General features: G+C 68.5%; 57 protein-coding genes and 1 riboswitch (2 of these 58 running past the window's edge). Of the genes, 26 read left to right on the top strand and 31 right to left on the bottom strand.

The window, feature by feature from the left end; translation table 11 throughout:
* On the top strand, positions 1-933 hold the 3' portion of the coding sequence (locus tag VEC03_RS16265; RefSeq protein ID WP_324917395.1) for a tryptophan--tRNA ligase. Its footprint begins 360 nt before the window's first position; the window shows 933 of its 1,293 coding nt (coding positions 361-1,293); the start codon falls outside the window, past its left edge; its stop codon occupies positions 931-933.
* A 34-nt stretch (positions 934-967) separates the two neighbouring features.
* Positions 968-1,576 (top strand): response regulator transcription factor, encoded by a 609-nt coding sequence (locus VEC03_RS16260; RefSeq protein ID WP_324917392.1) that lies wholly within the window; start codon positions 968-970, stop codon positions 1,574-1,576.
* 10 nt (positions 1,577-1,586) lie between these two features.
* Here the strand turns inward: VEC03_RS16260 and VEC03_RS16255 are convergent, their stop codons facing one another.
* Together VEC03_RS16255 and rpoN are read right to left on the bottom strand one after the other, a co-directional pair.
* Positions 1,587-3,038 carry a HAMP domain-containing sensor histidine kinase gene (locus tag VEC03_RS16255; protein WP_324917389.1) on the bottom strand — a complete coding sequence of 484 codons (1,452 nt, stop codon included), beginning with the start codon at positions 3,036-3,038 and terminating at the stop codon, positions 1,587-1,589.
* 68 nt (positions 3,039-3,106) lie between these two features.
* Positions 3,107-4,486 carry an RNA polymerase factor sigma-54 gene (gene rpoN / locus VEC03_RS16250; protein ID WP_324917386.1) on the bottom strand — a complete coding sequence of 460 codons (1,380 nt, stop codon included), beginning with the start codon at positions 4,484-4,486 and terminating at the stop codon, positions 3,107-3,109.
* A gap of 232 nt (positions 4,487-4,718) precedes the next feature.
* Here rpoN and VEC03_RS16245 point away from each other — a divergent pair, with 232 nt between their 5' ends.
* From VEC03_RS16245 to VEC03_RS16225, 5 genes are all read left to right on the top strand, one after another.
* Entirely contained in the window at positions 4,719-6,065 is a 1,347-nt protein-coding gene (locus tag VEC03_RS16245; protein WP_324917383.1) for a sigma-54 dependent transcriptional regulator, read from the top strand.
* A 79-nt stretch (positions 6,066-6,144) separates the two neighbouring features.
* Positions 6,145-6,378, top strand: coding sequence for a KGG domain-containing protein (locus tag VEC03_RS16240; protein ID WP_324917380.1), 234 nt, complete (start codon positions 6,145-6,147; stop codon positions 6,376-6,378).
* 120 nt (positions 6,379-6,498) lie between these two features.
* Positions 6,499-6,801 carry a hypothetical protein gene (locus VEC03_RS16235; protein ID WP_324917377.1) on the top strand — a complete coding sequence of 101 codons (303 nt, stop codon included), beginning with the start codon at positions 6,499-6,501 and terminating at the stop codon, positions 6,799-6,801.
* Positions 6,802-6,888: 87 nt separating this feature from the next.
* Complete coding sequence (locus VEC03_RS16230) at positions 6,889-7,926, top strand: Ku protein (RefSeq protein WP_324917374.1); 1,038 nt, start codon at positions 6,889-6,891, stop codon at positions 7,924-7,926.
* Entirely contained in the window at positions 7,923-8,429 is a 507-nt protein-coding gene (locus VEC03_RS16225; RefSeq protein ID WP_324917371.1) for a hypothetical protein, read from the top strand. Before VEC03_RS16230 ends, VEC03_RS16225 begins: the two co-directional genes overlap by 4 nt.
* Before the next feature lie 57 nt (positions 8,430-8,486).
* Here VEC03_RS16225 and VEC03_RS16220 read toward each other — a convergent pair whose 3' ends face one another.
* The 5 genes from VEC03_RS16220 to VEC03_RS16200 all read right to left on the bottom strand — a co-directional run bounded on the left by VEC03_RS16220 (position 8,487) and on the right by VEC03_RS16200 (position 10,492).
* On the bottom strand, positions 8,487-8,720 hold the full coding sequence (locus VEC03_RS16220) for a hypothetical protein (protein WP_324917369.1): 234 nt from the start codon (positions 8,718-8,720) through the stop codon (positions 8,487-8,489).
* Positions 8,721-8,852: 132 nt separating this feature from the next.
* Positions 8,853-9,248 carry a TraR/DksA family transcriptional regulator gene (locus VEC03_RS16215; protein ID WP_324917366.1) on the bottom strand — a complete coding sequence of 132 codons (396 nt, stop codon included), beginning with the start codon at positions 9,246-9,248 and terminating at the stop codon, positions 8,853-8,855.
* A 52-nt stretch (positions 9,249-9,300) separates the two neighbouring features.
* Positions 9,301-9,675 (bottom strand): arsenate reductase (glutaredoxin), encoded by a 375-nt coding sequence (gene arsC / locus VEC03_RS16210; protein WP_324917363.1) that lies wholly within the window; start codon positions 9,673-9,675, stop codon positions 9,301-9,303.
* A gap of 110 nt (positions 9,676-9,785) precedes the next feature.
* Complete coding sequence (locus VEC03_RS16205) at positions 9,786-10,058, bottom strand: hypothetical protein (protein WP_324917361.1); 273 nt, start codon at positions 10,056-10,058, stop codon at positions 9,786-9,788.
* A 101-nt stretch (positions 10,059-10,159) separates the two neighbouring features.
* Positions 10,160-10,492, bottom strand: a complete 333-nt coding sequence (locus VEC03_RS16200) for a hypothetical protein (protein ID WP_324917358.1) — start codon at positions 10,490-10,492, stop codon at positions 10,160-10,162.
* A gap of 187 nt (positions 10,493-10,679) precedes the next feature.
* Here VEC03_RS16200 and VEC03_RS16195 point away from each other — a divergent pair, with 187 nt between their 5' ends.
* Positions 10,680-10,838, top strand: a complete 159-nt coding sequence (locus VEC03_RS16195; protein ID WP_324917355.1) for a hypothetical protein — start codon at positions 10,680-10,682, stop codon at positions 10,836-10,838.
* A 255-nt stretch (positions 10,839-11,093) separates the two neighbouring features.
* Here VEC03_RS16195 and VEC03_RS16190 read toward each other — a convergent pair whose 3' ends face one another.
* Both VEC03_RS16190 and VEC03_RS16185 read right to left on the bottom strand, forming a co-directional pair.
* Entirely contained in the window at positions 11,094-11,765 is a 672-nt protein-coding gene (locus VEC03_RS16190; protein WP_324917353.1) for a transglutaminase family protein, read from the bottom strand.
* 71 nt (positions 11,766-11,836) lie between these two features.
* Positions 11,837-12,274 carry a helix-turn-helix domain-containing protein gene (locus VEC03_RS16185; RefSeq protein WP_324917350.1) on the bottom strand — a complete coding sequence of 146 codons (438 nt, stop codon included), beginning with the start codon at positions 12,272-12,274 and terminating at the stop codon, positions 11,837-11,839.
* A 79-nt stretch (positions 12,275-12,353) separates the two neighbouring features.
* Here VEC03_RS16185 and VEC03_RS16180 point away from each other — a divergent pair, with 79 nt between their 5' ends.
* From VEC03_RS16180 to VEC03_RS16155, 6 genes are all read left to right on the top strand, one after another.
* Entirely contained in the window at positions 12,354-12,851 is a 498-nt protein-coding gene (locus VEC03_RS16180) for a DUF2938 family protein (RefSeq protein ID WP_324917347.1), read from the top strand.
* A gap of 44 nt (positions 12,852-12,895) precedes the next feature.
* Positions 12,896-13,495 (top strand): flavodoxin family protein, encoded by a 600-nt coding sequence (locus VEC03_RS16175; RefSeq protein ID WP_324917344.1) that lies wholly within the window; start codon positions 12,896-12,898, stop codon positions 13,493-13,495.
* Positions 13,492-13,734, top strand: coding sequence for a DUF2798 domain-containing protein (locus VEC03_RS16170; RefSeq protein ID WP_324917342.1), 243 nt, complete (start codon positions 13,492-13,494; stop codon positions 13,732-13,734). Before VEC03_RS16175 ends, VEC03_RS16170 begins: the two co-directional genes overlap by 4 nt.
* A gap of 178 nt (positions 13,735-13,912) precedes the next feature.
* The gene (gene dctP, locus VEC03_RS16165; protein ID WP_324917339.1) at positions 13,913-14,917 is read left to right on the top strand and encodes a TRAP transporter substrate-binding protein DctP; all 1,005 of its coding nucleotides are present in this window, start codon (positions 13,913-13,915) and stop codon (positions 14,915-14,917) included.
* Positions 14,907-15,479 carry a TRAP transporter small permease gene (locus VEC03_RS16160; RefSeq protein WP_324917336.1) on the top strand — a complete coding sequence of 191 codons (573 nt, stop codon included), beginning with the start codon at positions 14,907-14,909 and terminating at the stop codon, positions 15,477-15,479. The genes dctP (VEC03_RS16165) and VEC03_RS16160 overlap by 11 nt, the downstream gene beginning before the upstream one ends.
* Positions 15,480-15,507: 28 nt before the next feature.
* Positions 15,508-16,815: a TRAP transporter large permease gene (locus VEC03_RS16155; RefSeq protein ID WP_324917333.1), complete on the top strand. Its 1,308-nt coding sequence runs from the start codon at positions 15,508-15,510 to the stop codon at positions 16,813-16,815.
* Between the two features lie 28 nt (positions 16,816-16,843).
* Here the strand turns inward: VEC03_RS16155 and VEC03_RS16150 are convergent, their stop codons facing one another.
* From VEC03_RS16150 to VEC03_RS16135, 4 genes are all read right to left on the bottom strand, one after another.
* The gene (locus tag VEC03_RS16150; RefSeq protein WP_324917330.1) at positions 16,844-18,043 is read right to left on the bottom strand and encodes an MFS transporter; all 1,200 of its coding nucleotides are present in this window, start codon (positions 18,041-18,043) and stop codon (positions 16,844-16,846) included.
* Positions 18,044-18,087: 44 nt separating this feature from the next.
* Complete coding sequence (locus VEC03_RS16145) at positions 18,088-19,254, bottom strand: mandelate racemase/muconate lactonizing enzyme family protein (RefSeq protein ID WP_324917328.1); 1,167 nt, start codon at positions 19,252-19,254, stop codon at positions 18,088-18,090.
* A gap of 100 nt (positions 19,255-19,354) precedes the next feature.
* Positions 19,355-19,549 (bottom strand): hypothetical protein, encoded by a 195-nt coding sequence (locus tag VEC03_RS16140; RefSeq protein ID WP_324917325.1) that lies wholly within the window; start codon positions 19,547-19,549, stop codon positions 19,355-19,357.
* A gap of 129 nt (positions 19,550-19,678) precedes the next feature.
* On the bottom strand, positions 19,679-20,395 hold the full coding sequence (locus tag VEC03_RS16135; RefSeq protein WP_324917322.1) for a haloacid dehalogenase type II: 717 nt from the start codon (positions 20,393-20,395) through the stop codon (positions 19,679-19,681).
* Positions 20,396-20,454: 59 nt separating this feature from the next.
* Between VEC03_RS16135 and VEC03_RS16130 the strand changes: the two genes are divergently transcribed.
* Both VEC03_RS16130 and VEC03_RS16125 read left to right on the top strand, forming a co-directional pair.
* On the top strand, positions 20,455-21,576 hold the full coding sequence (locus VEC03_RS16130) for a 3-deoxy-7-phosphoheptulonate synthase (protein WP_324917319.1): 1,122 nt from the start codon (positions 20,455-20,457) through the stop codon (positions 21,574-21,576).
* 425 nt (positions 21,577-22,001) lie between these two features.
* Positions 22,002-23,312: a galactose oxidase-like domain-containing protein gene (locus VEC03_RS16125; protein ID WP_324917316.1), complete on the top strand. Its 1,311-nt coding sequence runs from the start codon at positions 22,002-22,004 to the stop codon at positions 23,310-23,312.
* Here VEC03_RS16125 and VEC03_RS16120 read toward each other — a convergent pair.
* From VEC03_RS16120 to VEC03_RS16105, 4 genes are read right to left on the bottom strand one after another with little or no spacing between them, the layout of a single operon-like run.
* Positions 23,234-24,565 (bottom strand): TIGR03862 family flavoprotein, encoded by a 1,332-nt coding sequence (locus VEC03_RS16120; RefSeq protein ID WP_324917313.1) that lies wholly within the window; start codon positions 24,563-24,565, stop codon positions 23,234-23,236. The two genes, VEC03_RS16125 and VEC03_RS16120, sit on opposite strands and share 79 nt — an antisense overlap.
* A 34-nt stretch (positions 24,566-24,599) precedes the next feature.
* Positions 24,600-25,019, bottom strand: a complete 420-nt coding sequence (locus tag VEC03_RS16115) for a VOC family protein (RefSeq protein ID WP_324917309.1) — start codon at positions 25,017-25,019, stop codon at positions 24,600-24,602.
* A 35-nt stretch (positions 25,020-25,054) separates the two neighbouring features.
* Positions 25,055-25,900, bottom strand: a complete 846-nt coding sequence (gene fghA, locus VEC03_RS16110; protein WP_324917306.1) for an S-formylglutathione hydrolase — start codon at positions 25,898-25,900, stop codon at positions 25,055-25,057.
* A 1-nt stretch (position 25,901) separates the two neighbouring features.
* On the bottom strand, positions 25,902-27,008 hold the full coding sequence (locus VEC03_RS16105) for an S-(hydroxymethyl)glutathione dehydrogenase/class III alcohol dehydrogenase (protein ID WP_324917303.1): 1,107 nt from the start codon (positions 27,006-27,008) through the stop codon (positions 25,902-25,904).
* Positions 27,009-27,159: 151 nt separating this feature from the next.
* Between VEC03_RS16105 and VEC03_RS16100 the strand changes: the two genes are divergently transcribed.
* Entirely contained in the window at positions 27,160-28,758 is a 1,599-nt protein-coding gene (locus VEC03_RS16100; protein WP_324917300.1) for an MFS transporter, read from the top strand.
* A gap of 73 nt (positions 28,759-28,831) precedes the next feature.
* Here VEC03_RS16100 and VEC03_RS16095 read toward each other — a convergent pair whose 3' ends face one another.
* Together VEC03_RS16095 and VEC03_RS16090 are read right to left on the bottom strand one after the other, a co-directional pair.
* Positions 28,832-29,131 (bottom strand): hypothetical protein, encoded by a 300-nt coding sequence (locus tag VEC03_RS16095; RefSeq protein ID WP_324917297.1) that lies wholly within the window; start codon positions 29,129-29,131, stop codon positions 28,832-28,834.
* Between the two features lie 85 nt (positions 29,132-29,216).
* Positions 29,217-30,593 (bottom strand): tetratricopeptide repeat protein, encoded by a 1,377-nt coding sequence (locus VEC03_RS16090; protein ID WP_324917294.1) that lies wholly within the window; start codon positions 30,591-30,593, stop codon positions 29,217-29,219.
* 160 nt (positions 30,594-30,753) lie between these two features.
* Here VEC03_RS16090 and VEC03_RS16085 point away from each other — a divergent pair, with 160 nt between their 5' ends.
* The 4 genes from VEC03_RS16085 to minE all read left to right on the top strand — a co-directional run bounded on the left by VEC03_RS16085 (position 30,754) and on the right by minE (position 33,782).
* Positions 30,754-31,800, top strand: coding sequence for a GlxA family transcriptional regulator (locus VEC03_RS16085; protein ID WP_324917290.1), 1,047 nt, complete (start codon positions 30,754-30,756; stop codon positions 31,798-31,800).
* A gap of 87 nt (positions 31,801-31,887) precedes the next feature.
* Positions 31,888-32,730, top strand: a complete 843-nt coding sequence (minC, locus tag VEC03_RS16080) for a septum site-determining protein MinC (protein WP_324917287.1) — start codon at positions 31,888-31,890, stop codon at positions 32,728-32,730.
* The gene (gene minD, locus VEC03_RS16075) at positions 32,699-33,514 is read left to right on the top strand and encodes a septum site-determining protein MinD (protein ID WP_324917281.1); all 816 of its coding nucleotides are present in this window, start codon (positions 32,699-32,701) and stop codon (positions 33,512-33,514) included. Before minC ends, minD begins: the two co-directional genes overlap by 32 nt.
* A gap of 4 nt (positions 33,515-33,518) precedes the next feature.
* On the top strand, positions 33,519-33,782 hold the full coding sequence (gene minE, locus VEC03_RS16070; RefSeq protein WP_324917278.1) for a cell division topological specificity factor MinE: 264 nt from the start codon (positions 33,519-33,521) through the stop codon (positions 33,780-33,782).
* A gap of 25 nt (positions 33,783-33,807) precedes the next feature.
* Here minE and VEC03_RS16065 read toward each other — a convergent pair whose 3' ends face one another.
* From VEC03_RS16065 to VEC03_RS16035, 7 genes are all read right to left on the bottom strand, one after another.
* Positions 33,808-34,404, bottom strand: a complete 597-nt coding sequence (locus VEC03_RS16065) for a thioredoxin fold domain-containing protein (RefSeq protein WP_324917274.1) — start codon at positions 34,402-34,404, stop codon at positions 33,808-33,810.
* Positions 34,405-34,509: 105 nt separating this feature from the next.
* The gene (locus tag VEC03_RS16060; RefSeq protein ID WP_324917272.1) at positions 34,510-34,803 is read right to left on the bottom strand and encodes a hypothetical protein; all 294 of its coding nucleotides are present in this window, start codon (positions 34,801-34,803) and stop codon (positions 34,510-34,512) included.
* A 160-nt stretch (positions 34,804-34,963) separates the two neighbouring features.
* Positions 34,964-35,581, bottom strand: a complete 618-nt coding sequence (locus VEC03_RS16055; RefSeq protein WP_324917269.1) for a DUF2231 domain-containing protein — start codon at positions 35,579-35,581, stop codon at positions 34,964-34,966.
* 291 nt (positions 35,582-35,872) lie between these two features.
* Complete coding sequence (locus VEC03_RS16050; protein ID WP_324917266.1) at positions 35,873-37,162, bottom strand: TRAP transporter large permease subunit; 1,290 nt, start codon at positions 37,160-37,162, stop codon at positions 35,873-35,875.
* Positions 37,159-37,632 carry a TRAP transporter small permease gene (locus VEC03_RS16045; RefSeq protein WP_324917262.1) on the bottom strand — a complete coding sequence of 158 codons (474 nt, stop codon included), beginning with the start codon at positions 37,630-37,632 and terminating at the stop codon, positions 37,159-37,161. Before VEC03_RS16045 ends, VEC03_RS16050 begins: the two co-directional genes overlap by 4 nt.
* Positions 37,629-38,642, bottom strand: coding sequence for a TRAP transporter substrate-binding protein DctP (gene dctP / locus VEC03_RS16040; protein WP_324917259.1), 1,014 nt, complete (start codon positions 38,640-38,642; stop codon positions 37,629-37,631). The genes VEC03_RS16045 and dctP (VEC03_RS16040) overlap by 4 nt, the downstream gene beginning before the upstream one ends.
* 32 nt (positions 38,643-38,674) lie before the next feature.
* Positions 38,675-40,147 (bottom strand): 4-hydroxyphenylacetate 3-hydroxylase family protein, encoded by a 1,473-nt coding sequence (locus VEC03_RS16035; RefSeq protein ID WP_324917256.1) that lies wholly within the window; start codon positions 40,145-40,147, stop codon positions 38,675-38,677.
* Positions 40,148-40,428: 281 nt separating this feature from the next.
* Between VEC03_RS16035 and VEC03_RS16030 the strand changes: the two genes are divergently transcribed.
* The 4 genes from VEC03_RS16030 (at position 40,429) to VEC03_RS16015 (ending at position 45,953) form a co-directional block, all read left to right on the top strand.
* Positions 40,429-41,358, top strand: a complete 930-nt coding sequence (locus VEC03_RS16030) for a LysR substrate-binding domain-containing protein (protein WP_324917253.1) — start codon at positions 40,429-40,431, stop codon at positions 41,356-41,358.
* Between the two features lie 417 nt (positions 41,359-41,775).
* Positions 41,776-43,110, top strand: a complete 1,335-nt coding sequence (locus VEC03_RS16025) for a glutamine synthetase family protein (RefSeq protein WP_324917250.1) — start codon at positions 41,776-41,778, stop codon at positions 43,108-43,110.
* A gap of 12 nt (positions 43,111-43,122) precedes the next feature.
* Entirely contained in the window at positions 43,123-44,541 is a 1,419-nt protein-coding gene (locus tag VEC03_RS16020) for an aspartate aminotransferase family protein (protein WP_324917247.1), read from the top strand.
* Positions 44,542-44,573: 32 nt separating this feature from the next.
* Positions 44,574-45,953, top strand: coding sequence for a hypothetical protein (locus VEC03_RS16015; RefSeq protein WP_324917244.1), 1,380 nt, complete (start codon positions 44,574-44,576; stop codon positions 45,951-45,953).
* Positions 45,954-46,474: 521 nt separating this feature from the next.
* Here VEC03_RS16015 and VEC03_RS16010 read toward each other — a convergent pair.
* From VEC03_RS16010 to VEC03_RS16000, 3 genes are read right to left on the bottom strand one after another with little or no spacing between them, the layout of a single operon-like run.
* Complete coding sequence (locus VEC03_RS16010) at positions 46,475-49,333, bottom strand: Z1 domain-containing protein (protein WP_324917241.1); 2,859 nt, start codon at positions 49,331-49,333, stop codon at positions 46,475-46,477.
* A 6-nt stretch (positions 49,334-49,339) separates the two neighbouring features.
* Positions 49,340-50,338, bottom strand: coding sequence for a PD-(D/E)XK motif protein (locus VEC03_RS16005; protein ID WP_324917238.1), 999 nt, complete (start codon positions 50,336-50,338; stop codon positions 49,340-49,342).
* On the bottom strand, positions 50,338-51,831 hold the full coding sequence (locus VEC03_RS16000) for an ATP-binding protein (RefSeq protein WP_324917235.1): 1,494 nt from the start codon (positions 51,829-51,831) through the stop codon (positions 50,338-50,340). Before VEC03_RS16000 ends, VEC03_RS16005 begins: the two co-directional genes overlap by 1 nt.
* 300 nt (positions 51,832-52,131) lie before the next feature.
* Positions 52,132-52,234, top strand: a riboswitch (SAM-I-IV-variant riboswitch).
* Positions 52,235-52,358: 124 nt separating this feature from the next.
* Here VEC03_RS16000 and VEC03_RS15995 point away from each other — a divergent pair.
* Positions 52,359-52,997: a hypothetical protein gene (locus tag VEC03_RS15995; RefSeq protein ID WP_324917232.1), complete on the top strand. Its 639-nt coding sequence runs from the start codon at positions 52,359-52,361 to the stop codon at positions 52,995-52,997.
* 160 nt (positions 52,998-53,157) lie between these two features.
* On the opposite strand, the gene VEC03_RS15990 is transcribed toward VEC03_RS15995, so the two are convergent.
* On the bottom strand, positions 53,158-54,396 hold the full coding sequence (locus VEC03_RS15990) for a restriction endonuclease (RefSeq protein WP_324917229.1): 1,239 nt from the start codon (positions 54,394-54,396) through the stop codon (positions 53,158-53,160).
* A 92-nt stretch (positions 54,397-54,488) separates the two neighbouring features.
* Positions 54,489-55,250: the 3' portion of a hypothetical protein gene (locus VEC03_RS15985; RefSeq protein WP_324917226.1), read on the bottom strand. 237 nt of this gene lie beyond the right edge of the window; only the last 762 of its 999 coding nucleotides appear in the window; the start codon falls outside the window, past its right edge; its stop codon occupies positions 54,489-54,491.

The following is a 55,250-nucleotide window of genomic DNA, read 5'->3' as shown; positions in this document are numbered from 1 at the left end:
AACAACGCCGCCGGCGTGGACCCCGATTTCGACGTCACCGCCGGCCTGTTCATGTACCCGGTGCTGATGGCCGCCGACATCATCATGTTCAACGCCCACAAGGTGCCGGTGGGCCGCGACCAGGTGCAGCACCTGGAGATGGCGCGCGACATGGCGTCCAGCTTCAACCACCTGTACGGCGAGCACTTCACGCTGCCCGAGGCCCAGGTCGACGAGGCCGTGGCCACGCTGCCCGGCCTGGACGGGCGCAAGATGAGCAAGAGCTACGACAACGTGATCGCGCTGTTCGGCCCGCGCGAGCAGATGCGCAAGCAGATCTTCTCCATCGTCACCGACTCGCGCGCGCCCGGCGAGCCCAAGGAGGTCGAGGGCTCGGCCCTGTTCCAGATCTACCAGGCCTTCGCCGACGAGGGCGAGACGCAGGCCCTGCGCAAGGCGTATGCCGAGGGCATCGCCTGGTCGGACGCCAAGCAGCTGCTGTTCGAGCGCATCGACCGCGAGATCGCGCCCATGCGCGAGCGCTACGACGCGCTGGTGGCCAACCCGGCCGAGCTGGAGCGCATCCTGAAGGCCGGCGCGAAGAAGGCGCGCGCCATCGCCACCCCCTTCATGGCGACGCTGCGCCACGCCGTGGGCCTGCGCAACCTGGCCGACCAGCCCGCGTCGAGCAAGGGCAAGGCCAGGGCCAGGTCGGCCCTGCCCTCGTTCAAGCAGTACCGCGAGGCCGACGGCAAGCACTACTTCAAGCTGGTCGATGCCGGCGGCGCGCTGCTGCTGCAAAGCGCCGCCTTCGATTCGCCGCAGGACGCCGGCCGCGCGGTCGCGCGGCTGAAGCAGGACGGCCTGGCGGCGGCCGGCGACGCGGCCCGGCTGGCCGAGGGCGTGAGCGAGGCCCAGGTGGGCGCCGCGCTGGCCCAGCTGGCCGCCGGCTGAGCAGGCGCGCGGAAACGCTATCCTTGCACCCGACATGAAAGCCACCCCGAATCCCGCCATCCTCTACGTGATCGACGACCATCCGCTGATGCGGGAGGCGGTCGTGATGCTGCTGCGCCGGCTGCGGCCGGGCGCCCGCGTGATCGAGCTCGATCGCATCGGCGGCATGGAATCGGCCGTGCGCGAGAACGGCTTCCCGGACCTGATCTGCCTGGACCTGAAGCTGCCGGACACCACCGGCACCTCCGGGGTGCACGAGATGAAGAACCGCTTCCCGGAGGCGCCGCTGGCCGTGCTGTCGGCCTCGCCCTCGGCCGACGCGGAGGAAGCCTGCATCGAGGCCGGCGCCGACATCTACATCGAGAAGTCGGCCGGCGCGCAGGAGATCGGCAATGCGCTGCGCGCGCTACTGAACACCGACGGCAGCTTCGAGGAACTGGCCCCCACCGACAGCAAGCTGTCCAAGCGGCAGAAGCAGCTGATCGTGATGCTGGACCGCGGCCTGTCCAACCGCGAGATCGCCGACGAACTGGGCATCAGCGAGCACACCGTGAAGGTGCACCTGTGGCGGCTGTTCCGCCGCCTGGGCGTCAAGAGCCGCACCCAGACCATCCACTACGCCCGCACGCACGGGCTGCTCTGACCCCCCGCTCCTAGCGTCCCGAGACCAGCGCCGCCGGCTCGCGCGCGGCGCTGTCGACGATGGGCGACGCCGCCCGCTCGGCGGCCGCCTGCGCATCGGTGGGCTGCACCAGCAGCCGGAACACCGTGCCCCGCCCGGGCCGCGACGCGAACTGCAGCGGGTGGCCCAGGATGTTGGACAGGCGGGCCACGATGTACAGGCCCAGGCCGAAGCCCTCTTCGGTGCCGGCGTGGCTGGGCACCTTGAAGAACTCGCGGAAGATCTCGCGCTGGTGCGCCGGCGTGATGCCCACGCCGGTGTCCCAGATCTCGATGCGCGGGCCGTGGCGGGTGCGGCGCGCCGCCACCAGGATGCCGCCCTTCTGCGTGTACTTGACGGCGTTGGAGATCAGGTTGCCGACGATGCGCTGCAGCAGGATCGGGTCGCTGGTCACCGTGCCCGGCACCACGTGCAGGCGGAACTCCAGCCCCTTGGCCTCGGCCAGCGGCCGGTAGTGCAGTTCCAGGTCGTGCAGCAGCTTGTCCAGCCGCAGCTCCTCGATCTTGAGCTTGATCTTGCCGGTGTCCAGCCGCACCAGGTCGAACAGCGAGTCGAACAGGGCGTTCACCGCCTTGGTGGACTCCACGATCTTGGGCGCCAGCTCGTGCACCATCTCCGGCTCGCTGCCCAGCCAGTCGGCATACAGGCCCAGGGCGTGCACCGGCTGGCGGATGTCGTGGGCGGCGCTGGCCAGGAAGCGGTTCTTGATCTCGATCGCCTCCAGCGCCGCCTGGGTCTGGCGCGTCAGCGATTCGATCAGCTGGTTGTTGCGGTACTGCAGTTCGAAGTTCCGCCGGTGCGTGAGGTGCAACCGCAAGCCGGCGTGGCGCACCACCTGCCAGAAGATCACCAGCAGCAGCATCATCCAGCCGTGCTGGTTGGGGCCCGAGAAGCGCAGGTCCATGCCCACCCGCCATGCGATCACCACCAGCGCCGTGATCGCCAGCGTGTCCAGGTAGTGCCGCATGGTCGGCAGGTGGCTGGACAGGCTGTTGATCGAGAACATGCCCAGGCCGGCCAGCACCATCCAGCAGATGAACTGGTCGGCCAGCGGCGCCCGCTCGAAGAACAGCAGCGTCGACATGCCCCACAGGGCGCCCGTCACCGGCCAGGCGATGCGGTAGCGGCGCAGGAAGGCCAGGTGGGCCTCGGCGCCCGCGGGCGCCACCTCCCGCTGGTACACGCCGATCACCCAGAAGCGGGCCAGGGCGACGGAGGCGGTGACGCCGGCCCACAGCAGCAGCCCCAGGCGCGACGCATCGGACCACAGGAGCACCACGAATAGCGGGATCAGAGTGAGCGCCAGCAGCTGCGTGCTGCGCTGGGTGCGCATCAGGCTGCGGATCAACTCGCCCTGGACCCAGCTCGCTTCGGCGGCCGTGGCGGCCACGCCGGTGTCGGAAGGGAGGCTGTCGGCGGTCACGGGGGCGTATTGTCCCGCAGCCGCGCGAAGCGCTCCCAAGGGCCCCGCCCGCGCGTGGATGGCGCCGCCTACACCGCGACCCGCCTTCGCTCCGCCGTCTCGATCTTCATCAGCTGCCGGTACTTGGTCACCGTCCGGCGGGCCACCCGCAGCCCCTGCCCGAGCAGCTCGCGCGCGATGTCCACGTCGGACAGCGGGCGCTGCGCCGATTCGGCCGCGATCATTTCCCGGATCAGCCCGCGGATCGCGGTCGGCGAGCACTCGCCACCGTTGGCGGTGGACAGGCCGCGCGAGAAGAAGTACTTCAGCTCGAACACGCCCACCGGCGTCGCCATGAACTTGTTGTTGGTGACGCGCGAGACGGTGGATTCGTGCACGCCCACCTCCTGCGCGATCTCGCGCAGCGCCAGCGGCTTCATCGCCATCGCGCCGTAGGCGAGGAAGCGGTGCTGCCGCTTGAGGATGGCCTGCGCCACCGCCAGGATGGTGGAGAAGCGCTGCTCCACGTTGCGCACGGTCCAGCGCGCCTCCTGCAGGTGCGCCCCCAGCTCGGCGTCCTCGGGCCGGCGGCAGCGGCGGAACATCTCGGCGTAGCCGCGGTTCAGGCGGATGCGCGGCACCACGGCGTCGTTCAGCACCGCCGTCCACTGCCCGCGCACCTTGCGCACGATCACGTCGGGCGTGAGGTACTGCACCGAGGCCGGCCCGTAGCGCCAACCCGGTCGCGGGTCGAGGTGCCGGATCGCCGCGCAGGCTTCCTGCGCCTGTGCCAGCGTCACCCGCAGCCGGCGCGCCACCGCGCCCATGTCGCGGCTGGCCAGGCAGGGCACGCACTCGCGCAGGATGCGTTCGGCCAGCGCCCGCCTGGGCTCGCATTCGATCGAGGGCAGCTGCAGCTGCAGGCACTCGATCACGTCGCGCGCGGCCACGCCGGCCGGCTCCAGCGACTGCACGCGGCGCAGCGCGATGGTCAGTTCGTCCGGCTCGGGCGGCGGATCCAGCGGCAGCAGGGCCGCGATCTCCGGCAGGGGCGTGCGCAGGTAGCCGTCGTCGTCCAGCGACTCGATCACCGCCGTGGCCAGGGCCGCATCGCGTTCCTGCAGCGGCAGCAGGCCCAGCTGGCCCAGCAGGTGGTCGGCCAGCGAGTCCTGGGCCACCAGCGTGTCGAACACGCCGTCGCCCTCGACGTTCCTGGCGGCGGAAACGGTGCCCGTACCCCAGCCTCCGTCCGGCAGCCGCTCCGGGCCGGCCTCGACGTCGTCGACGACGGGGGCTTCCGGCGCCGCGTCCCCGTCCTCGGCTTCGAGAAAGGGATTGGTGTCCAGCGCATCGCGCACCACGCGCGAGAAGTCGAGCGAGGACATCTGCAGCAGGCGCACCGCGCGTTGGAGGCGCGGCGACAGCGAGGGCTGCAACGTGGCGCCCATGCGAAGGCTCAGGGATGGCATCGGTTCTCCTCTGGCAACGCGGCCAGCGTAGGCAAATCCGCGGCCCGTGGGTCTCGCTTTCTGTAAGTGTTCCTGCGCGATGCGGCTGGTGGTTGTTCGCACAGCTCCCGCGCTGCGGGCTGATGTTTGTTCGAACGCATTGCCATGCGTTACACCAGCGCCGCACTTCGCTGCCGAATAATCAGCCCGGCCTTTCCGCCACGGCGGAGCAGGGCACGAGAACGGGGTATCGATGGGGCATGCACTGATCGTCGAGGAGGACGCCGACACCGCGCGCACGATGGCGAAGCTGGTCGCGGACGAAGGCTTCTCGGCGGCGACGGCACGCACGCTGGACGAGGCACGGCGCCAGATGGCCCTGCAGCAGCCGGACGTGGTGCTGCTGGACCTGCGGCTGCCGGACGGCAGCGGCATGTCGCTGCTGGACGACGCCGAGCTGATCGGCAACTCGGAAGTGGTGCTGATGACCGAGCACGCGAGCCTGGAGACCTCCATCCAGGCGCTGCGTGCCGGCGCCGCCGACTACCTGATCAAGCCGGTCAGCCCGCGCCAGCTCCAGGGCATCCTCTCGCGCGTGATGAAGCCCTCGGTCCTGCAGGACGAGGTGCGCAGCCTGCACGACGACCTGCAGCGCCGCAGCCGCTTCGGCCTGCTGGTGGGCACGTCGGCGCCCATGGTGCAGGTCTACGAGCAGATCGCCCGGGTGGCCGGCACCTCGGTGACGGTGTTCGTCACCGGCGAGAGCGGCACCGGCAAGGAACTGGTGGCGCGCACCGTGCACGACCTCAGCCGCCGGCGCGCCAAGCCGTTCCTGGCCGTCAACTGCGGTGCCATCTCGCCCCAGCTGATCGAAAGCGAGATCTTCGGCCACGAGAAGGGCAGCTTCACCGGCGCCGAGCGCCAGCACCCGGGCTTCTTCGAGCGCGCGCACGGCGGCACGCTGTTCCTGGACGAGATCACCGAGATGCCGCTGGACCTGCAGGTCAAGCTGCTGCGGGTGCTGGAGACCGGCACCTTCCTGCGGGTGGGATCCACCACGCCGATCGAGACCGACGTGCGCGTGGTGGCCGCGTCCAACCGCGATCCGGCCGAGGCGGTGGCCCAGGGGCGTTTCCGCGACGACCTGTGGTACCGGCTGAACGTCTTCCCGCTGGAACTGCCGCCGCTGCGCGAGCGGCTGGACGACCTGCCGCTGCTGGTGGAACGATTCCTGCAGGAGATCGGCGAGCGCGAAGGCGCCGCCAAGCGCATCACCCCGGCGGCCCTGCAGCGCCTGGCGCAGTACCGGTGGCCCGGCAACGTGCGTGAGTTGCGCAACGTGCTGCAACGGGCCTGGGTGATGACCACCGGGCCGGAGATCGGCGAGCAGTGGCTGCCGCGCGCTCCCGCGCCGGCGTCGGCGCCGGATCCGGGCGGGCCCGTGCTGCAGATCGCGGTGGGCACGCCGCTGGCCACGGCCGAAAGGCAGCTGATTCTGGCCACGCTGGAACATTTCGGCCAGCACCGCCAGCGCACGGCCGCCGCCCTGGGCGTGAGCCTGGCCACCTTGTCCAAGCGCCTGAAGGCGTACGGCGCCTAGCCCCATTGCGGGGCGCGCCCGCAGGCACGCTCGTTGCCGTCTCCGGGTTCCCACACCACGACGGAAAGGACAGGGAACCATGGCTTCTCAAGACAACGCTTCCCGCAAGGACGACGGCGCCGGTGGCGCACCGCGCCGCAGCCCGCGCGGTTTCGCCGCGATGGACCCGCAGCGACAGCGCGAGATCGCCAGCCTGGGCGGACGCGCCGCCCACCAGAGCGGCCACGCCCACGAATTCAACACCGAGGAAGCGCGCGCGGCGGGCCGCAAGCGCCATGCCGGCCGGCAGGGCGCCGAGCCGCCTTCCCGCTGAGTGTCGGTCCGCGCCTGCGCGCCAACGGGACTTCGGCGCCTGGCGAACCGCGCCTGCGCCGACAGCACGGACGAGGCAGGCGGCCCAGCATGGCCGCAGGCACCCGCACGACACGCTGACATGACCGGCACGCCGCCACCCGATCCGCCCGCGCTCCAGCAGGCCAGCCGGGCCCTGTGGCTGGCGACGCTGTCGCTCATGGCCGCGTTCATGCAGACGCAGGCACCGGCTCATCGCTACCTGATGGCGCGCCGGATCGCCCGCAATTTCGAGACGCTGCGCCAGCAGGACTGCTTCCCGGACGACTGCCGGCGCCGCTTCGCGCGGCTGGGTTCGCGCTGGCAGGCCCAGGCCGACCGGCTGCAGGGCCGGCCGCCGGCCTCCGCGCTGCAACGCCTGCTGCAGGGCTTGCACCTTCGCTAGCGGTTGCAGCGCTGTACGCCCGCACCTACAGCAGTGCGTGCGCGGTGCCGACAGCATCGGTGCGCACCGGTTTGCAGACTGAAACACATGGCCTCCTCCGCCCACGACATCCCGTCCACCGAGGGCATGGCGCCCTCCTCCACTCGCACGCTGTGGAAAGGCGCCATCACCTTCGGCCTGGTGCATATCCCCATCGGCCTGTACTCGGCCACGGCGGAGAGCGGCATCGACTTCGACTGGCTCGACAAGCGCACCATGGACCCGGTGGGCTACAAGCGCATCAACAAGAAGACCGGCGAGGACATCGACAAGGACAACATCGTCAAGGGCGTCAAGTGGCACACCGGCGAGTACGTCGTGGTCAGCCCGGACGAGATCGCCAAGGCCTACCCCCGCACCACGCAGACCATCGAGATCGAGGCCTTCGTCGACGCCGACGAGGTGCCCTTCGTCTACCTCGAGCGGCCCTACTACGTGGCCCCGATCAACAAGGGCGACAAGGTGTATGCGCTGCTTCGCGAGGCGCTGCGGCAGACCGGCAAGATCGGCATCGCCAAGGTCGTGATCCAGACCAAGCAGCACCTGGCCGTGCTCATCCCCAGCGGGCCGGCGCTGGTGCTGAACCTGGTGCGCTGGGGCAACGAGATCCGCACCTGGGAAGACCTCAAGCTGCCGCCGGCCGATGCGAAGGCCGCCGGCGTGAAGGAACCCGAGCTGAACATGGCCAAGCAGCTGATCGAGGGCATGAGCGGCCACTGGACGGCCAGCGCCTACCGCGATTCGTTCAGCGAAGAGATCATGAAGCTGGTCGAGGCCAAGGCGCAGGCCGGCCAGCTGGAGACGGTGACGCCGGTGGAGCCGGCGCCGGCCGGCGCCGAGGTCATCGACCTGACCGAACTGCTGCGCCGCAGCCTGCGCGGCAAGGCGGCCGAGCCGGCGCCTGCACCGGCCCCGGCGGCACGCACGTCGACACGCGCCAAGGCGCCGGCACCCGCGCGCGCCCGCAAGGAAGACACGGAAGAGAAGGCAGTGGCGCGCGACGAGGAGGCGGGCGAGGCCGGCAAGGGCAAGCGCAAGGCCACCGGCAAGACCGCCGCCAAGAGCCGCACGCGGCGCGCCGCGTGAGGGCCATGTCGGCGCTGCAGTACCACGTGCTCTGGCTGGCCGTCGCGCTGGCCTGCATCGCGCTGGCCAGCGCCTGGATCACCTGGCACCAGGCCCGCCGCGACCTGCGCCGCCGGCAGGCGGAGGAGGCACTGGACGCGCTGGCCCGCTATGCCGAGTGGGTGGCCCAGCAGCGCCGCGTGGTCCGGTTCGCCGGGGAGGCGCCGTCGGCGCACGCGGCGCTGGTGAAGGCGCGCCAGCTGCAGCAGGCGGGCTTCCCGGAACTCGCACCCGCGATGGTGGGGCTGCTGGAGGTGCATGCGCAGATGCTGGACTTCCTGTGGCGCCAGCAGCTGCTGCGTGCGGCCGATCCGGAAGCCTGGCTGGAATCGGACCACGACGGCCGCTTCCTGGCCCTGTGGCGCGAGCACCAGCTGGCGGTGCACCAGCTGGCGGAGCAGCTGCGCGAGCGCGTCGGCGAACTCGCGGTGGATGCCGAGCCGGAATCCGTCTATCCCGTTTGAGGGCCTGAAAAGAAAAACCCCGGCACGAGGCCGGGGTCGCGCGGGTTCGCGCGGGAGTCAGGCGGACGGGCTGCCGCCGTCCGTGCCGCCGGCCGGGCGCGCCTCGGCCGCACGGCGGGTGCGGACTTCGACGCTGCGACGCGCCGCCGCACGGGCCTCCTCGCGGGAGAACTGGTGCGCACGGCCGGCCGCATGGGCGGTTCGGCCGCCCAGCGCGGCCACCTGGCGCATCTTTTCCGGGTCGAGAAGGGCGAATCCGCGCTTGCGAGGGGTATCCGTGGGTTGGGTCATGTCGGCTCCTGGTGAAAGGGATGCCCATCCTTGGCCAAGCTCAGCGGGCTCTGTGTAGGACGGCGCCTCGCTTGTCCGTCGGAACCCATCCAGACTCGACCGGACGGTGCCGGAAAGCGCCCCTTTCCAGCCTCAGGACGCGGCTGGCGAGCGAACGGAATGGGCCTTTTCCCAGGCCGCCTCGTGCTCCAGGCAGAAGCGCGCCTGCGGCTGCGCCTTCAGCCGCTCGAAGGGAATCGGCCGGTCGCATTCCTCGCAGCGTCCGTACTCGCCCTGGTGCATGCGGTCGCGCGCATGGCGGATCTCCAGCAGCTCCGCCTCGTGGCGACGCAGCTGCTCCAGGTCCACGCTGGCCATCATCCGGGCGTCGCCCTCCTCCACCGAATCGAGCACGCCCGCGCCGCTGGCGTCGGGCGTCGCCAGCCCGTTGCGCAGGCGCTCGATGGTGTCCTGCAGTTCCTGCTCGCGGCGGTCCAGCAGGGTCCGCAGTTCGGCCCCTTGCGCCTCGGTCAGCTCGTGTGCCTGCATCCGCCCATTCTGCGGACCGGCGCCGTTCGCCGGGGGCCGGGCAACAGGGCTGTTACGTCCGTTGCCCACTGGTGCCGGGCAGGATCTCCAGCACCGCCTCGGGCGGACGGCCCAGCCGCACACCCTGCGTCGTGGCGACGATCGGGCGCTGGATCAGGATGGGGTGCTGCAGCATGAAGTCGACCAGCTGGTCGTCGGTCCACTTCGGATCGTCCAGGCCCAGCTCGCCGTACACCGCTTCCTTGTTGCGCAGCAGCCCACGCACCGGGATGCCCATCTGCGCAACCAGGCGCTGCAGTTCGTCGCGCGCCGGGGGTGTCTTGAGGTACTCGACCACCTGCGGCTGGACGCCGTGCTCGCGCAACAGGGCCAGGGTGTTGCGCGAAGTGCTGCAGGCAGGGTTGTGGTAGATGGTCACGTCGGACATGGCAAGCCTCTCCTCGAAGATGGACGATCATGCCCAGCCCGCGCGCAGGTTGCAGGCCAGCCCCACGCAATCCCTGCAGGGCGCGGGCCATCCGCAGCTGCGGCAAGACTTCAGGGCTTGCGGCCGAGGATCTCGCCGAGGCCCGCGCGCGGCTCGGCCATCGGGTCGGGCCGCCGCGGCTCCGGCGTCTCGCGCGGCTCGCTTCGTTCGACACCGCGCTCGGCCGTCGGCTTGGCGGGCATGCCCACGTCGCCTCCCCCACCCGTGAGGCTGTGCGTGCCGACCGGTGCGCCTTGGCCACGCCGGCGCTTCTCGTCCGCCGCGTGCCAGGGTTGCGCCGGGCGAGCGCCCTCACCCGCCGCCTTGTCGTTCTCGGATGCCATGGCTGGTCCTTTCAGGTTGCCTGCCGCAACGCGCGGAAGGCACAGGCAATTCTGGGAAGGCGCGAGACCGGGCAGGTGTCGGAGCGCTTCGGCAATGCCGGTCAGTGCGCCAGCGGCTTGGCCGCGTCGCCCTGGCGCCGGTGCGGCGCATGCAGCGCTTCGTTCGCGGCGCGGCGATCGATGCTGAAGTCGTGGCGCGCGTTGCCGCCGCTGCCGACGAGGCTGGCGCGATAGCCCAGCGGAGCCATGCGTTCGCCGAAGGATTGCAGCTGCTGTGCGTTGTCGAGCACGAAGGTGGCCAGGAGCTGGCCGGTGCGGCTGCGGACCGCCACCCGGCACGCGGTGCCGCAGCCCGGCGCGCCCAGCCGCGCCTGCGTGATCGCATCGAAGATCTCGGCGACGGGGTCGAGCGACGGGGATTGGACGGTCGGCACGCGGGGCACCGTACGCCGGTCCGTCCGCGGGGCCTGTAGTTCGGACGCGGGAGTCGAGGCAGTCCCTGCTTGATCAGCATGGCGCGGCACTGCAGGGCACACGGCCCAGCTTTCAGGCAAACCGCTGACCTTCTGCGCCGCGCAATTCCTACACGAGCGCCGTTCGCGCCTCGCGAGCATGGCGCCCATGACCACCCCCGTGCACGCACATTTCAGCGAGAGCTGGTGGGCCGACACCGGCGCCGTCGAGGAAGGCCGTCGCGGCGGCCTCGGCCTGTGGCTCATGATCGCCTTGCTGACCACCGCACCGGGCGTCGGCGTGCTGCTCACGGTGGTGCTGAACTGAGCGCGCCCTTACGGATGGGTTGAGGCAGCCCTATTCAGGTGCACGGCGCAAGCGCGGGTTTGTGACGATGGGTTACGGACCGCCCTTTGCCTCTTTTTTCAGCAGTCCGTCGAAAGCGCGCAGCGGTGCCGCTTCGCCCCCGGTGCCCAGCGCTTTCCCACAGAGTTGTCCACCGCGTCTGTGGGTTCCGTCCTACTTGCGAAGTGCGCCCTCACGCAGCGTCGGCCCCTCGGCGAAACCCCCAGCGCGGGCGGCTCAGCGCGTCTCCTGCTCCACGTCCCGCTGGAACTGGTCGTCGGCGGCGCGGGCGCTCTCGACCCAGTCGGGATAGAGCTGCGCGAAATCATCGGCAATGCGCTCTCGCGGCACGTCGTCGAAGGTGCCGCGCTGGTTGACGTACTCCATGTGCTGCCGGCCCGCGCGATCGAACGGGTGGTAGATCGAATCGGCCGTGCCGTCCCATTCCAGCGGCAACAGGCCGAAGCGCTCGCACAGCTCGATGTTGAACGCCGGCGTCGCCTTCAACCAGCGGCCGTCGATCCACAGCTCGGTGTAGCCGTGCCAGACGTACAGGTCGGTCTTCAGGAGATCGCGCAGGCGCTGCGTGGAAAGGTGGTTGCGCACGTCCGCGTAGCCGACGCGGGCCGGGATGCCCGAGGCGCGCGCCACCGCCGCCAGCAGGGCCGCCTTGGGCACGCACCAGCCGAAGCCTTTCTCGATGACGGTGCTGGCCTTCATGCCGTGCTCGCCGAGGTCGATGCGATAGGGGTCGTAGCGGAAGCCGTCGCGCACCAGGTGGTACAGCGAGACCGCGCGCTCGCGGTCGCTGCTGCCCTGCGCGCGGGCGGCCAGTGCCACCACTGCCGGGTGCGTGCTGTCGACGAGCACGCCCGGTGCGAGCGTGGCGGGAGAAGGTTGCGTATCCATGCCTTGCACTATAGCGACGGGGTCCCGCACGGAACTTGACAAAGCCCAGTGCCGCGCGCCGCGCCCGCGCCTCATTTCCGGCGCGGTTCGAGCACCAGCCCGCGCGGCTTGCCGCGGCCCTCGAGCGTGCCGGCCGCGGCCGCGCGCAGCAGCCGCTGGAAGCTGGGGCATTCGGCGTGGCTGGGTGCGCGACACACCGCCGCATGTCGCAGGCCTTCGCTCATGGCCTTCAGGCGCTTGACCATCGCGTCAATGTCGTCGGCCTTGGCCGAGAGCATGCGCCGGTCGATGCTGGGGCGGCCGTCGGGCGCGAACATGGACCCGATCTCGTCGAGCGAAAAGCCCGCGGCGCGGCCCAGCGCGATCAGCGCCAGCTGGTCCAGCACGCGCGGCTCGAAGCGCCGACGCAGACCCTGCCGCCCGACGGAGGCGATCAGCCCCTTCTGTTCGTAGAACCGCAGCGTCGAAGCCGGCACGCCGGATCGCCTGGCGACTTCCGCGATGTCCATGCACGAACCCCTTGACTTGAAGTTGACTTGAACTCGTAGAGTGCCTCACACCCTCCCGCCACGTCAACGGAAACCGCTCATGAACCCCCTTGCACGAGACCTCCTCCACGTCGCCCTCATCGGCATGGCCGCGACCGCAGCCATGGACCTGTGGCTGCTGCTGCTCAGGCGCCTGCAGGTGCCCACGCTCGACTTCGCCCTCATGGGCCGCTGGGTCGGGCACCTGGCGCGCGGCCGATGGGCCCACGCCGCGATCGCGAAGTCGGCGCCCATCCCGCGCGAACGCGCACTCGGCTGGGGCTTCCACTACGCGACCGGCATCGCGTTCGCCGGCCTGCTGGTCGGCATCCAGGGCGCGGGCTGGGTCCGCGACCCGAGCTGGCTGCCCGCCCTGTCGGTGGGGCTGGCCACGCTCGCCGCGCCGCTGTTCGTCATGCAGCCGGCGATGGGCGCCGGCATCGCCGCGTCGCGCACCGCGACGCCGCTGCGCAACGTCGCGCGAAGCGTCGCCAACCACGCCGTGTTCGGCGCGGGCCTGTATTTGGCCGCCCTCGTCCTCGCGCCGCTCGCGCGCTGAGACTCTCCCACTCCACCCACCTCGTCACTTCCCAAGGATCGACCATGAAACGACTCGCCCTCGTCTACCACAGCGCCCACGGCCACACGCGGCACATCGCGGAGCACGTCGCCGCCGGCGCCGCCGCCTTGCGGGCCACCGACGTCCAGCTGCTGAAGGTGGAAGACCTCGCCGGCGCACCCGAACAACTGCTCGGCTTCGACGGCTTCATCTTCGGCTCGCCGACCTACCTGGGCGGCGTGTCCGGGCCCTTCAAGTCCTTCATGGACTCGACCGGCCGCATGTGGCGCAGCCAGCAGCTGCAAGGCAGGCTGGCCTGCGGCTTCACGGTGTCCTCGCTGCCCGCGGGCGACAAGCAGTCCACGCTGACCTCCATGTTCGTGTTCGCCATGCAGCACGGACTGGTCTGGGTCGGCAACCCCATCCTTCCCGAGCAGCACCAGGGCGTGCCTTACGAACAGGCCGCCAACCGGCTGGGCTCCTGGTCCGGCCTGATGGCGCAGGCCGGCCACTCGGCGCCGGCCGACGACTTCGTGCCCGGCGACATCCGCACGGCGCGGCTGTTCGGCGCGAACTTCGCGCGCACGCTGCACCGATTTGCCCGGGACGTACAGATCGAGCAGTCCGTGGAGGCAACTGCATGATCCCCGCACGCTTCGCGCCCGTGCTGTTCGGGTTCATCCTGTCGGGGCTGATGTCGTTCCTCGTGTCGGGCATCGCGACCGTGCGCGTGGCAGGACTGGTCCCCGGCTTCACGGACTTGTGGGCGAGCGCCTGGCTCCCGGCCTGGGCGATCGCGTTTCCCATCGTGCTGGTCGCGGCGCCACTGGCGCGGCGCGTGGTGGCGCGGCTGGTCGAACCGGGTGCGACGGTCCGCAGCTGATCGGCTTCACGCGGGCCCTGGCCCATGGCACCGCCGGCGCGACCGCCTGCCGGGTTCATGGTATTCCCGGGGCCGCGTGCGGCCGCTGCCACCTACCATGTTGGTACAAAACCATCGGATGGGCTGGGCCCGCTGCATCCCGCGGCGGGCCTGCGCCGTGCCATAACGGAGACACCACATGAAGCATCGCGCCACCCTGCGGGTCCTTGCCGGCCTGCTCACCGCCGCCTTCGCCGCCACGCCGTCGCTGGCCGAGAACATCACGCTCAAGGCCTCGCACCAGTTCCCCGGCGGCAAGGGCGACGTGCGCGACGAGATGGTGCAGATGATCGCGCGCGACGTGGCCAAGGCCAACGTCGGCGTGGAGATCAAGGTCTATCCCGGCTCCAGCCTGGTCAAGCCCAAGGAGCAGTGGAAGGCGATGCAGTCGGGGCAGATCGACATGACCTCGTTCCCGCTCGACTACGCCTCGGGCTTCCATCCGCAGTTCGGCGCCACCCTGATGCCGGGCCTGGTGAAGAGCCACGCCCATGCCCAGCGCATCAACGCCTCGCCCTTCATGAAGGACATCAAGGCCATCATCGAGCAGAACGGCGTCAAGGTGCTGGCCGATGCGTGGCTGGCCGGTGCGTTCGGCGGCAAGGACAAGTGCATCCGCAAGCCCGAGGACGCCTCCGGCCTGAAGGTGCGCTCGGCCGGCGCCACCTTCTCGCAGATGTGGGCCGGCGCCGGCGCGTCAATCGTGTCCATCCCCTCCAACGAGGTCTACAACGCGCTGCAGCAGGGCGTGGCGCAGGCGACCGACACCTCCTCGGGCAGCTTCGTCTCGTTCCGCCTGTACGAGCAGCTCAAGTGCCTGACCGCGCCCGGCGACAACGCCCTGTGGTTCATGTACGAACCGGTGCTGATCTCCAAGCGCACCTGGGACAAGCTGGACGACAAGCAGAAGGCGGCGCTGACCGAAGCCTCGAAGAAGGCCCAGGCCTATTTCGAAGCCGAGTCCAAGAAGCTCGACGACAAGATGGTCGAGACCTTCAAGAAGAACAAGGTGGAGGTCGTCACGCTCACCGACGCCGAGGCCGACGCCTGGCGCGCCGTGGCGCAGAAGACCTCGTACAAGGAATTCGCCGACCAGGTGCCCGGCGGCAAGGAGCTGATCGAGAAGGCGCTGAGTGTCAAGTAAGGCGGCGCCGCTTTCGGGCTGGGTGGAAGGACAGGCGCAGCCGCTGCCGGGGTGGGTGGCGGTGGTGCGCAGCGTGTCCCGCGCTTTCGGCGTCTTCTCCGCCGGCCTGATCCTGCTGGGTGTCGGCGTCGTCTGCCACATGGTGTTCGTGCGCGCCGTGCTGGGCGAGTCCTCGATCTGGCAGACCGAGTTCGTCACCTTCTCGCTGATCGCCGCCACCTTCCTGGGCGCCCCCTACATCCTGCTCACCCGCGGCCACGTCGCCGTCGACGTGGTGCCGCTGATGGTGGGCATGCCGGCCCGGCGCACGCTGCACCTGGTCGGCTCGGTGGTGGCGGTGGCGTTCTGCGCGCTGTTCCTCTACGCCGCCATTCCCTGGTGGTACGAAGCCTGGGAGACCGGCGCCACCACGCCCAGCATCTGGCGGGCGCGGCTGTGGATCCCCTACCTCTCGGTGCCGGTCGGCCTCGCGCTGCTGTGCCTGCAGTACGCCACCGAGGTGTTCCTCGTCCTCACCCGGCGCGAGCTGCCCTTCGGGCTGGCCGCCGAGGACCGTCTCTAGCCGTTCTTTCCTGTCGAGGAGGTTTTCCATGGGCCCGATGGCGATCGGTTTGCTGGTCTTCGTCGCCACCTGCGCGCTGCTGGCCACCGGCCTGCCGATCGCGTTCGGACTCGGCGCCGTGGCACTGGTCTTCATGATCGCCTTCGACGGCTGGAGCAGCATCCACTTCCTGCCCGAGACCGTGTTCGCCGGGCTGGAGGACTTCACGCTGGTCTCGCTGCCCATGTTCATCATCATGGGCGCGGCGGTGGCGTCCTCGCGCGCCGGCTCCGACCTGTACGAGGCGCTCGCGCGCTGGCTGCACCGGGTGCCGGGCTCGCTGGTGATCTCCAACATCGGCGCCTGCGCGCTGTTCGCCGCGCTGAGCGGCTCCTCGCCGGCCACCTGCGCCGCCATCGGCAAGATGGGCATCCCGGAGATGCGCCGCCGCGGCTACGACGCCGACCTAGCCACCGGCGCCATCGCGGCCGGCGGAACGCTGGGCATCCTGATCCCGCCCAGCATCACCATGATCCTGTACGGCATCGCGTCCGAGACCTCGATCGGCCGGCTGTTCATCGCCGGCGTGCTGCCGGGCCTGCTGCTCACCGGCCTGTTCATGGCCTGGGCCCTGTTCCTCAGCTGGAAGCGCGGCACCCGCCTGGTGGACGCCGACCGCATCTACTCGATGCGGCAGAAGCTGGAGCTGATGCCGCGGCTGCTGCCCTTCCTGGCCGTCATCGTCGGCGTGGTCTACGCGCTGTACGGCGGCATCGCCACGCCGTCGGAAGCCGCCGGCGTGGGTGCCGCGCTGTGCCTGGTGATGGTGGTGGTGATCTACCGCGTCTGGAAGCCGGCCGACCTGTGGGTGATCCTGCGCGACGGCATGCGCGAGTCCGGCATGCTGATGCTGATCATCGGCACCTCCATCCTGTTCGGCTACATGATGTCCTCGCTGCAGGTCACCCAGTCGATCGCACAGAGCATCGCCGACCTGGAGGTGAACCGCTGGCTGATCTTCGCCGCCATCAACGTGCTGCTGCTGGTGGCGGGCTGCTTCCTGCCGCCGGCGGCCATCATCCTGATGACCACGCCCATCCTGATGCCGGTGATCACCGCCGCCGGCTTCGACCCGATCTGGTTCGGCGTGGTGCTGACCATCAACATGGAAATGGGCCTGATCACCCCGCCCGTGGGGCTGAACCTGTTCGTCATCAACGGCATCACGCCGGACGTGAGGCTGCCCACCATCCTCAAGGGCGCCCTGCCCTTCATGGCCTGCATGGTGCTGGCCATCGTGATCCTCTGCGTGTTCCCCGAGCTGGCCACCTGGTTGCCCTCGAAGGTGATGGGCTAGCGCGCGGACCGCGTCTGCGGCACGAGGCTCACGCAGGATCTTTCGAAACCCGGGCCGATCGCCACAGCCGCCACGCGCACACCGCCACCGCCAGCGCCAGGCCGACGAAGCCGGCGCGCTCGCTGCCGAACAGCGTGGACACGGCGCTGAACAGCATGGGGCCCAGCACCACGCCGAAGAAGGTGATGGCCAGCGAGCCGCCGGTGGCGGTACCGGCCATGCCGGCCGGCGCGCGGCGCGCCACCTCGGCCAGGTAGACGCCGTTCCAGCCGGTGGCCGAGGCACCGAAGGCGGCCATCAGGGCCAGCACCAGCGGCCGCGGCACGCCGGCCTGCAGGGCGGCCGTGGCCGCGGCGCACAGACCCATCAGCGCCGCCAGCGAAGCCAGCATGCGGCCGGTGCCCAGCCAGCGGTCGGCGATGTAGCCCCAGAGTACGCGGCCGAAGACGCCGCCGGCCTGCGCCACCGACAGCGCGGCGCCGGCCGCAAGCAGGCTGTAGCCCAGCCGCGTGTGCAGGTAGGTGACCAGGAAGGCCGCCAGGCACATCTGCATGGCCGAAAACACGAAGGAGTACGCCGCCAGCGGCGCCAGTTGCGGATGGCCGAGCACCAGCCGGATCGGCCGCAGGAAGCTGGCCGGGCTCACGGCGCGCGTCGGGTCGCGGTCGGCGTCGAGCGCGGCGCGCGGCGGCTGCGCCAGCAGCGCGCACAGCACGCAGCCGGCGGCCACGCTCCACAGCGCCAGCCCGACGCCGCCGGCCAGCACCAGCGGCGGCACGATGGCACCGGCCATCACGCCGCCCAGCGGCACGCCGGTCTGCTTGATCGAGAACACCAGCGCCGCGCGATGCGCCGGCGTGGTCCGGGCCAGCAGGTGCGAGCTGGCCGGCGTGATCGGGCCGTAGCCGAGGCCCACCAGCAGTGCGCCGACGACCATGCCGGGCACCGAAGCCCAGAGCGCCGACACCGCCAGGCCGGCAGCGCAGGCCAGCAGCCCCCACTGGCTGACGCGGAGGGCGCCGTACCGCAGCACCAGCGGGCCGGCGATGGAGCTGGCAAGCGTCGCGCCCACGTACACGAGGCCGATGTAGGCCCCGACCAGCGAGGGCGAGACGTGCAGCGCCTGCGCCACCGCCGGGGCCATGGCCGGCACCGTGATCACCGTCATGGACACCAGCGCCTGGATGGCCAGCGTCACACCCAGCACGCCCCACGGGCTGGACAACACCTGCCGCATCGTCAGCAGACCCGTATGCGTTGCGCAGCCACCAATCAGCTCGCGAGGCGGCGCATCTCGGCGATCAGGTCCGCCTTGCCTTCGAAGCCGATGCCGGGCAGCGGCGGCAGTTCCACGTAGCCCTCGCGCACGACGACGCCGTCGGGGAATCCGCCGTAGGGCTGGAACAGGTCGGGGTAGCTCTCGTTGCCGCCCAGGCCCAGGCCGGCGGCGATGGCCAGCGACATCTGGTGGCCACCGTGCGGGATGCAGCGGCTGGGCGACCAGCCGTACTCGTCCAGCATGCGCAGCGTGCGCAGGTACTCCACGAGGCCGTAGCTGAGCGCGCAATCGAACTGCAGCCAGTCGCGATCGCGCCGCATGCCGCCGTGGCGGATCAGGTTGCGCGCGTCCTGCATCGAGAACAGGTTCTCGCCGGTCGCCATGGGTCCTTCGTAGACCTCGCCCAGCTTGGCCTGCAGCTCGTAGTCGAGCGGGTCGCCGGCCTCCTCGTACCAGAACAGCGGGTACTGCGACAGCGCGCGGCCGTAGTCGATGGCGGTCGCCAGGTCGAAGCGGCCGTTGGCGTCCACCGCCAGCTGCTGGCCCGGACCCAGGATCTTCAGCACCGATTCGATGCGCCGGCAATCCTCGGCCAGCGGCGCGCCGCCGATCTTCATCTTCACCACCGAGTAGCCGCGCTCCAGGTAGCTGGCCATCTCGCGCTGCAGCCCCTCGATGTCCTTGCCCGGGTAGTAGTAGCCGCCGGCGGCATAGACGAACACGCGCGGGTTCGGCGTGCCGTTGCCGTAGCGCTCCGCCAGCAGCTGGAACAGCGGCTTGCGCTCGATCTTGGCGACCGCATCCCAGATCGCCATGTCGATGGTGCCGACCGCGACCGAGCGCTCACCGTGCCCGCCGGGCTTCTCGTTGAGCATCATGCGGGCCCAGCACTTGTGCGGATCCAGGTTGCCGCCGCTGTCGTCCAGCAGCGAGGCCGGATCGGCCTCCAACAGGCGCGGCGCGAAGCGCTCGCGGATCAGCCCACCCTGGCCGTAGCGGCCGTTGGAGTTGAAGCCGTAGCCGATGACGGGCCGCCCGTCGCGCACGACGTCGGTGACCACGGCCACCAGGCTCAGGGTCATCTTCGAGAAGTCGATGAACGCGTTGCGGATGTCCGAGCGGATCGGACGCGTGGATTCGAGGATGTCGACGATCTTCATGGGAGCCCCCGAGTGTGGCGCAAACCACGTGGCCCTCGCCGGGCGGCGAGTTCTCGGGGATGGCGCCGTTCCTCGGCGGCGCCGGGCGCGACGTGCGGGCTCAGCGCCGCGTCAGCGGCGCCGGCATGGTGGGTTCGAAGTGCGCCAGCGCCATGGGCTGGGTCGGCTCCCAGCCGTGGGCCAGCGGCATGGGCACGGTGGGCGCGTAGTCGAAGTCGTTGCCGTGGAACCGTCGCGGGTCCTCGCCTTGCCGTTCTGCGAAGGCCGGGAAGCGGTCGTCATGGCTGGCGGACATCGGTGCACTCCTCCTGTGTGATGCAGCGAGCGTAGGGGGCCATTGCCACTGTCGAGTAGGGCGATGGACTAAGGGACAGAGGGAAACTTCGCAAGCGCCGCCGGAGCACCGATCGGCGCCCGTCCAGGCTCAGGCGCCTAGACGGTCCGCGAGGTCCAGCAGGTCCCGGCAGTGCAGGTCGTTGCCGGGCTGCGGCGACACGTCCTTGGGCTGCGCCGGCCCGTTCTCCAGCGGCCGCTCGACGTAGGCGGTGCGCAGGCCGCAGGCGCGCGCGCCTTCCAGGTCGAAGTGGTGGGCCGCGACCATCATCACCTGCTGCGGCGCCAGCCCGAAGATGTCGGCGACGCCGCCGTAGGTGGCCGGGTCGGGCTTGTACGCGTGGAACACCTCGGCCGACAGCACGCAGTCCCAGGGCAGGCCGGCGTGCTTGGCCATGTTCGTGAGCAGCCCGATGTTGCCGTTGGACAGGGTGCAGATCGTGAAGCGGCGCTTCAGCCGCGCGAGCCCGGCCACGCTGTCGGGCCAAGGCGCCAGCCGGTGCCATACGCGATTGAGGTGCTGACGCTGGTCCTCGCCCAGGTGCTGCAGCCCGAAGCCCGGCAGGATCTCGTCCAGGATCATTCGATGCAGGTCGTCGATGCGCGTCCAGCCCAGTTCGCCGCGCGCGACCCGCGCCATGGCCGGGAAGTAGCCGGCCCGCCAGGCCCGCGCGAAGGCATCGCCGTCGACCTCGGGGTGCCGCTCGCGCAGTTCGCGCACGATGGAGCCATGCCAGTCGACGACGGTGCCGAACACGTCGAAGGCCAGCACCTGCACGCTGGCGGCCAGGTCGTCGGGTCGGGCCATGGGCTGCATTCCTTTCGGGCGGGAGGCGCCAGCGTACACCGCGACGGACAATAGCGTCCATGGACACCCTCGACGATCCCCGGCACGACCGCGAAGCCGGCCGCCGCCATGGCACCCGCGACACCACCCGCATCGACGACACCCGCATCGAGGCGGTGCGCCCTTTGATCACGCCGGCGCTGCTGCAGGAGATGCTGCCGGTGTCGGATGCGACGCTGGCGCTGGTCGAGCGCAGCCGCGCGCAGATCGCCGACGTGCTGCACGGCCGCGACGACCGGCTGCTCGCCATCGTCGGCCCCTGCTCCATCCACGACCACGCCCAGGCCATCGAGTACGCCCGGCGGCTGAAGGCGCTGGCCGGCGAACTCGAAGGCGAGCTGCTGGTGGTGATGCGCGTGTATTTCGAGAAGCCGCGCACCACCGTCGGCTGGAAAGGCTACATCAACGACCCGCACCTGGACGGCAGCTTCGCCATCAACGAGGGGCTGGAGCGCGCACGCCGCCTGCTGCTGGAAATCATCGAGCTGGGCCTGCCGGCCGGCACCGAGTTCCTGGATTTGCTGTCGCCGCAGTACATCGCCGAGCTCATCGCCTGGGGCGCCATCGGCGCGCGCACCACCGAGAGCCCCAGCCACCGGCAGCTGGCCTCGGGGCTGTCCTGCCCGATCGGCTTCAAGAACGGCACCGACGGCAGCGTCAAGGTGGCCGCCGATGCCATCGTCGCGGCGCGCGCGCCGCACGCCTTCATGGGCATGACCAAGATGGGCGTGGCCGCCGTGTTCGAGACGCGCGGCAACAGCGACTGCCACGTGATCCTGCGCGGCGGCAAGGGGCCGAACTACTCGGCCGCCGACGTCGATGCGGCGTGCGAGGTGCTGCGCGCGGCCGGCCTGCCCGGGACGGTGATGATCGACTGCTCGCACGCCAACAGCAGCAAGCAGCATCGCAGGCAGGTCGAGGTGGCAGCCGACATCGGCCGCCGCATCGCTGCCAGCTCGCGCCGGATCAGCGGCGTGATGGTCGAGAGCCACCTGGAGGAAGGCCGGCAGGACCTGAAGCCGGGGGTGCCGCTGCAGTACGGCGTCTCGATCACCGATGCGTGCATCGGGTGGGGGCAGACGGAAGCCCTGCTGCGACAGCTGGCCGGCGACGTGCGGCAGCGCCGCGTGCAGGCCGGTTAGCGGCTCCCGGCGCCCAGGTCCGTAGCGCATTCCCGAAAAGCGGACCGCCTGGCGCCAGCCAGTACATAGTCCATCAGGGCTACTCCAGGCTTCGCGGAAGCTCCTATCGTCAGGCCATTCTGATCGGAGGCGCTATGCAGGTGGCGGTCAGGGTGGCGCTGGTCGGCGCTTGTGTCTTGCTCCTGGTCCATTGTGGAGGTGGGGGAGGCGGAAGTTCGTCCCCCAGCCTATCGCAGCCCACGGCCGCGGGCCCGCAGTCCACGGGTGCGCTTCCGCAGCCGTCGGGTACCGCGCCCTCGGCCCCGGTCGCGGTCGCGCCGACGACGCCCAACTGCAGCGGGCCGGCGCCCGATCCGGGCTGTCCTCCCGTCGTCGTCGACCCGGGTCCCACGTTCCCGCAGGCCAACGTAGGCCAGTGGGCCCAGTTGCCGAACCTGCCGATCTCCCCGGTCCACGTCGTGTACCTGCCCAACGGTCGGATGATGCTGGTGGGACGCGAACACAACCAGATCCTCTGGGACCCCCTGACCCAGGCCGTCAGCACCCTGCCGAACCCGGGCTACGACCTGTTCTGCGCGGGCCACGGCTACCTGGGGGATGGCCGGGTGCTGCTGGCGGGCGGCCACCTCGCGGATTTCGTCGGCCTGTCCGATGCGTCCGTCTACGACCCCCGGACCAACGGCTGGACGCGCGCGCCCGACATGAACGCGGGACGCTGGTACCCGACGGTGACCACGCTGCCGAACGGCGACGCACTCGTCCTGTCGGGGACGGTCGACGGCGAGTTCGACATGAACCCGCTGCCGCAGGTCTACCAGGCCGCTAGCAACACCTGGCGCGACCTCAGCAGCGCGCAGCTGCGCCAGCCGATGTACCCGATGATGTTCGTGCTGCCGAACGGGCGTGTGGTCGACGTCGGACCGGACACGACGACCCGCACGCTGGACACGAGCGGTACCGGCAGCTGGTCGTTCGTGGCCAACCGCAACCACGGGTTCCGCGACTACGGCACCGCGGCCATGTACGCGCCCGGCAAGATCCTGGTCGTCGGGGGCGGGGACCCGCCGGTCGCTTCGGCCGAGGTCATCGACATGAACGCGGCCAACCCGGGCTGGCGCACGGTGGGCTCGATGTCCGTGGCACGGCGGCACCTCACCAGCACCCTGCTGCCCGATGGCACGGTGCTGGTGACGGGTGGCACCTCGGGGCCGGGCCACAACAACGCGAACACGCCGGTGCTGTCGGCGGAGCTGTGGAACCCCAGCACCGAGACCTGGACCACGCTGTCCAGCGGCTCGGTGGCCCGCCTGTACCACTCCGCCGCGGTGCTGCTGCCCGATGGGCGGGTGGTCGTGCTGGGCGGCGAGCGCAATGCCGGCGACGTCTTCCGCGAAGTCGAGATCTTCTCGCCGCCCTATCTCTTCAAGGGTGCCCGCCCGGCTCTGGGCGGCGTGCCGGCGCAGGTCGCGTACGGCCAGCAGTTCACGGTGCAGAGCGCGCAGGCGGCCGGCATCGCCAAGGTCACGCTGATCCGGCTGTCGGCCGTCACGCACGCGTTCAACATGGACCAGCGCATCAACGAGCTGCCGTTCACGCGGGGCCCGGTGGCCCTGGAGATCACGGCGCCGGCCAATGCGAACCTGGCGCCGCCGGGCTTCTACATGCTGTTCCTGGTCGATGGCAACGGCGTGCCGTCGGTCGGCAGCATCGTGCAGCTGGGCGCCACCGCGGGGTAGTGCGTCCGCAGCCAGCGCGCGGCGCCCAGCCCCGCCACGCGCCCGGTCGCCAGGCAGGCGGTGAGCAGGTAACCGCCCGTCGGCGCTTCCCAGTCCAGCATCTCGCCGGCGCAGAACACGCCGGGCACCTCGCGCAGCATCGCGTTCGCATCCAGCGCTTCCAGGCGCACCCCGCCGGCGGTGCTGATCGCCTCCTCCACCGGACGCGGGCGGGCCAGCGTGAGCGGCAGCGCCTTGAGCGCCGTGGCCAGCGCGGCCGGATCCGCCAGCTGCCCAGGCGACAGCACCTCGTGCAGCAGCGCGGCCTTCACGCCCGCGATGCCGAGCCGGCTCTTGAGGTGGGTGGACAGGCTGCGCGGCCCGCGCGGGCGTGACACCTCGGCCAGCACCTGCGCTGCGCCGTGCTGCGGCAGCAGGTCGACCAGCCAGGTGGCCTGCCCGTGGGCGGTGATCTCGTCGCGCAGCCGCGCCGAGAAGGCGTAGACCAGGCTGCCCTCGATGCCGGTGTCGGTCAGCACGAATTCGCCCTGCACGGCCTCCTGCGGCGGCTGCGTGGGCAGGCGCGCGGCCACCGGCTTGACCGGCTGGCCGGCGAAGCGCTGGCGCAGCACATCGCTCCAGCCGGCCGCGCCCGGCCGCATCGGCGCCACGTCGAAGCCGCAGTTCGAGGGCTGCAGCGGCGCGATGTCGACGCCGCGGGCGGCCAGCAGCGGCACCCAGGCGCCATCGGAGCCCAGGCGCGGCCAGCTGGCGCCGCCCAGCGCGAGCACCGTGGCGTCGGCGGCGTGCGTGCGCGGGCCGGCCGGCGTCTCGAAGGCCAGTGCGCCGCCGTCATCCCAGCCCGTCCAGCGGTGCCGGGTATGCAGCCGCACGCCGGCCGCGCGCAGCCGGTGCAGCCAGGCGCGCAGCAGCGGCGCGGCCTTCAGGTCGGTGGGGAACACGCGCCCGGAGGTGCCGACGAAGGTCGTGATGCCCAGCTCCGCGGCCCAGCGGCGAACGTCGTCGTTGCCGAAAGCGGTGAGCGCCTCGCGCAAGTCGCCGCTGCGCGCGCCATAGCGCGACAGGAAAGGCCCGGCCGGTTCGGAATGGGTGAGGTTCAGCCCGCCGCGGCCGGCCAGCAGGAACTTGCGGCCGACGGACGGCATGGCATCGAAGAGATCGACCTCGATGCCCTGTGCGGCGAGCATCTCGGCGGCCATCAGGCCGGCAGGGCCGCCGCCGATCACGGCGGCGCGCAGGGAAGGAGCAGTCACCCGGCGATTGTCCGTGGGGCGGGCACCGGGACCTTCAGAACGTGACCTTCACCGAGGGCGCGCTGCGCTGCGCCTCGCCGTGGAAGACCGCCTCGATGTTGTTGCCGTCCGGGTCCAGCACGAAGGCGGCGTAGTAGCCCGGGTGGTAGCGGCGCTCGCCAGGCGCGCCGTTGTCCCGGCCGCCATGGGCCAGGGCCGCGCGGTGGAACGCATCCACCATCGCCCGGTCCTTCGCCTGGAAGGCCAGGTGGTGGCGCCCGGTCAGCACGCCTTCCGCCTCGGGACTATCGGGTGCCGAGACGAACAGTTCGTCGGCCCAGAAATGGGTATCGGCACTGCCGCCGATGGGGATGCCCAGCACGTCGAACACCGCCGTGTAGAAGCGGCGCGACGCCGCCAGGTCCCGCACGACCAGCTGCACGTGATCGATCAGCCGTCCTCTATGCAGTTCCATGTCCAGTCCTTTCTCGAAGTGGGCCTGCCCTGTGTTCAATCACCGAGTGCGGCGACGTGGTGGGCGATGTGGTCGGCGACGAAGCTGGCGATGAAGAAGTAGCCGTGGTCGTAGCCCGCATGCCTGCGCAGCGTGAGCGGCTGCCCGGCGGCCGCGCAGGCCTGCTCCAGCCGCTCGGGCCGCAGCTGCGCATCGAGGAAGTTGTCGTCCAGGCCCTGGTCCACCAGCAGCGACGGGGCGCGCGCGCCGCCTTCGACCAGCTTCGCCGCATCGTGTCGGGTCCAGCCGGCCGCATCCTCGCCCAGGTAGCCGCGGAAGGCCTTCTGCCCCCAGGGCACCTCGGTCGGTGCGCAGATCGGCGCGAATGCCGACACGCTGAGGAAGCGGCCCGGATGCCGCAGCGCCAGCGTCAGCGCGCCATGCCCGCCCATCGAGTGGCCCAGGATGCCGGCGCGATCGCTGCGCACCGGAAAGCGCGCCGCCAGCACCGCGGGCAGCTCCTGCACCAGCCAGCTCTCCATGCGCCAGTGGCGCGCGTACGGCTCGCGGGTCGCATCGAGGTAGAAGCCGGCGGCGGTGCCGAAGTCCCAGTCGGCATCGGCCTCGGCGACGCCGGTGTCGCGCGGACTGGTGTCCGGCGTCACCAGCACCAGGCCGTGCCGTGCGGCGTGCTGCTGCGCGCCGGCCTTGATGGCGAAGGTCTGCTCGTTGCAGGTCAGGCCGGCCAGGCACCAGAGCACGGGGCATGGGCCCTGCTGCGCCTGCGGCGGCAGGTAGACGCCGAAGCGCATCGGCAGCCCGACCACCTGCGACGCGTGCTCGTAGAAGCCCTGCACGCCGTCGAAGCAGCGGTGCTCTTCCAGCGTGGTGACGGTATCCATCTCAGTACACCACGACCGAGCGGATCGATTCGCCCGCCTTCATCAGCTCGAAGCCCTTGTTGATGTCCTCCAGCTTGAGCGTGTGCGTGATCAGGTCGTCGATGTTGAGCTTGCCCTCCATGTACCAGTCGACGATCTTCGGCACGTCGGTACGGCCGCGCGCGCCGCCGAACGCCGAGCCCTTCCATTGCCGCCCGGTCACCAGCTGGAACGGCCGCGTGCTGATCTCCGCGCCGGCTTCCGCCACGCCGATGATGATGCTCTGGCCCCAGCCCTTGTGGCAGCACTCCAGCGCCTGCCGCATCGTGGTGGTGTTGCCTATGCACTCGAAGCTGTAGTCGGCGCCGCCGTCGGTCAGCTGCACGATGGCGTCGACGATGTCCGGGTGGTCCTTGGGGTTCAGGAAGTGCGTCATGCCGAACTGGCGCGCCATGGCTTCGCGCTTCGGATTGAGGTCGATGCCGATGATCTTGTCGGCGCCGACCATCTTCGCGCCCTGGATCACGTTCAGGCCGATGCCGCCCAGCCCGAACACCGCCACGTTGGCGCCGGCCTCCACCTTGGCCGTGTAGATCACCGCGCCGACGCCGGTGGTGACGCCGCAGCCGATGTAGCAGACCTTGTCGAAGGGCGCATCCGGACGGATCTTCGCGAGCGCGATCTCGGGCGCGACGATGTGGTTGCTGAAGGTGGAGGTGCCCATGTAGTGCAGGATGGGCTTGCCGTCCAGCGAGAAGCGCGAGGTGCCATCGGGCATCAGGCCCTTGCCCTGGGTGCCGCGGATCAGCTGGCACAGGTTGGTCTTGCGCGACAGGCAGAACTTGCACTGCCGGCACTCCGGCGTGTAGAGCGGAATCACGTGGTCGCCCGGCTTCAGCGAGGTGACGCCCGCGCCGACCTCGAGCACCACGCCGGCGCCCTCGTGGCCCAGCACCGCCGGGAACAGCCCCTCCGGGTCGGCGCCCGACAGCGTGTAGTAGTCGGTGTGGCAGATGCCGGTGGCCTTGACCTCCACCAGCACCTCGCCGGCCCGCGGCCCGTCCAGGTCGAGCTCCTCGATGGTGAGCGGCTGGCCGGCCTTCCAGGCCACGGCGGCACGTGTCTTCATGTCCAGTCTCCTTGTCGCGCTGCAACGACCGGCGCTCGGCGCCGGGCAAAAGGTCCCTTTCTAGCAGCTTGCGCAGCGCGATGTGGTGTGATGATGCAGGCTCGCACCGCACCGCCTCGGCCGCACCGATGCGGGCGCGCGCGGGCTCGACATGACACTGGCCACCCGCTTTCCCTGCGACGACGCGCCGCGCACGGCGAGCGAGCCGGAGGCGGCGCGCGCGCACAGCCCGGCGCGCAAGCGCTGGGTGCTGGCGGCCTGCATCCTGGGCTCCAGCCTCGCGTTCATCGACGGCACCGTGGTCAATGTCGCGCTGCCCGCGATCCAGCGCGAGCTCGGCGCCACGGTCTACCAGGCCCAGTGGGTGGTGGAGTCGTATGCCCTGCTGCTGGCCGCCCTGCTGCTGGTGGGCGGCGCGCTCGGCGATCGCCTGGGCCGCCGGCGCATGTTCCTGCTGGGCGTGGTCGTCTTCGCAGCCGCCTCGCTGGCCTGCGCCCTGTCAAGCAGCGTGCAGCAGCTGATCGCCGCCCGTGCACTGCAGGGCGTGGGCGCCGCGCTGCTGGTGCCCGGCAGCCTGGCGCTGATCAGCGCGCACTTCCCGGAGGACGAACGCGGGCGCGCCTTCGGTACCTGGGCGGGATTCAGCGGCATCACATCGGCGGCCGGCCCGCTGCTGGGCGGCTATCTGATCGACCGGCTCTCGTGGGCCTGGGCCTTCGCCGTCAACCTCCCGCTCGCCGCGCTCGTGGTCGCCATCACCTGGTCCAAGGTCACGGAGAGCCGGCAACCGGGGGCGGCCGTCCGCCTCGACGTCGGCGGCGCCGTGCTCGCGACGCTCGGGCTGGGTGCGTTGGTGTTCTTCTTCATCGAGGCGCCCTCGCGCGGCTGGGGTGCACCCGAGGTGCTGCTGGCATTCGGCATCGCAATGGCAGCCCTCGCCGGCTTCCTGCTCGTCGAGCGCCGGCATCCCGCGCCCATGCTGCCGCTGTCGCTGCTGCGCAACCGCCATTTCGCGGGCGCCAACCTGATCACGCTGCTGCTCTACGCCGGGCTCGGCGGCGGCCTGTTCTTCCTGCCCTTGAACCTGATCCAGGTGCAGGGCCTGTCGGCCACGGGCGCCGGCGCCGCGCTGCTGCCCTTCATCCTCATCATGTTCCTGCTGTCGCGCTGGGCCGGCGGGCTGGTGGACCGCCACGGCGCGCGCAAGCCGCTGATCGCCGGACCCTTGATCGCGGCCGTTGGCTTCGGCCTGCTGGCACTGCCGGGCACCTCCTCCAGCTACTGGACCGGCTTCCTGCCCGGCATCGCGGTACTGGGCGTGGGCATGGGGATCGCGGTCGCGCCGCTGACCACCACCGTCATGAACTCGGTGGGCACCGACGCGGCCGGCACCGCCTCCGGGGTCAACAACGCCGTGTCCCGGGTGGCGGGCGTGCTGGCGATCGCGGTGTTCGGCGCCTTGATGGCGACCCTCTTCGAGCCGCAGCTGCGCGCCGGGCTGGCGGCGCTGCCGCAGGAGATCGCCGACGCGGTCTGGCGCCAGCGCGATCGGCTCGCCGCGATCGCCGTGCCGGAGGGTGCGCCAGAGGACATCGGCCGGCAGGCGCGCGCAGCCGTGCAGGACGCCTTCGTCAGGGGCTATCGCTGGATCATGGTGGTGAGCGCGGTCATGGCGCTGGGGTCGGCGGCGGTGGCGGCCGCGTGGCTGGATAACCGGCGTCCGGCATCCTCGGGAAAGGCGCGCGGCTAGTGCCGTGAGACGGAAGCACTGGGTCCCCGCCTCCGCGGGGACGACGAGGCGGCCGTCGGGGTCGAACGCTGGGCTAGCTCTTCACCTGCAGCAGCCTGGCGATGGCCGCCAGGGTCTGCTCGCCCAGCACCTGCGGCTTGACCTCGTCTTCCGCGGCGGTTTCGTTCTCGTGGCCCTGCAGCGCGGCGCGCAGCGCTTCCTCGTCCTTCCAGACCATGGTCTCCTGCTTGGGGCAGAGATGCCGCATGGTGTGGTACCAGTAGTAGCCGTCGGCGCCACCGAACAGGCGGTCGATGCCGGCCAGGTCGTTGGGCTTGAGGCCGTGCTTGCCCAGGATGTCGTCGAGGACCTGGTGAGAGAGGATGTAGGGCATGCGCAGGCCTCGGCAAGGATGGGGTGGCGGTCGCGGATTGTACGAGCCGCCCCCCGCCACGCCTTCACCTGCACTCGCGTCCGGGTCAATCCCCGGAGGCCGTGTCCACCCGCTGCTGCCAGTACGCCGTCAGCGGCGTCTGCGCCTTGCACGGTCGTCGCTCGTTGAGGACGTGGGCCGCCAGCGCGCGCTGGCCGGCGCGCGCCGCCGCATCCAGCAGCGTCAGCGTGACGATGTCGCGCTGCGCATGGCTGCCGCCGAAGCCGTGCGCGCGGTCGCGCACCGCGAGCAGGCCTTCAGCCGCAAGGGTCCACTCGCCCTTCGCATAGGCCAGGAAGGCGCGGGCCAGCGGCAGGCCGACCTCGTCCGCCATCCGCCGGTTGGTCGTGCCGCCGCTGGCGCCACTTTCCAAAGCGGACAGCAGCGCCTCGCCAACGCCGGCCACCGCCGATCCGTCGCCGGCGCCGATGCGGGCGATCAGCGCATGCACGTCGTTGAAGGCATAGAAGCCGGCCTCCGGCTCCTGCATGGGCCAGCAGCGGCCCAGCGCATCGAAGCGGCCGGCCACGTCCACGCCCAGCAGCTTGAGGCGCCATAGCACGGCCGTTCCGTCGACGCGCTGCAGCGCGGATTCGGTCGCCGTCGCGAGCTGGCTGTCGTAGATCTCCAGCGCTGCGGCGGTGTCCATCGCTTCCATCCGGAACAGCGCGGCGTGGAACCAGTTGTGGTACGCGAAGCCGTTCTCGACCGCCCAGTCCGGCTGCCGCGACTCGAGCCAGCGGGCGCCGTCGTGGTGCCGGCCCTGCATCTCGAACACGTGCGTCACCGCATGCACCGCCCAGGGATCGCGGCGGTTGATCTCCAGCGCGGCCCGCCCCGCATCCTCGGCCTCGTCGTACTGGCCGCTCTCCTCCAGCCCGAAGGCGTACATGCCGAGCACGTAGCCGCGCAGCGGCAGGCCGGCCGGCCACGCCGGCAGCACGCGCTGTGGCCGCCGCCTGAGGTTGAGCGCGTCGCCACGGTAGAAGTCGAACAGGTGGGCGAACAGCAGCGCCGCCACGTCGCGCGGCCAGCGCACCAGGATGGCTTCCCACGCCGCGCAGGCGCGGTCCCAGTCACCGGCCGCGGCGAGCCCGGCCGCCGCCGCGTGGGCACGCTCGCGCTCGTTGCCGCCGGGCTGCAGCGCGTCCAGGATGGCGCGCGCCTGCTGCGTCGGCTCGTGCTCGCCCATCGTCAGCAGCAGCACGGCCTTGAGCACCTGCGGATGGGCCCAGCCCGGATCGGCCGCCGACACCTGGTCGAGCGCGGCCAGTGGATCGCCGAAGTACGACAGCATGGCGTCCAGTGCCGGCTCGATCGCGTCGACGGCCGCGGCCGAGCCGGTGCTGCAGGGCAGGCCGCGGGCATCGCTGCGGCCCAGTCCGGATGAGGACGTGACGGTCTTGTCGATGACGTAGTCCATGGTGCTCTCCTTGGCATCGCTGCCCGGCAGCACGGCACTGCCTGGGCGTTGAACGGAACGGGCGGCCTCTGCGCGGATGCGCGCCGGTGGGCCAGGGCATGCAGTCTGGTGCGCGCGAGGACGCCTCGCTACAGTCATTCGTGCAAGAAAGCGGACGAACATGCCAACCGCGCCTCGCCAGCCGATCACCGTTGCGCTGCTGGGCACGCCCAGTGCCTCGGCAGCGACGCTGTACGGATTTTTCGACCTGCTGTCGGGCACGCGCCGCGACTGGCAGCTGCTGCACGGCGGGCCCGATGCCGAGTCGCCCTTCCGGCCGCTGGTGGTCAGCCGCGACGGCCAGCCCTTCGCCGCCGGCAACGGCGTGCGCATCACGCCCGATGCCGCCTTTGCCGACTGCCCGCATCCCGACATCGCCTGCGTCACCGACCTGATGGTGGCGCCGGGCGAGGACGTGGGCGCGATGTTCGACGCCGAGGTCCAGTGGCTGCTCGGTGCGTGGAACGCCGGCGCGACGCTGTGTTCGTCCTGTTCGGGCGCGATGCTGCTGGCCCGGACCGGCCTGCTCGATGGCGAGGAAGCGACCTCGCACTGGGCCTACTGCGACCTGCTCGCGCGCAGTTATCCGCGCACGCGCTGGAATGCCGATCGCACCCTGGTGGTGGCGGGCCCGGACCAGCGCCTGATGATGGCCGGCAGCGGCGCCGCCTGGCACATGCTGGCGCTGGCCATCATCGCCCGCTTCGCCTCGCCGGAGGAAGCGATGCAGGTCGCGCGCGTGAACCTGCTCGGTGGTGCCGGCGACGTCAGCGCGATCGCCTACTCGTCGCTCACGCGCGGCCGTCGCGCCGACGATCCCGTGGTCGCGCAATGCCAGGTGTGGGCCGCTTCCAACTACCGCGTGGAGTCGCCCGTCAGCCAGCTCGTCACCCTGTCCGGGCTGCCCGTGCGCACCTTCAAGCGCCGCTTCACGCAGGCCACCGGCATGAGCCCGCTGGAGTACGTGCACACGCTGCGGCTGGAGGAAGCCAAGCAGCTGCTGGAATCGACCGAGCTGCCGGTCGAAGCGATTGCGGTGGAAGTGGGCTACCAGGACGCGAGCTTCTTCAACCGCCTGTTCCGGCGCAAGGTGGCGCTCACGCCCGCAAGCTACCGCCGGCGCTTCGGCAGCCTGCGCAACCAGCTGCAGCAGGTCGCGGGCGAGTAGCGGCGCGCCGCGCCCGCTGCTACAGAATGTTTAGGTTTTGCCCGCTGAGCCACGCTAAGATGCGCGCGCAGTTGCAGTACCCCATCGATGTCCGTTGCCCTCGCAGGCCGCACCCCTGCCACCTTCGAGATCAAGAGCGCCAACCTTCCCCTGGTTGCCCTGCTGCTCAAGTCCGCGAACCTTTCCAGCCTGGCCGGTGAGTTGCAGGCGCGCTTCGGCGACATCCCCGACTTCTTCGACCACGACCCGCTGGTGATCGACCTGGCGCCGCTGCCCGGCGATGCCGAGGTGGACTTCGCCGCGCTGCTGCCGCTGCTGCGCAGCTACCGCGTGCTGCCGGTCGCCGTGCGCGGTGGCACGCCGGCGCAGCAGGAAGCGGCGCGCGCGGCGGGCCTGGCGCAGGCGGCGGAGGCGATCGCGCCGAAGCCAGCGCCGTCGCAGCCTGCGGAACAGGCGCCGGTCGCCGAAGCCAAACCCGCGCCGGCGCGCACCGCAGCAGCGCCGGTCGAATCGCCAGCGGAGCCCATGCCCACGGGCGCGCTCGTCGTCGACAAGCCGCTGCGCTCCGGCCAGCAGGTCTATGCGCGCGGCCGCGACCTGGTGGTGATGTCGATGGTGAACCCGGGCGCCGAAGTCATCGCGGACGGCAGCATCCACGTCTATGCGCCGCTGCGCGGCAAGGCGATCGCCGGCGCGCGCGGCAACACCGATGCGCGCATCCTCACGCTGTGCCTGGAGCCCGAACTGCTCTCCATCGCCGGCGTCTACCGCACCAGCGAAGTGCCCCTGCCCGCCGAGGTGCTCGGCCAGCCGACCCAGGTGCGGCTGGACGGCGGCGCGGAAGGCCGGCTGGTGATGCAGTCACTCGCATTCGCTCCTCCCTCCTCACAGGAAACCCATGGCAAGAATCATCGTCGTCACATCCGGTAAGGGCGGGGTCGGCAAGACCACCACCAGCGCGAGCTTCGCGTCCGGCCTGGCCCTGGCCGGCCACAAGACCGCCGTCATCGACTTCGACGTCGGCCTGCGCAACCTCGACCTCATCATGGGTTGCGAGCGGCGCGTGGTCTATGACTTCGTCAACGTCGTCCAGGGCGAGGCCACGCTCAACCAGGCCCTGATCAAGGACAAGCACTGCGACAACCTGTCGGTGCTGGCCGCCTCGCAGACCCGCGACAAGGAAGCGCTGACCAAGGACGGCGTCGAGCGCGTGCTCGACGAGCTGGCCGACATGGGCTTCGAGTACATCGTGTGCGACTCGCCGGCCGGCATCGAGACCGGGGCGCTGATGGCCATGCACTTCGCCGATGACGCACTGGTGGTGACGAACCCGGAGGTGTCCTCGGTGCGCGACTCCGACCGCATCCTGGGCATGCTGGCCTCCAAGACCAAGCGCTCGATCGAGGGCAAGGAGCCGGTGAAGGAACACCTGCTCATCACCCGCTACAACCCGAACCGGGTGGACCAGGGGCAGATGCTGTCGCTGGAGGACATCCAGGACATCCTGCGCATCCAGCTGATCGGCGTGATCCCCGAGAGCGAGACGGTGCTGCAGGCCAGCAACCAGGGCATGCCGGCGGTGCACCTGAAGGGCAGCGACGTGAGCGAGGCCTACAAGGACGTGGTGGATCGCTTCATGGGCAAGGACCGCCCGATGCGCTTCGTCGACCCGCAGAAGCAGGGCCTGCTCAAGCGCCTGTTCGGAGGACGCTGAAGCCATGGCGTCGTTCCTGTCCTTCCTGCTCGGGGAAAAGAAGAAGACCGCCTCGGTCGCCAAGGAGCGCCTGCAGATCATCCTGGCCCACGAGCGCTCCGGCCGCAACGCCGCCGAGCCCGACTACCTGCCCGCGCTGCAGCGCGACTTGGTGGCGGTCATCGGCAAGTACATCAAGATCGACCCGCACGACATCAAGGTGCAGCTCGAGCGCCAGGACAACCTGGAGGTGCTGGAGGTGAAGATCGAATTGCCGGAGGCGCGCTAGGGGGCGCCCCAGCGGATTGGGCCGCTCAGCCCCCGCTGAGCCCGAACTTCTGCGCCACCATCGCGGTGGGCGCCGACCCTTCCATGACGACGGTCTCACCCGTCGTGGCGTGCTTGCCGACGGCCGTCGGGACGCTGCCGAAACCGAAGCTGTCCATCAACTTGGTATTGCCCTCGACCACCGCCTTCTGCTCGTCTGTCACGCCCATCGCCGCGATGCCGCCCTGCTGCGAGCGCAGCGAGGTCTCGTGCTGGTCCATTGCGGCCACGGGGTCGGGGGCGTTCAGGATCGCCGCCCCTTGCGGCGCACTCTTGTTGTTCAGCAACGCCACCGGGATCCAGACGAAGCGGGCCTGCGACTTCAGCGGCCGGATCGCCTCCCACAGGGCGGCGCAGTGCGGGCACTGCGGGTCGAAGAAGACGTAGATCACGCGCGCCGCCATGGAGGGGCCCACGCTGAAGCCCTTGGCCCGCTGCTCGATCGCCTCCACCGAGGGGGCAACGCTCCCAGCAGCGGCCTTGCCGCCCTTTTCCGCCTGCTCGCGGCCACAGCCCGCCAGGACCAGGGCCAGGGCGGCGCTGGTGGCGAGCACGGCACGCCGGCGTGTCACACGCTTGTTCATGCGATCGGGTTCCATCGTGCTTCGATGGCCGGATTGTGCCCGCGGCAGGGCATCGGCAGCGCCGCGGCGTGCACCGCAGCTGCGCTTGGTCACGAAACCGCGCTGCTAGCGGGGGCGGCGCAGTTTCGGCGGCCGCTGCCGCGTCGGGAACGAGCCGATCGAGGGCGGCGCGAAGGACAGCGTGCTGGATTCGGGGCCGTGGTACAGCTCGGAGCGGTTGCCGCGCTCGGCGATGCCGCGCAGCATGGCGACGGCCACCAGCGCCAGCCCCGCGACCACGGCCACGCCGGAGAGGATCAGCGCCAGGTCGTCGACCGGCCGGCCACTGGAAGCCGTGGCGGCCACCGTGAGGCCGCCACCGACGATGCCCAGCAGGCACAGGGCGATGCCGAGGCGCACGAGTATGGATCGGGTACTGCTCGGGTCCATTGGCGGGGAGTCTACCGTGTCGGATGAGGTTCGTCCGGCACCCGGGATTCCCCCCGTGGCAAGCAGCCGACAGCGCCCCCGCGGCGCACCAAAATGGGCTCAACCGCAGCGGGCGCCGGCGCCGGCCGCCCTATTCGTCGCTGGAACCGCCGGCGAAGGGCCGGTCGCTGCGCCCCGCCTCCCGGGAGGGACGCGTGGCATCGCTGGCCGCCGCGTGCTCGCGGCCCGTCATGCCCGTCGTCCAGCTGCCGCGCGACGCCGGTGATCCGGCGCGCTCTTGCCACCGCTGGTCCGAACCGGACGTGGCCATGCCTTCGTCCGCATGCACCGCGACGCCGGCCTCGTAGACCATCTTGCCGCCCAGCCAGCCGGACACCAGCAGCATCGCGATGGCGACCACCGACAGCAGCAGCGGCGTGCCGCCGGGCGCGGCGTCGCCGCTGCGCATCCAGGCGTTGACCACGTACAGCGCGACGATCACCAGGTTCAGCGCCATGTGTTTGAGCGCCGTCGACTGCACCGGGTTGTTGCGCAGCGAGATGAGGTCGATCAGCCCCGGCACCGCCGCCGCAAGCGCCCCCAGGATGCCCCCGACCATCGCGTAGTAGGAGGCGGCCGCCCAGGTCTCGGGCGCCGCGGACTGCATCGCCACGAAGTCGCAGACGAGCGAGAAGATCCACAAGCCGATCGGAATCGTCACCAGCATCGGGTGGATCGGGTGGCCGGCTATCTGTGCAGGTGTGCGCATGGTTTTGCCCCTTTTGAAGTTCCTTCGACTGTGGAACGTGGGGCCATGCGGGGTTGTAGGAGATCGCTTGGATTCCTTACCGGCCTTGTCCTGCATCGGACGTAGGCATCTGCGGTGTAGAGACGCGCGGAAGCGGCGCCAGCCGAGATGCCTCGGCCGACGGTCCTGCAGATCCATTCCCGGTTGGACGCAGAAGAACGGAAAAGGTGACGGGAACGCCTGAGCCGGCGCCGGGGTCATGCCAGCAGCCGGCCTCGCGTCCGCCCTCCTGTGTTTACGACGTGTGCAGGATCAGAACCACCCCAGTGGCGCCAGCACCAGGGCCGGCCAGGCACAGATGGTGCCCACGGCGACCAGGTTGGCGACCGTGAACGGCGCCGACCCGCGCACGATCGTCGACAGCGCGATCTCGGGGCACATCGCCTTCACCGTGAACAGGTTCATGCCGACCGGCGGGGTCAGCATGCCGATCTCGATGAGCATCACCACGAACACGCCGAACCAGACCGGGTCGATCCCGGCCTGCAGCGCGATGGTGGTGAACAGGGGCGCCGTGAGCAGCAGCAGGCCCATGCCCTCCATGACGCAGCCGAGCACCAGGTAGATCGCGGCCATCGCGAAGATCACGCCGCCGGCGCTGAAGCCCGAATCCTGGATCCAGGAGACCAGCTGGTGGGTCAGGCCGGACAAGGTGATGAAGTTGGCGAAGACCAGCGCGCCGAAGACGATGGCGAACAGCATGGCGGTCGTCTTGCCGGCGTCCACGAGGCTGTCCACCAGCACGGCCAGCGTGATGCGGCGCCGGGCGACACCGATCAGCAGCGCGCCGGCGGCGCCCATGCCGGCCGACTCCGTCGCCGTGAACACGCCGCCATAGAGGCCGCCCATCACCAGCACGAACAGCAGCAGCACGGGCCAGACGCCGCGCAGGGAGGCCAGGCGCTGGGCCAGCGTGCTGCGATCGCCCGACGGACCATGGCTGGGGTTCAGCCGCACCGCCAGCCACACGGACAGCGCGAAGAGAGCCGCCAGCAGCAGCCCCGGCAACACGGCGGCGATGAACAGCTTGCGGATGTCGGTTTCCGTCAGCAACCCGAACACCACCAGCGGGACGGACGGCGGGATGAGGACACCCAGCACCCCGGCCGAAGCGACCGTCCCGCTGGACAACTGGTCGCTGTAGCCCAACCTTCGCATCGGCGCGATGCTGACCCGGCTCATGGTGGCCGCGGTGGCGATCGAGCTGCCGGAGATCGCCGCGAACATCGCGCACGACAGCACCGTCGCATGCGCCAGGCCGCCGCGCAGGTGCCCGACCCAGGCATTGGCCGCCTTGTAGAGGTCGTCGACGATGTCCGCCTTCTGCACGAACACGCCCATGAGCACGAACATCGGCAGCACCGACATGCCGTAGTTCACCGAGGCGTCCACCACGGTCTGCGCCAGCAGCTCGAACGAGGGCTCGAGTCCGCGCAGCAGCGCAAACCCGCCGACGCCGACCAGCAGCGTGGCGAAGCCGAGCGGCACGCCGAGGAAGGCGAGCGCGAACACGGCCGCGAAGCCGACCAGGGCTGCGGTCACGACGCGCTCCTGCGGAACTGGCCCACCAGGCTAGCTGCCACGGCCAGCGCACTGACCGCGCTGAACAGCGCCATGGCCTGCACCAGCGGCGCTTCATGCAGGCCGAGCACCATCGTCTTGCTGCCGCTCTGTGCGCTGCCGGCCGCATACACCCACAGCCGCCAGCTCAGGAGGCCCAGCGCCAGCAGGCTCAGCGCATCGCACAGGGCGCGCCGGATGCGCCGCGCGACACCCGAGCCCGCGCGGTCGAACAGCTCGACCGTCACATGGCCGCCATGGCGCGTGACCAGCGGCAGCGCCGTGAAGATCACGAGGGCCATGCAGAACTCGATCACTTCGAGGCTGCCGCGCACGGGCGCGGAAAGCAGGTAGCGCGCCAGCACGTCCACGAAGGTCAGGGCCACGATGGCGGCGCAGGGCAGCGCGCACAGGATGCCGAGGACCGTGTCGAACCGGTCGGGCGACCTCATGCCTTGCTCGCCTCTTGCCGGTAGAACGCCAGCGCCGCCTTCCCATCGACGCCCAGGCGCGCGGCGTCCGCCAGCCAGGCCTGCTCCAGCGGCGCGGCCGCGCGGCGCACCGCGTCGACCACCGAAGCGCCGGCAGGCTCGATCCGGATGCCCTGCGCCAGCGCCGCCTGCCGCGCCTTCGCTTCGATCTCGTCGAAGGCCGAGAGGCGGGCGGCCAGCGCTTCCCCGCTCAGGGCCGTGACCGCCTGCTGGTCCTGCGGCGAGATGCGCGACCAGGCGCGCTTGCTGATGAACAACGCGAACGACGGCGCCTGCAGGTGGCCGGGAAGGTCCAGCACCTGCTTGGCGTATTGCAGCGTGTTGAAGGCGGCCGCATCGGAGACGGCGTAGCTGGCGAAGGCATCGACGGTGCCGGCCGAGATGATCTCGTAGCTGCGCACTGCCGGCGTCGCCACCACGGACGCGCCTATGCCCTCGAGCACGCGCGAGGGGAATCCCGGGGTGCTCCAGACCTTCAGCCCCTTCAGGTCTTCGGTCCCGGCGATCGGCCGCTTCATCGCGAACACCGTGGCGGGATACATCACCCACAGGCCGAGCAGGTGCACGTCCCGGAACTCGGCCGCCGACGCGAAGTAGCGGGCGTGGGTGCGCCACAGCGCCACCGAGCTGGCCCGCGCGCCCGTGTGCAGCAGGGGCAGGTTGGTCATCTGCGGGAGCTTGATGCGGTCGCTCAGGTTCCCCAGAAACTGGTAGCCCACGTCGATGATGCCCTTGGCGGCAGCGTCCATCTGCTGCGGCGGGGGCGCGACGCTGCCGGCCGGCGTGTCGAAGCTCACGCGCCCCGACGTGGCCTTGGCGACCTCGTCGGCCCACGGCTTGAGCACCCGGCCGAACAGCGGGTGCGACGAGGGCAGGAAGCTGTTGAACAGCAGCGGCCGGTCGGCGGCGGGCGCGAACGCCGGCAGGGCAGCGCCGGCGGCGGTGGCGAGAAGGTGGCGGCGTCGGATCATGGGGAGTCTCCTGGTCGTTCTTGAAGATCAGTTCATGCGGCGGCGGGGCGCATCTCCGCCGGCAGGTCGTAGCGGCCCAGCACGCTGTCGACCAGGCTGGCCGCGTTGCCCCAGTCGAAGTTGCGGTACGCGGCGGCGCGCTGGAACACGGTCGCGCCGGCGTAGAACATCTCGTACTGCACGTGGCGGGAGGCGAACTCCGAGCCGACTGCATCCCAGGCCAGCTTCAGCGTCTTGACGCGGCCGTAGGCATCGGTCACGCCGGATCGCTGCGTACGGCCGATCAGCTCGCGCATTTCGCCGTTGGCGAAATCCTCGCGCGAGGAGGGCAGCATGATCATTCCGCCCCCCGCGAGCTCGCGCACCGTGGTGACGAACTGCGGATACAGCTCCTGCGTGATGCAGGTGGCCGCGTGCATGACGGAGCGGTTGGGCGCGTAGTAGTCCCCGACCTGCTCGCCGGTGGCTTCCATCGCATGGACGAAACTCTCGACCATGGTGACCGAGGCCGACAGGCGCCCGAGCTGGTCGCGCACCTGCGGGATGTCGATGATGCCGTTGATCTCGGCGATGCGCCGCGCCAATCCGGCCAGGAACTGGAGCTTCACCGACAGGCGGATCTGCGAGTGGTGGTTCTGCATGGGCGCCGCATAGGTATCGCGGAACTGCGACGCCGCCAGCGCGATGTCGCGGTGGACGAAGACCCGGTCCCAGGGCACCTTCACGTCGTCGAAGTACACGACGGCGTCGTTCTCGTCGTAGCAGTACGCCAGCGGGTTGTCGAACTCGGAGACGGCGTGCTGCTCGTACGACTTGCGCGACAGGATCCGCACCCCCGGCGCGCCGAGCGGCAGGGCGAAGGACACCGCGAAGGCCTCCTCCTCCGGGCGCAGCGGCTGGATGTTGGCGACGAACACCTCGTTGGCCATCACGGCGCCGGTGCCGAGCATCTTGGCGCCGCGCACGGTGAGGCCCTGCCCGTCCTCGTCGACGATGCGCAGGCCCGGGTGGTTCTCGAAGCCCTGGTCCGCCGGCCCCCGCGTCTGGTTCGACTGGGGATTGACGATGGTGTAGGTGACGTACAGGTCCTGGTCGCGCGCATGCTCGAACCAGCCCTGGAGGGCGGACGCGCGCGCGGGATCCGCCTTGCGGAACCGCTCGATGTCCATCAGCATCCCGCACACCGACGTCGGGATGTGGTCGGGAGAGCGACCGAAGAAGCCGCAGGTCGCGCGGCTCCAGAGCGTCATCGCCTGGCGGCGCAAGGCCAGGTCCTGGGCCGACGTCGGCAGCTGCCAGTGCCGGCCCACCTGCCGACCGCTGGTCGGCGACTTGAAGGTCATGAGCTCCGGGTTGTCCGACTGCAGGTCATACAGGTGCGCCACCGTGCGCGTGGCATTGCGGAAGGCCGGGTGGTTGGCGGGGTCCTGGATCCGCTCGCCATCCAGGAAGATGTGGCGCCCATCGGCGAGGCTCTTCAGGTGCTGTGTTCCGGTTTTCGACATGGGTAAGGCGGGGGGCACGAGTGTTGGGTTGCGCGCATTCTCGGAACGCAACCCGCCCACGTGAATTGGTCATTCCCAAAGCCGGCCTTCGGCTGGACGGAAGTCCGGAACAACCCTGATGCAGCAGACTGCATCGCGGCGCACGGACATAACTGCTGCGTCATGGCTGCCGCCTCCAAATCTCAATGGACGCTGGCGGGACTTCTGCCGACACTGCCGCGGCTCCGGGCGTGCGTGGCATGCCGGCCGTGCGCCGCATCCGGAACGCGAGGGCCTTTGCCATGCACTTCAACCTGGTCGACCTGCGGCTCATGGTCCGCATCGCGGACACCTGCAGCCTGACGCGTGCCGCGGAGGCCTCGCACATCTCGCTGTCCGCGGCCAGCACCCGCATCAAGGGCCTGGAGGAAAGCCTGGGCGCGGACCTGCTGTTCCGCACCAGCCAGGGCGTGACGCTGACCGCGGCAGGCCAGTCCCTGGTGGAGCATGCGCGCGTGGTCTTCGCGCGGCTGGAACACATGCGTGCCGACTTGCGCGAGTACACCGCCGGCGCCAAGGGACACCTTCGCCTGTTCGCCAACACCACCGCGCTGGCCGGGCACCTGCCGCCGGTCGTGCGCCGCTACCTGCGCGAGCATCCCGATGTCGACATCGACCTGCAGGAACGCCTGTCCCACGACATCGTCCGTGCCCTGTCCGAGGGACAGGCGGACATCGGCATCGTGGCGGGCGAGGTCTGCACCGACGCCCTGGAGACCCATCCCTATCGTCGCGATCGCCTGGTGGTGCTGGTTCCCCGCGGCCATGAGCTGGAGCACGCAGGTCCCGTCAGCTTCGGCGAAACGCTGGCCTGGGGCCATGTCGCGATGCACGACGCCAGTGCGATCAATTCATTCCTGCGCCAGGCCGGCGAGCGCATGCACCGGGCGCTGAAGGTGCGCATCCAGGTGGACAGCATCGAGTCCGCTTGCCGAATGGTTGACGCCGGCGTCGGCATCGCGGTCCTGCCCGAGTCGGCCGCCCGTCGCCACGCGCGCGACCTGGCCATCACCATCGTCCCGCTGAGCGATGCCTGGGCGACGCGCTCGATGCAGATCTGCATCCGCAGCTTCGCTGCCCTGCCGCCGTTCGCGCGTGACCTGCTGGATCTGCTTTCGGCGGATGCGTCGCCGGACAGGCCACGGGCGGGCAGCGAGGTGAGCGTGGCGTGAGGATGGTGGGGCATCAGCAAGATCATCTCGACGGTAGCCTGGCCTACCTGAACGTTACGGGCCTTCGAGGCCAGCACCAACGCCAGAGCTTCGCCGCCGCGCTGGCAAGCTCAACGCCACGCCAGCCCGACAGGAGGTCGATCGACCCGTACTAGCGCATCGTTTTCCCTCGGTTGCCCACTCCAGCGCTAGGCCGGCGCATACGATGCTTGCGTGGGCCCGGTCATCGACGAAACCACCAAGCTCGGCAGCGTGGACGATTCCCGTCCTTCCGCCCGGGCGCGAGCCGGTCCGGACGCGGATCGGCAGGGTGACCGCACCGGTTCCAGCGCTTCCGCTGGCGCCACCCCGGCGCGACCGCGGGCCCCTTCCACCACCGCCATCGCGCAGGACCGTCGGCCATTCCAGTTTGCCGAGATGGACAACTGGCTCAACGAGCACCGCGTGACGGAAATCGAGTGCCTCGTGCCGGACCTCACCGGCGTGGCCCGCGGCAAGATCCTTCCGCGCGAGAAGTTCACCGAGGACCGCGGCATGCGGCTGCCCGAGGTCGTGGTGGCGATGAGCGTCACCGGCGAATACCCGTCCGAAGGGCCCTACTTCGACGTGGTCAGCCGCAACGACGCCGACATGCACCTGGTCGCCGATCCCGCGACCGTGCGGATCGTGCCCTGGGCAGCCGACCCGACGGCGCAGGTGATCCACGATTGCTACGACCGCCACGGCCGGCTCGTGCCGTTCGCGCCCAGGGCCGTCCTGCGCCGTGTCTGCGCGCTGTTCGATCGCAAGGGCTGGGTGCCCGTGATCGCGCCGGAGCTTGAGTTCTACCTCGTGGCCCGCAACACGGACCCCGACCTGCCGCTGAAGACACCCATAGGCCGCAGCGGCCGGTCCGAGACCTCGCGCCAGGCCTACTCCATCGATGCCGTCAACGAGTTCGATCCGCTGTTCGAGGACGTCTACGACTACTGCGAGAAGATGGAACTGAACGTGGACACGCTGATCCACGAGGTGGGCGCCGGCCAGATGGAGATCAACTTCTTCCATTCGGCGCCGCTCGCGCTGGCCGACGAGGTCTTCCTGTTCAAGCGCACGGTCCGCGAAGCGGCCCTGCGGCACGACATGTACGCGACCTTCATGGCCAAGCCGATCGCGGGCGAGCCGGGCAGCGCGATGCACGTGCACCAGAGCCTGGTGAGCCGGGACTCGGGTCGCAACCTGTTCAGCAACGAGGACGGGACGCCGAGCCAGGAGTTCTACTGGTACATCGGCGGCCTGCAGAAATACATCCCGGCCGCCATGGCGCTGTTCGCGCCCTACGTCAACAGCTATCGGCGCCTCGCCCGGTTCACCGCCGCCCCGATCAACATCCACTGGGGCATAGACAACCGGACGGTCGGGATCCGTTCCCCGGTATCGACGCCGCAGGCCCGCCGCATCGAGAACCGGGTGATCGGCGCGGATGCGAATCCCTATGTGGCCCTGGCGGCCACGCTGGCCTGCGGCCTGCTGGGCATCGAGCAGCGCATCGAACCCACCGAGGAATGCAAGGGCAGCGCCTACCAGAGTGCGTTCGAGCTTCCGCGCAGCCTCAGCGAGGCCGTGTCCCTGCTGCGCGCCGAGGGCGACCTGGCCGAAGTGCTCGGCAAGGAGTTCGTGACCGTGTACACGGAGATCAAGGATCTCGAGCACGAGGAATTCATGCGCGTGATCTCGCCGTGGGAACGCGAGCACCTGCTGCTCCATGTCTGACCGGGAGGCACCATGACCGCCAATGCGCCTGCCTTCCCGACCGACCTGCCGACCTTCGTGCGACGCAGCACCGCGGAGTGGCAAGCCGCGGACGCGTCGCATTTCCTGCATCCGTTCACGGACCACCGCGCGCTCGCCGCCAAGGGGGTGCGCGTGATCACGCGCGGGGACGGCGTGTACGTGTGGGACACCGATGGCCGGCGGATCTTCGATGCCATGGCCGGCCTGTGGTGCGTGAACGTCGGCTATGGCCAGGAGGCTCTCGTGCAGGCGGCCACGCACCAGATGCGGACCCTGCCCTACTACAACGCCTTCTTCCAGACCACGACGCCACCGGCCACCGCGCTGGCCGAGCGCCTGGCCGCACTGGCGCCGGCGCCGTTCCGCCACGTGTTCTTCAGCTGCTCCGGCTCGGAAGCCAATGACACCGTGGTCCGGCTGGTGCGCCGCTACTGGGACCTGCTGGGCCAGCCCGACCGCAAGGTGATCATCTCGCGGCGCAATGCGTACCACGGCTCCACGATGGCGGCGGCGTCCCTGGGCGGCATGGCCGCCATGCACGCGCAAGGAGGCCTGCCGATCCCGGACATCGTCCACATCGACCAGCCGCATTTCTGGGCCCACCGCGACGGCGCGGCGAAGGGACTCAGCCGCGATGAGTTCGGTCTGGTCGCCGCCCGTTGGCTGGAGGACAAGATCGCCGAGATCGGGCCCGGCCGGATCGCCGCCTTCATCGGCGAACCGGTGCAGGGCGCCGGCGGCGTGGTGGTGCCGCCCCCGACCTACTGGCCCGAGATCCAGCGCATCTGCGACCGCCACGGCATCCTGCTGGTGAGCGACGAGGTCGTCTGCGGCTTCGGGCGCACCGGCCGGTGGTGGGGCTGCGAAACCTTCGGCACCCGGCCGGACCTGATGACCTTCGCGAAGGGCGTGACCAGCGGCTATGTCCCCCTGGGCGGCGTGATGGTCGCGGAGCGGGTGGCGAACGCCCTGATCGAGCGCGGGGGCGAGTTCGAGCACGGCTACACGTACTCGGGCCACCCGGTCGCGTGCGCGGTGGCCCTGGCGAACCTGGACCTCATCGAGCAGCAGGATCTGATCCGGCGGGTGCGCGAAGACACCGGGCCTTACGTGGCGGAGCAACTCGCGAAGCTGGCCGATCACCCGATGGTGGCGGAGGTCCAGAGTTGCGGGCTGATGGCCGCCATCCAGCTGTGCCGCGACGCGTCCCGGAAAGCGATCGCTCCGGGGATCGCGCTCGGCATGGCCTGCCGCAAGCACTGTTTCGAGAACGGCCTGGTGATGCGGGCTGTCGGCGACCGGATGATCGTTGCGCCGCCGCTGATCCTGACGCGCGAGCAGGTGGACGAGATGGTCGGGTTGATCCAGCAAGCGCTGGATCTCACCGAGGCGGAGGCCTTCCCGGAATAATTCCTGGCTTCGAAGTCTTGCGGAGGCCAGGCATGCCGGACCAGCAGATCGAGGCCTGGCGCGCCTACCTCACCGAACGCCACGCGACCCGTCCCTCGGACCTCGCGGCACTCGAAGATGTCCTGCGCGCGCAGATGCGCGTGCTGGTGCGCAAGGGGCTGGCGCGGGACGAAGCCTTCCTCGTCGCGCTCAAGCGCCTGGGCGGCGTCGATGAAGGGACGCGCGAGTTCGCGCGCGAGCACGCCGCGGGCCTCTGGCAGCAGTTCGTCTCCTCGGCAAGCGGCTCCGAGCGAGGCCGCCACGCACGCCCCGACGGTCGCTCCCGGCAATCGATGTGGACGGCGCTGGCCCTGGCCGTGGCGGCGGCGCTGGCCATCAAGGTGCCGGCGCTGTTCGGTGTCGTGTTCGACCCCGATCGCAGCCTGTTCTACCCGCTGAACATCGGATTCTTCACCCTGCCCTTCGTGGCCGCTTACTTCGCGTGGGCGCGTGCGGTCGCACCCGCGCGCCGGTTGGGGCTTGCGGCGGCGTTCGTCCTGGCAGCGGTCACCGTCAATGCCTTTCCCTTCCGGTCGGCGCACGCGAACGACCCCGCCGACACCCACGCGCTGGCGATGCTCCACCTGCCCATCGCGCTCTGGCTGCTCGTCGGCATGGCCCATGTCGGCGGTCTGTGGCGTGGCAACGCGGGCCGCATGGATTTCATCCGCTTCACCGGCGAGTTCTTCATCCACCTCGTGCTCATGGCCCTCGGCGGCGGCGTGCTGATCGGGCTCACCGTCGCCCTCTTCCGTGCCATCGGCATCGACGCGGAACCGCTGGTGCAGGAGTGGATCGTGCCCTGCGGCATCGCGGGTGCGACCGTCGTTGCCGCATGGCTGGTGGAAGCGAAGCAGGGCGTGGTCCAGGACATGGCGCCCCTGCTGGCCCGCATCTTCAGTCCCCTGTTCGCGCTGGTGCTGCTGGGATTCGTCGCCACCATGGTGGGCACCGGCCGCGGCATGGACGTCGAACGCGACATCCTGGCCGCGCTGGACCTGCTGCTGGTGGTGATCTTCGGGCTGCTGCTGTACGCGATCTCGGCACGCGATCCACTGGCGCAGCCGGGGCTGTCCGACGGGATCCAGATCGTCCTGCTCGCGGCCACGCTGGCGGTGGACTGCATCGCGCTCTGGGCGATCGGCGAGCGCATCGCGGCGTTCGGATCCACGCCCAACCGCCTCGCCGCGCTCGGCATGAACCTCGTGCTGCTGGCCAACCTGGCCGGATCCGCCGTCCTGTACGCCGGCTTCCTGCGGGGCGGGCTGCCCTTCTCGCGGCTTTGTGGCTGGCAGATGGACTACCTAGCTGTGATTGCGGGGTGGGCGGGGGTGGTGGTGTTGCTGTTTCCGCCCTTGTTCGGGTTCCGGTGATCCAACGGCCGGCGCGGGGTGCTTCTTCCGTTCAAGAGGATTCGGCAGAGTGGTCAGCAGCCGCATCAAGAGCTGAAAGCTACCTTCTCTTAGGCTACTTTGCAGGTCAGTCGCGCAGCCCGCCCCAATCTAAGCCCCCATACAGTACGCAGCAGCTAACGAGCTTGAAAAGGCTGAAAGTGCCAACTATCAACTGAAAGATGGCGTGGGGAAGATGCGGTGCGGGCGAAGCACCAACACGGGAGATGAAGTACGCCGGAAACAATCTCCGGGTGCCGCGTGGCCTACGCGCAGCAATCAAGGCGAGAGCACTGCCGTGTGAAGGCGACACGTGCAACGAACGAGCCACAAACTTACCACAAATGGCCAGCAAACGGCTAGCAAACCTCGGCAGGCAAGCCGGCCGCCTGCACCAGTGTCAGCCCATCAAGGCTGCCTTGGCGGGGGCGGTCTACCAAGGGTAGCGCTTGTCGCCTGCACTTGGGCATCGTCCGTGAGGCAGAAAGACGGCGAGCTTGACCCTATGAGTCCACGACGACGGCGTCCTTCTGACTTTCGTTCATGACTGTCCACACAACTTGCTGCGGAATCCTAGAGGGCGGCAGCTGCAGGCCCACTCCAAGTGTGATCTCAGACCAGCGCAGAGCAGACGGGACGAGCCTCTTGTCATGCACCAGAAACAGAAAGAGGACTGCAGTGCCCGGCTCAGCCAAACGAATCAAGGACTCGCTGGGATCAGTCAGATCGTTCGGCACTCCGCCGAGGAGCTTGGCTAGCTCACGATGACGGGGCTCAGAGAAAACGCTGAATCCAGTTTCATCGTCATAGCCCCGGGCTGCGACGGTCACATTGGCCAAACCAGCCTCCGCCCACGTCAGGTCTTTGCCCCTGACCTGCGGAACGACTACAAGCCATCGAGTGATCCCGGTGTCCCCGTGATTGCCAGACAGGTACTCCATTTCATGCTGGAAAGACCGAGCACCGTCAGCCCACTTGAAATCCGAGAGGAAGTGCAGGACATCAGACCCCGCCGCTGCAGCAACATACGCCCCGAAACTGCTTAAGCTTCCCTTCGATCTAGCGGCAAGGGTGGTTTGCTCGAGCTTAAGCGAGGCAAGTAGCTTGGCGGCCCGCGCGAGATTGGTTGAGCGCTCAGTCGCCGATACAGCGACCTTAGCCTTTTCGACCCAACGCCCGCCGAGATTCTTGAACTTGAGCACTGCGTTGTACATCTTGTTCTTGGCAGTGGGCTTCAGTGACGGCAGATGCGAATGGACCAGCGGCGGCACTTGGCGCGGCAATATGCTGCGGTCATCTGCATATCGCGTGAGTTCGGACCGGAGCGCCTCTTCATCTCTGCACAGCGCCCGAAACTGCAGGTACAGGTTGGCGGTCTTGCCGCTCTTACCGATTGGCTCCTCGACGCCAACAAACCAGCGAACAAGATCTTTGTAGCCAGCGCGGAAGCCAAACCAGCGGCCCATCTGCATGAGTGTGTCACCGGCACCGGCGCGCCGGCGATAGTAGGAGATTGTCAGACCTTCAACGGTGTAGCCGCGGGACAGCTTTGTTCCTCCGATCAGGATGGCCCAAACCGGACCGCCATCAAAGTCTGGCGTGTCATCAATATTCCGCTCGTCTCCATTCACGATCCGCACGACCTTGTGCTGCTGCTGCAGCTTGGCGATGCACAGGCTGATATACGGTCGGAGGTCTGTGAATCCGCGCGGATTGGGGAGCAACGGATCTAGCTGGGGCGCAATGTCGCTTTCATATAGCGCTTCAAGTCGTGCCAAGCCGACTCCCGACGTGAATGCTGCAGCCGTGACCAATGCGGCTACTGCATCCCTTTGCTGTTCGTGAACCTCAGTCTGGGCTGCATGGTGGACAAGCATCGTGTGATGCTTAAAGCGCAACGCTGGGTCGGCTTTATGCCTGAACAGCTTGATCGCCCCGGTGAGAACGAACAGATCGATGGCTCTGGGAAGGTTGTCGGCGAAGCCATCGTCCCCTCGGACAAAGCGAACGTGCCGTCTCTCATTTTCACCTGGTTGGCCCTCTTCAGAATCGAAGTCGAAGAAGTCCCGCACACCCATGTAGCCCTGTGGCCGCGGCAGGCTGACTATGAAGTCCTTGGGGAACAGTTGCTCCGCGTCGTCAGGATCAATGAATACGTTCGCGAACGGCGTGGCCGTGTAGCCGACGTACTGGGCCCGTGGTAATTGCTTCAACAGATCAACAATTGCACCATTCGTCGCAGTTCGCTGGTCCCGTTCAGCCTTGGTTGGATTCACCGTATTGACGGACGCTTGGTCGGACTCGTCGTCAATCACAAGCGTCGGGATCTCATCCAGCTTGGCGCCCTGCTTCTTAAGTTCAATAAGATCTTGGTTAAGGTCTTCGATGATCTTCGGTAGCTTCTTTATCACTACCAGACGTGCTGGCGCCCTCGAGAGATTACGAGGGTGATTGAATGGGAGCCCAGGATCGACGCGGGTGAATCTCAAGGCAGCTTGGCGCGATCTCAGTGGCTTGTAGTCATCCTCGAGGCCAGTCAGCCTCTCAATATCAAAGCTGCCTAGCTCGCTCGGGCGCCCGCCATGGGACAGAAATTTGGACCAGTCACTGTCATTGGCGTACTCCGCCGCTGGGAGCTGTTCCTTCCCAACGAGCTCCTTGTCTAGCCTCCGCTGCGTCTGCCGACGGAGAATGTTCAACGTGCCCGCGAGCACAATGATCAGCTTGTACCCTGAGTCAATGGCCTTCGCGATCACGCCGGTGAAGTGTGCAGTCTTACCACTCTGCACATACCCGACAACAAGGCCTTTAACTGGGTACATGTCTGATCGCGACGGGTCTGAGAGTCGCGACACTATGTCTTCCGTACTATTCGAGAGGACCCCTACAGCGTCTGAACTCCATCCGGATCCTGGAGCCCGGAGCTGCCCGACGTACGCGTCCCAATAGAAGGTTTTTCTGGTCGCGCGACCCTGCTCATACCAAGGCTCGTGAGATGTCGCTATGACTGTCGCCCGCTCCTCGCGAGTGAACGGAGGGACGGCAGACTTAAGCAGCGAGCAGTCGCCTGCGTGCAGCCCCAATTTGCGGCAGATTTCATCCCGCCTTTCAGAGCTGTGCGCGGGGGTGCTTCCTGCCCAAGATGGAGCCTCCTCATGGTCCCATTGGCGTATGGAGAACGCGAGTCGGGTGACGACTGCATCATTCGGATCGTTGGAAGCCAAGTGCTCCCGCAGCGTTCCGGCAACGTCTGGCCAGTTTTCCTGATTGGCATCAGCAGCGAACTCGAGCGCGCGCACCAGATCGCTCGGCCCCCTCCGCATCAGATTCAGTGCCGTATCGAGAAGAGCTTCGAAATCCACAGCGATTCATCCAAACTTGAAAGTGCCGAAAATTTGAGTGTACGAAGTGCCACCAAGACCGTCACCCAAACCTTCGAGGTCTACCTCATATCGCGCGTCGAGGAGCCGCTGCAGCGCCGCCGCGGAGATGGAAGGCTTCAGTAGTTCGCGCGTAAGGCGAGGCAGCTGATCGTCCACGGCTACGACTTTCACCTCCGACGCCAGGATCATCTTCTCGTCGTAGAACTCCGCGTCCTGGTCTCGATACAACCCAAGAGCGAGGAGCTGTTCGAAGCGCTCGAGCCGCGCAGCATCGGCTGCGAGGCATGCGCGAATCCGGCTGACAAGCTGTGGCAGAGTGCCTCCGTTCTGCGCGCCAGCATGTTCGAACTGAAGTGACACAAGCCACAGACTGAAGTCCGGACTCGGCGCAAGCTGCTGCAGGCTGCTGATCCAATGGCGTCTCGTTCGCTGACGGGTTGATTTCACCTCCAGCTCGAACGTTTTCATTCGGAAGTCATGCCGTCCTGGAATAGCTGGGTTGTAAGCTGTCCACGCCTCGACTGCAGCTGGCCCTTCCGCGGCCAGCAGCGCCTCCAGCACGGTCAGTTCTCCCCGCAGCCCAAGTTGGACGTCTTCCGAGAGAAGTGCGCGTCGCTTGAGGAGTTCTCCCCAAGTCTCGAGTCCTCTAAGAATCGCGCGGTCCGCGGTCATCCCCGGAGCGTCGTAGATGCGGGCGCACAGAACACCAAGCTGGTGAAACGGCTGCAGGTCGGCAAGGTTCCGCGCCGCGATCTCGAGCCAAGCATCTGGCCCAACGTTAACCCTCCGCACCTGCAGATGAGCTAATGCGACTCTTGGCGCCGCATCGCTCTCTTTGCACGGGAGGCGGATTGCCAGTTCGTCAGGCTTGCCACTCCAGATGAGCTGAACGCCTCTACGCCCGCCGAGAGGCTGCGCGAACGGCAAGCCCGCCTTCAGCATCTGGCGGAGATTGTCCCAAGTCAGATTTTCGACAGCTGCCATCAGGGGAGCGTAGCGAGCAACGCCTGGTTGATGCGACGGATGCGGTCTCGGCTAGCTTCCGTCATGAAAGACTTCGCCAAGTCGTCTTGGAAGAGGAGCAAGAACAAGGCTTTGACCAACACCGCCGCACCAGCGGAGTCACGCTCAATGGTGGCTTGAAAGTTCTTGTTCAACTGGATCTCGGCACTTGCAGGCTCGATTCTGAACAGCTCGTCAGCAGGAAGCCGCGTCCAGCGGACGGCGCCCTCCGAAGGCGCGGGCAGGCCCTTTTCGCTGAGTGCGGCCCTCATCTTCTTCCTGACTGCCGCGGGGAATCCGTTGCCTCCGGTGAATGCGAACTTGGCGGAATCCTGCCTCTTTTGATGCCGGTATGTAGCTTCGGCATCCTTCAAGAACTTTCGAAAGACCGCGCCTGTCTCCCCGCTCTCCAACGCAACCGAGAACTCCACAGGGGGATCGATCATGGACTTGCCGATATCGAGCTTGAAGAGCGACTCCAACTTAGGTGGAAGGTCGATTGCGACACGAGCAAGAGAGAGGTGCGGCTCGCTGTCGTCTCCTTGGAGCCCATTCCATCCGCCGGCTTGAATCACCCGATCATTCCGATAGAAGTAGAAGCCCTGTCGAGAGGCGACCTTTCCTCCGCCCAATCTGTAGCCGGGGAGGTTCGACTTGGCGGGCCAAATATGGAGCTCAAGCTTTAGGGATGCCCGGTGCTTTTGCAGCTCGATCGAAAGCTCTTTCGGGTATCCCGACATGCCGCAGCCGCCATGGGAGAACGGATTGAGGGGGAGCACCGGCACGGGCTCGCCCGCTGCTTCATCAGTGACGTCGGCCTCATCTATCCAGATCTGAACCGCTTCTGCCTCTAGCAGCCTATGGAATCGGATAGCAAGTTCATTGGCAACAGTCTTGCGGGCCCTGTCGAGAACCTTCTCGAGACTGCTGCGAGATGCTCGCAGGTGTTCAAGATGCTCCCATATGACCATCGTTCCCGCTTGGTGCGTCTCGACCGGTCCGAAGTCAGCGTTCATTGCACGGGAGCAATGGTCAGCGTTTAGCCTCTCGCAGATCCAACCGCTGCGGATGCCCTGGATGGTCCATCGGCGTCCAACTGCAATGCCGTTCTGCCGTGAGAGCACCGTCACCGACTGCGCTTGGCTCAGTGACGCCGACTTCAGACCGGTCCCGTACTTCCCGAGCTGCGATGGTCCTTTGTTAGTGTCAGAACCAATTCGCATCGCTTCTTTTAGACCGGACTTGGACATCCCGCGTCCGTCGTCAACGATCAGGACGCTGTGGATCCCCTCCCCATACTTCTGGAACCGGATCAGGACATTCTTTGCCTCAGCGTCGATCGAGTTGTCTACGAGGTCAGCGAGAGCTTCTTCTAATCGGTATCCGATTCGGGCGTAGAGGTCAGCTTCCTTCTTCTCGTTAGGTGCGATCTTCTCGGTCGCAACTGTTTCGATCTTCAGGTTCTCAAGGTACATCGACTGCTCTCAGAAACGCGCCGGGCACGCGGCACCGTGCCCCGTATCCCCCTCCGTGCGTGCGCCATTCTGGTCGATTAGTTACAAGTGGGCAACCAACCGTCTGCGGCAGGGAACTTCGCAATGCTTGCATCGCATCCTGTGCGGCGCATGGGTCTCCATCCGACCTTCGGCGCCCGTCGAGCCTGGAGAAGCCTGTTCCGGGTTCGATTGCTTCCGCCAATGCTGCGGCGCAGCAGACAGCTGCCCGTACAAGGCAGCGACGCCGCTACCACGATCCTGGCCTAACTGTTAAACTGGTTCCAGCATCAAGAGCTGGGTAACGCCAGCACCAACCTGCCCCCGGGGCAAGGTGGTTCGCGAAATGCGATGCGGCCCGTCTGGGGCAACCAAGCCGGTCTCTGCGTTCTCCCCCCGCTCTTGATGTTGGCGTGGCCTCGCCGGCGCGTTGTTGCGTCGATCGGCCGGGGTGCTTTGCCCGATTGCCGTCCCCTGCTCCGCAAAACACGGCTAAACCGGAGAACCTCATGAGCAGCAGCTCTTCTTCGCCCGTTGATCTGGACCAGCGCCCACGCTCCTACCTTTGGGCCGATCGGCTCGGGATCAGGCTTTCATCCTCCATTCGCGGTGCGGCGCGCAAACGGCTGTACGAACGCAGCCTTGCGGACAGCACCGACTTGCCGGAGCCTCTTCTGAGCGAGCACCTCGGCGATGACGCGCGGCGCGCATGGGGCAGTTTCCATCCCAGTCTGCTGGGCGGTGAGTACCTGCCAGAGCGAAAGCCTGGGGAGGTGGAGGTCGCCCGCATCGTCATAGCCTCCACGACGATGGATGTGACCTGCGTCTACGCATCGGAGGCAGACGGGCGGGTCGTGGTTCGCGTCGTGGATGAGTACGAAGGCGGTACGTTGTCGGACTGCGTGTCGAGGGAGTTCGGGGGGCCGCTATCGCTTCGGGAGCTCACTGACTTCTTCCTCGAAGCCTGGGATCTCACGGACTGCCTGCACGTGAACTTCTGCGAGCACGGGTACCCCAGAGACGATGTGCATGCCTTCGTCCTCGAGGCAAGCTCGGACTTCTACCCCGAATTTGGGCGCCTTGTGCACCAGCGCATTGACGAGTGGCTGGACACCGTGAAGGCAGATGCGGAAGACGACGACGATTAGGAAAGGGGAGCGAGCTCCGGCGCGTCGGCCGGAGCTTTCTCCCGGACGCACCGACAGCTCGGTAGTACCGTTTGACGCATGGCGGCGCGCCAGCCGAGCGCTAAGCCACTCGCGTGAGATGCCCCCGCTGGTGAGACACTGCCCTTGGGCGGAGTCTCATTCATGCCGCGAGAGCTAGTTCTGAGCCTGCTCCCAGCGTACCTGCGGCGCTCTTGATTGACGTCACCCACGCAGCAAATTGCTTTGGTGACGCGCGATCATTCTTGATGAGGAGACGCGCAATGTCTCCCCCGCTGACTAGCAGTACCGGGTGCTCGTCGTCTATGAGCTCCTGCTGTACCTGCGTTTCGAAGAATCCGGTTGTCATGAAAACACCCAAATCCCGATGCTTAAGTCTTGAGATGAGCCGCATCATCTGCCGCACACCGACCGCCGAACCTGGCTTCCACCGTTTTGCCTCGATGGCAACTGTCAGGCCAACCCGGTGCTTGTCGTGCCCAACGATGTACCTCCCTACGACGTCTCTCCCTCCATCGCGACTTGGCCGGGTGACTACGAGGTCGACGAAGCTTCGGTCGAGCATTCTTGTGAGCTCCATCGCCGCAAACTCGAACTCTCTCGGCGTAAGCTCGTTGTACACCCGATTCAGAACATCGTGCTCTTCGGGATTAGCCCCCATTTGGTCTGCTTTGGACCGCGGCACCTTCTGGGGCTCGCAAACCAGGTTCTGATACTTACCTGTCTGGACCCAATGCCTCCAAGCCTTGGGACAGTGCTCGGAATCCGCTGGGGAGCTGCCCGAGACAAGATCCTGCAGCCAGGACTTCGGCACGGAATCGACTTCGAGAATGCTGAATACCGCCCTGTAGTTCTGGAACCTCTCCCCTTTCGTCATCCGCCACACTCCAACCAGATCCTCTGTGGCAGATAGCCCTTCTGCGCCAGGACACGCGAGACCGAGAAACCTCATGTAGGTGCCCGAGCTGGTCGCGACCTTCTCGAAACAGAGAAAGGGCGGTACTGCAGAGCGCTTGCCCTGATGAACTTTCCCAAACGCTGAGGCAAGAAGTCGGTTCCCGCCAAGCGGGGTGTCTTCAATGGTGTGCCCCGGCTTTCGGTTGTCACCATAGTAGGTAAATAGGCCCGTCTCCCGATCTAGGCTATCAGGCCACTCACGTTCACCAAGATTCGTGACCAGAACGCAGAAAGCACAGTCCACGATCGACTTGCTCGCGCCGCTGCCTGCCCGCCCTTTCGCGCGGAACCCCGCAGCATTTCCGATTCCCACCACCTTGCCGCCGCCGTGGTCGAAGCGGAAAAACCGGTTGAACTGGTCATCCGAATCCTTCCAGTTCCCCCCCTTATTGCGATACCTCGCTTCGACCTGGATGCTGTTCATGATGTTCTCTATGACCTGAGATTCCCCTGGACCATGCACACTGCCGTCCTTCGGCGGGGGCACGCGAAGCTGTCAAACGGCAGTGCTCATGGTCACACGCGATAAGGCTGCACGAGATCCAGCATGTCCTGTGTCGCAGGGGCGTAGGTATTCAGGCGCACTAGCAGGCCGCTATGTGCGGCGAGCTCCATGGCGCGTGAGATCGCCAAATGGATCCAGCTGACCTCGTTGCCAAAAGCACCTCCACCAAGGCGGGTCAGAAAGACAGTCCGATTGCCTGTCTGCGCCCGGTTCAACACTGCGGCAAGCAACGTTGCCTCATAGGCAGCCTCGAGTACGAGTTTGGCGAACGCCGCCCATAGATGCGCCGGCGCACGGCAGTACGCCACTGGAAGCGCCGAGCAGTAGACCTGGGTGACCATCTGATGCGCCCCGGGGTCCGTCACCTGTACGTTCCACTGAACCCCGACCCTGACCAAAGCACGCAGTTCGTCGAGCTGGTCAGCGTTTCGCGATCGCAACAGCTGATTCAACCGCTCCAGGCTCTCCTCGGTGGCAAGCGCGTAGCCATTGCGCATCTTCCACAGCGAGCTATCCGCATTACCGAGGGCTTTTCCGAGTTCGAGAAGGCAGTCGACCTGACGCTGGCGTGTCTGCCCTGCTCCTCCAGCCACTGGCAACAGGTAATTGCGGTAGATCGTGCCCGCGCCACCGGCTATCGCACACGCAGGGCCTTGCGTGCGATCGTAGGCGTAGCGGGTCACACCATCTTCCGGCGTAACGTCCGGACCGACCATCTCAAGAAGATTGAATTGAGAGGCGACCTGAAAAACAGCACCCCCGCTTTCTGAAGC

It is taken from the genome of Ramlibacter sp. (genome assembly GCF_035627355.1).
Taxonomy (GTDB): Bacteria; Pseudomonadota; Gammaproteobacteria; order Burkholderiales; family Burkholderiaceae_C; genus Ramlibacter.
The sequence above is the reverse complement of the archived record's forward strand: the minus strand, read 5'-3'. Positions and strand labels throughout refer to the sequence as shown.

Bases quoted from the DNA above. Each gene is read 5' to 3' on its own strand.
- VEC03_RS16260 (WP_324917392.1), top strand. From the start codon at position 968: ATGAAAGCCACCCCGAATCCCGCCATCCTCTACGTGATCGACGACCAT.
- rpoN (WP_324917386.1), bottom strand. From the start codon at position 4,486: ATGCCATCCCTGAGCCTTCGCATGGGCGCCACGTTGCAGCCCTCGCTG.
- VEC03_RS16245 (WP_324917383.1), top strand. From the start codon at position 4,719: ATGGGGCATGCACTGATCGTCGAGGAGGACGCCGACACCGCGCGCACG.
- VEC03_RS16240 (WP_324917380.1), top strand. From the start codon at position 6,145: ATGGCTTCTCAAGACAACGCTTCCCGCAAGGACGACGGCGCCGGTGGC.
- VEC03_RS16235 (WP_324917377.1), top strand. From the start codon at position 6,499: ATGACCGGCACGCCGCCACCCGATCCGCCCGCGCTCCAGCAGGCCAGC.
- VEC03_RS16230 (WP_324917374.1), top strand. From the start codon at position 6,889: ATGGCCTCCTCCGCCCACGACATCCCGTCCACCGAGGGCATGGCGCCC.
- VEC03_RS16220 (WP_324917369.1), bottom strand. From the start codon at position 8,720: ATGACCCAACCCACGGATACCCCTCGCAAGCGCGGATTCGCCCTTCTC.
- VEC03_RS16215 (WP_324917366.1), bottom strand. From the start codon at position 9,248: ATGCAGGCACACGAGCTGACCGAGGCGCAAGGGGCCGAACTGCGGACC.
- arsC (WP_324917363.1), bottom strand. From the start codon at position 9,675: ATGTCCGACGTGACCATCTACCACAACCCTGCCTGCAGCACTTCGCGC.
- VEC03_RS16205 (WP_324917361.1), bottom strand. From the start codon at position 10,058: ATGGCATCCGAGAACGACAAGGCGGCGGGTGAGGGCGCTCGCCCGGCG.
- VEC03_RS16195 (WP_324917355.1), top strand. From the start codon at position 10,680: ATGACCACCCCCGTGCACGCACATTTCAGCGAGAGCTGGTGGGCCGAC.
- VEC03_RS16190 (WP_324917353.1), bottom strand. From the start codon at position 11,765: ATGGATACGCAACCTTCTCCCGCCACGCTCGCACCGGGCGTGCTCGTC.
- VEC03_RS16185 (WP_324917350.1), bottom strand. From the start codon at position 12,274: ATGGACATCGCGGAAGTCGCCAGGCGATCCGGCGTGCCGGCTTCGACG.
- VEC03_RS16180 (WP_324917347.1), top strand. From the start codon at position 12,354: ATGAACCCCCTTGCACGAGACCTCCTCCACGTCGCCCTCATCGGCATG.
- VEC03_RS16175 (WP_324917344.1), top strand. From the start codon at position 12,896: ATGAAACGACTCGCCCTCGTCTACCACAGCGCCCACGGCCACACGCGG.
- VEC03_RS16170 (WP_324917342.1), top strand. From the start codon at position 13,492: ATGATCCCCGCACGCTTCGCGCCCGTGCTGTTCGGGTTCATCCTGTCG.
- dctP (WP_324917339.1), top strand. From the start codon at position 13,913: ATGAAGCATCGCGCCACCCTGCGGGTCCTTGCCGGCCTGCTCACCGCC.
- VEC03_RS16155 (WP_324917333.1), top strand. From the start codon at position 15,508: ATGGGCCCGATGGCGATCGGTTTGCTGGTCTTCGTCGCCACCTGCGCG.
- VEC03_RS16145 (WP_324917328.1), bottom strand. From the start codon at position 19,254: ATGAAGATCGTCGACATCCTCGAATCCACGCGTCCGATCCGCTCGGAC.
- VEC03_RS16140 (WP_324917325.1), bottom strand. From the start codon at position 19,549: ATGTCCGCCAGCCATGACGACCGCTTCCCGGCCTTCGCAGAACGGCAA.
- VEC03_RS16135 (WP_324917322.1), bottom strand. From the start codon at position 20,395: ATGGCCCGACCCGACGACCTGGCCGCCAGCGTGCAGGTGCTGGCCTTC.
- VEC03_RS16130 (WP_324917319.1), top strand. From the start codon at position 20,455: ATGGACACCCTCGACGATCCCCGGCACGACCGCGAAGCCGGCCGCCGC.
- VEC03_RS16115 (WP_324917309.1), bottom strand. From the start codon at position 25,019: ATGGAACTGCATAGAGGACGGCTGATCGATCACGTGCAGCTGGTCGTG.
- fghA (WP_324917306.1), bottom strand. From the start codon at position 25,900: ATGGATACCGTCACCACGCTGGAAGAGCACCGCTGCTTCGACGGCGTG.
- VEC03_RS16105 (WP_324917303.1), bottom strand. From the start codon at position 27,008: ATGAAGACACGTGCCGCCGTGGCCTGGAAGGCCGGCCAGCCGCTCACC.
- VEC03_RS16100 (WP_324917300.1), top strand. From the start codon at position 27,160: ATGACACTGGCCACCCGCTTTCCCTGCGACGACGCGCCGCGCACGGCG.
- VEC03_RS16095 (WP_324917297.1), bottom strand. From the start codon at position 29,131: ATGCCCTACATCCTCTCTCACCAGGTCCTCGACGACATCCTGGGCAAG.
- VEC03_RS16090 (WP_324917294.1), bottom strand. From the start codon at position 30,593: ATGGACTACGTCATCGACAAGACCGTCACGTCCTCATCCGGACTGGGC.
- VEC03_RS16085 (WP_324917290.1), top strand. From the start codon at position 30,754: ATGCCAACCGCGCCTCGCCAGCCGATCACCGTTGCGCTGCTGGGCACG.
- minC (WP_324917287.1), top strand. From the start codon at position 31,888: ATGTCCGTTGCCCTCGCAGGCCGCACCCCTGCCACCTTCGAGATCAAG.
- minD (WP_324917281.1), top strand. From the start codon at position 32,699: ATGGCAAGAATCATCGTCGTCACATCCGGTAAGGGCGGGGTCGGCAAG.
- minE (WP_324917278.1), top strand. From the start codon at position 33,519: ATGGCGTCGTTCCTGTCCTTCCTGCTCGGGGAAAAGAAGAAGACCGCC.
- VEC03_RS16065 (WP_324917274.1), bottom strand. From the start codon at position 34,404: ATGAACAAGCGTGTGACACGCCGGCGTGCCGTGCTCGCCACCAGCGCC.
- VEC03_RS16055 (WP_324917269.1), bottom strand. From the start codon at position 35,581: ATGCGCACACCTGCACAGATAGCCGGCCACCCGATCCACCCGATGCTG.
- VEC03_RS16045 (WP_324917262.1), bottom strand. From the start codon at position 37,632: ATGAGGTCGCCCGACCGGTTCGACACGGTCCTCGGCATCCTGTGCGCG.
- dctP (WP_324917259.1), bottom strand. From the start codon at position 38,642: ATGATCCGACGCCGCCACCTTCTCGCCACCGCCGCCGGCGCTGCCCTG.
- VEC03_RS16035 (WP_324917256.1), bottom strand. From the start codon at position 40,147: ATGTCGAAAACCGGAACACAGCACCTGAAGAGCCTCGCCGATGGGCGC.
- VEC03_RS16030 (WP_324917253.1), top strand. From the start codon at position 40,429: ATGCACTTCAACCTGGTCGACCTGCGGCTCATGGTCCGCATCGCGGAC.
- VEC03_RS16025 (WP_324917250.1), top strand. From the start codon at position 41,776: ATGGACAACTGGCTCAACGAGCACCGCGTGACGGAAATCGAGTGCCTC.
- VEC03_RS16020 (WP_324917247.1), top strand. From the start codon at position 43,123: ATGACCGCCAATGCGCCTGCCTTCCCGACCGACCTGCCGACCTTCGTG.
- VEC03_RS16015 (WP_324917244.1), top strand. From the start codon at position 44,574: ATGCCGGACCAGCAGATCGAGGCCTGGCGCGCCTACCTCACCGAACGC.
- VEC03_RS16005 (WP_324917238.1), bottom strand. From the start codon at position 50,338: ATGGCAGCTGTCGAAAATCTGACTTGGGACAATCTCCGCCAGATGCTG.
- VEC03_RS16000 (WP_324917235.1), bottom strand. From the start codon at position 51,831: ATGTACCTTGAGAACCTGAAGATCGAAACAGTTGCGACCGAGAAGATC.
- VEC03_RS15995 (WP_324917232.1), top strand. From the start codon at position 52,359: ATGAGCAGCAGCTCTTCTTCGCCCGTTGATCTGGACCAGCGCCCACGC.
- VEC03_RS15990 (WP_324917229.1), bottom strand. From the start codon at position 54,396: ATGAACAGCATCCAGGTCGAAGCGAGGTATCGCAATAAGGGGGGGAAC.